The 46,605-nt window shown below is 33.1% G+C and carries 46 protein-coding genes, 7 tRNA genes and 2 pseudogenes; 6 read left to right on the plus strand and 49 right to left on the minus strand.

Translation table 11 applies throughout. The features are described 5' to 3' along the window. Positions 1-125: 125 nt before the first annotated feature. The 8 genes and pseudogenes from hypA to LQU93_RS07715 form a co-directional block, all read right to left on the minus strand. Positions 126-467, minus strand: a complete 342-nt coding sequence (hypA, locus tag LQU93_RS07680; RefSeq protein ID WP_229933303.1) for a hydrogenase maturation nickel metallochaperone HypA — start codon at positions 465-467, stop codon at positions 126-128. 9 nt (positions 468-476) lie between these two features. Further along, positions 477-1,469: a hydrogenase expression/formation protein HypE gene (gene hypE, locus LQU93_RS07685; protein WP_229933304.1), complete on the minus strand. Its 993-nt coding sequence runs from the start codon at positions 1,467-1,469 to the stop codon at positions 477-479. Beyond that, the gene (gene hypD / locus LQU93_RS07690) at positions 1,469-2,563 is read right to left on the minus strand and encodes a hydrogenase formation protein HypD (RefSeq protein WP_229933305.1); all 1,095 of its coding nucleotides are present in this window, start codon (positions 2,561-2,563) and stop codon (positions 1,469-1,471) included. Before hypD ends, hypE begins: the two co-directional genes overlap by 1 nt. Before the next feature lie 36 nt (positions 2,564-2,599). Next, a complete protein-coding gene (locus LQU93_RS07695; RefSeq protein ID WP_229933306.1) occupies positions 2,600-2,887 on the minus strand; it encodes a HypC/HybG/HupF family hydrogenase formation chaperone in 288 nt (95 codons plus the stop codon). Then, positions 2,887-3,699, minus strand: a complete 813-nt coding sequence (gene hypB, locus LQU93_RS07700; RefSeq protein ID WP_229933307.1) for a hydrogenase nickel incorporation protein HypB — start codon at positions 3,697-3,699, stop codon at positions 2,887-2,889. The genes LQU93_RS07695 and hypB overlap by 1 nt, the downstream gene beginning before the upstream one ends. A gap of 103 nt (positions 3,700-3,802) precedes the next feature. Then, positions 3,803-4,276 carry a GDYXXLXY domain-containing protein gene (locus tag LQU93_RS07705; RefSeq protein ID WP_229933308.1) on the minus strand — a complete coding sequence of 158 codons (474 nt, stop codon included), beginning with the start codon at positions 4,274-4,276 and terminating at the stop codon, positions 3,803-3,805. Further along, positions 4,276-5,253, minus strand: a pseudogene (locus tag LQU93_RS07710) (DUF2157 domain-containing protein); the annotation flags it as partial. The gene LQU93_RS07705 and the pseudogene LQU93_RS07710, both read right to left, overlap by 1 nt. Before the next feature lie 12 nt (positions 5,254-5,265). Next, positions 5,266-5,445, minus strand: coding sequence for a DUF2157 domain-containing protein (locus LQU93_RS07715; protein WP_229933310.1), 180 nt, complete (start codon positions 5,443-5,445; stop codon positions 5,266-5,268). A 132-nt stretch (positions 5,446-5,577) separates the two neighbouring features. Between LQU93_RS07715 and htpG the strand changes: the two genes are divergently transcribed. Together htpG and LQU93_RS07725 are read left to right on the plus strand one after the other, a co-directional pair. Then, positions 5,578-7,440 (plus strand): molecular chaperone HtpG, encoded by a 1,863-nt coding sequence (gene htpG, locus LQU93_RS07720; protein WP_229933311.1) that lies wholly within the window; start codon positions 5,578-5,580, stop codon positions 7,438-7,440. A gap of 89 nt (positions 7,441-7,529) precedes the next feature. Further along, the gene (locus LQU93_RS07725) at positions 7,530-8,354 is read left to right on the plus strand and encodes an adenylosuccinate lyase (RefSeq protein ID WP_229933312.1); all 825 of its coding nucleotides are present in this window, start codon (positions 7,530-7,532) and stop codon (positions 8,352-8,354) included. Positions 8,355-8,356: 2 nt separating this feature from the next. Here the strand turns inward: LQU93_RS07725 and LQU93_RS07730 are convergent, their stop codons facing one another. Genes LQU93_RS07730 through LQU93_RS07745 form a run of 4 tightly spaced genes read right to left on the minus strand, consistent with a single transcriptional unit; the run spans position 8,357 to position 10,965 of the window. Then, positions 8,357-9,592 carry an RNA polymerase factor sigma-54 gene (locus LQU93_RS07730; protein WP_229933313.1) on the minus strand — a complete coding sequence of 412 codons (1,236 nt, stop codon included), beginning with the start codon at positions 9,590-9,592 and terminating at the stop codon, positions 8,357-8,359. A 2-nt stretch (positions 9,593-9,594) separates the two neighbouring features. Continuing rightward, on the minus strand, positions 9,595-10,323 hold the full coding sequence (lptB, locus tag LQU93_RS07735) for an LPS export ABC transporter ATP-binding protein (protein WP_229933314.1): 729 nt from the start codon (positions 10,321-10,323) through the stop codon (positions 9,595-9,597). Continuing rightward, positions 10,316-10,723 carry a tRNA (adenosine(37)-N6)-threonylcarbamoyltransferase complex ATPase subunit type 1 TsaE gene (gene tsaE / locus LQU93_RS07740; protein WP_229933315.1) on the minus strand — a complete coding sequence of 136 codons (408 nt, stop codon included), beginning with the start codon at positions 10,721-10,723 and terminating at the stop codon, positions 10,316-10,318. The genes lptB and tsaE overlap by 8 nt, the downstream gene beginning before the upstream one ends. Beyond that, positions 10,720-10,965: an RNA-binding S4 domain-containing protein gene (locus LQU93_RS07745; protein ID WP_229933316.1), complete on the minus strand. Its 246-nt coding sequence runs from the start codon at positions 10,963-10,965 to the stop codon at positions 10,720-10,722. The genes tsaE and LQU93_RS07745 overlap by 4 nt, the downstream gene beginning before the upstream one ends. A 116-nt stretch (positions 10,966-11,081) precedes the next feature. On the opposite strand from LQU93_RS07745, the gene LQU93_RS07750 reads away from it, so the two are divergent. After that, positions 11,082-12,023 (plus strand): sugar transferase, encoded by a 942-nt coding sequence (locus LQU93_RS07750; protein WP_229933317.1) that lies wholly within the window; start codon positions 11,082-11,084, stop codon positions 12,021-12,023. Between the two features lie 454 nt (positions 12,024-12,477). Here LQU93_RS07750 and LQU93_RS09985 read toward each other — a convergent pair whose 3' ends face one another. The 13 genes from LQU93_RS09985 to neuC form a co-directional block, all read right to left on the minus strand. Then, a complete protein-coding gene (locus tag LQU93_RS09985; RefSeq protein ID WP_268250061.1) occupies positions 12,478-12,606 on the minus strand; it encodes a hypothetical protein in 129 nt (42 codons plus the stop codon). Continuing rightward, entirely contained in the window at positions 12,581-13,150 is a 570-nt protein-coding gene (locus tag LQU93_RS07755) for a glycosyltransferase (protein WP_229933318.1), read from the minus strand. The genes LQU93_RS09985 and LQU93_RS07755 overlap by 26 nt, the downstream gene beginning before the upstream one ends. 74 nt (positions 13,151-13,224) lie before the next feature. After that, entirely contained in the window at positions 13,225-13,605 is a 381-nt protein-coding gene (locus LQU93_RS07760; RefSeq protein WP_229933319.1) for a glycosyltransferase, read from the minus strand. A gap of 13 nt (positions 13,606-13,618) precedes the next feature. Then, positions 13,619-14,431, minus strand: a complete 813-nt coding sequence (locus LQU93_RS07765; protein ID WP_229933320.1) for a glycosyltransferase — start codon at positions 14,429-14,431, stop codon at positions 13,619-13,621. Beyond that, a complete protein-coding gene (locus LQU93_RS07770) occupies positions 14,428-15,417 on the minus strand; it encodes a glycosyltransferase family 2 protein (protein ID WP_229933321.1) in 990 nt (329 codons plus the stop codon). The genes LQU93_RS07765 and LQU93_RS07770 overlap by 4 nt, the downstream gene beginning before the upstream one ends. An 8-nt stretch (positions 15,418-15,425) precedes the next feature. After that, entirely contained in the window at positions 15,426-15,953 is a 528-nt protein-coding gene (locus tag LQU93_RS07775) for a hypothetical protein (RefSeq protein ID WP_229933322.1), read from the minus strand. Positions 15,954-16,002: 49 nt separating this feature from the next. Continuing rightward, positions 16,003-16,425 (minus strand): glycosyltransferase family 2 protein, encoded by a 423-nt coding sequence (locus tag LQU93_RS07780; protein WP_229933323.1) that lies wholly within the window; start codon positions 16,423-16,425, stop codon positions 16,003-16,005. Beyond that, a complete protein-coding gene (locus LQU93_RS07785; protein WP_229933324.1) occupies positions 16,425-17,396 on the minus strand; it encodes a glycosyltransferase family 2 protein in 972 nt (323 codons plus the stop codon). The genes LQU93_RS07780 and LQU93_RS07785 overlap by 1 nt, the downstream gene beginning before the upstream one ends. 10 nt (positions 17,397-17,406) lie before the next feature. Further along, on the minus strand, positions 17,407-18,297 hold the full coding sequence (locus LQU93_RS07790) for a glycosyltransferase family 2 protein (protein ID WP_229933325.1): 891 nt from the start codon (positions 18,295-18,297) through the stop codon (positions 17,407-17,409). A gap of 12 nt (positions 18,298-18,309) precedes the next feature. Then, complete coding sequence (locus tag LQU93_RS07795) at positions 18,310-19,359, minus strand: N-acetylneuraminate synthase family protein (protein WP_229933326.1); 1,050 nt, start codon at positions 19,357-19,359, stop codon at positions 18,310-18,312. Continuing rightward, the gene (locus LQU93_RS07800; RefSeq protein ID WP_229933327.1) at positions 19,346-20,380 is read right to left on the minus strand and encodes a hypothetical protein; all 1,035 of its coding nucleotides are present in this window, start codon (positions 20,378-20,380) and stop codon (positions 19,346-19,348) included. The genes LQU93_RS07795 and LQU93_RS07800 overlap by 14 nt, the downstream gene beginning before the upstream one ends. Continuing rightward, positions 20,373-21,053 carry an acylneuraminate cytidylyltransferase family protein gene (locus LQU93_RS07805; protein WP_229933328.1) on the minus strand — a complete coding sequence of 227 codons (681 nt, stop codon included), beginning with the start codon at positions 21,051-21,053 and terminating at the stop codon, positions 20,373-20,375. The genes LQU93_RS07800 and LQU93_RS07805 overlap by 8 nt, the downstream gene beginning before the upstream one ends. Then, a complete protein-coding gene (gene neuC / locus LQU93_RS07810) occupies positions 21,050-22,177 on the minus strand; it encodes a UDP-N-acetylglucosamine 2-epimerase (protein WP_229933329.1) in 1,128 nt (375 codons plus the stop codon). Before neuC ends, LQU93_RS07805 begins: the two co-directional genes overlap by 4 nt. A gap of 145 nt (positions 22,178-22,322) precedes the next feature. Between neuC and LQU93_RS07815 the strand changes: the two genes are divergently transcribed. Next, a complete protein-coding gene (locus tag LQU93_RS07815; protein ID WP_229933330.1) occupies positions 22,323-23,228 on the plus strand; it encodes an alpha-2,3-sialyltransferase in 906 nt (301 codons plus the stop codon). A gap of 13 nt (positions 23,229-23,241) precedes the next feature. Here the strand turns inward: LQU93_RS07815 and LQU93_RS07820 are convergent, their stop codons facing one another. From LQU93_RS07820 to groES, 4 genes are all read right to left on the minus strand, one after another. Continuing rightward, positions 23,242-24,960: an ABC transporter ATP-binding protein gene (locus LQU93_RS07820; RefSeq protein ID WP_229933331.1), complete on the minus strand. Its 1,719-nt coding sequence runs from the start codon at positions 24,958-24,960 to the stop codon at positions 23,242-23,244. A 152-nt stretch (positions 24,961-25,112) separates the two neighbouring features. After that, positions 25,113-26,489: a phosphomannomutase/phosphoglucomutase gene (locus tag LQU93_RS07825; RefSeq protein WP_229933332.1), complete on the minus strand. Its 1,377-nt coding sequence runs from the start codon at positions 26,487-26,489 to the stop codon at positions 25,113-25,115. A 184-nt stretch (positions 26,490-26,673) separates the two neighbouring features. After that, on the minus strand, positions 26,674-28,308 hold the full coding sequence (gene groL / locus LQU93_RS07830; RefSeq protein ID WP_229933333.1) for a chaperonin GroEL: 1,635 nt from the start codon (positions 28,306-28,308) through the stop codon (positions 26,674-26,676). Positions 28,309-28,323: 15 nt separating this feature from the next. Continuing rightward, on the minus strand, positions 28,324-28,584 hold the full coding sequence (gene groES, locus LQU93_RS07835) for a co-chaperone GroES (protein ID WP_229933334.1): 261 nt from the start codon (positions 28,582-28,584) through the stop codon (positions 28,324-28,326). A gap of 160 nt (positions 28,585-28,744) precedes the next feature. Here groES and LQU93_RS07840 point away from each other — a divergent pair, with 160 nt between their 5' ends. Then, positions 28,745-31,279 carry an AsmA-like C-terminal region-containing protein gene (locus LQU93_RS07840; protein WP_229933335.1) on the plus strand — a complete coding sequence of 845 codons (2,535 nt, stop codon included), beginning with the start codon at positions 28,745-28,747 and terminating at the stop codon, positions 31,277-31,279. Positions 31,280-31,799: 520 nt separating this feature from the next. On the opposite strand, the gene LQU93_RS07845 is transcribed toward LQU93_RS07840, so the two are convergent. The 8 genes from LQU93_RS07845 to LQU93_RS07880 all read right to left on the minus strand — a co-directional run bounded on the left by LQU93_RS07845 (position 31,800) and on the right by LQU93_RS07880 (position 39,665). Continuing rightward, entirely contained in the window at positions 31,800-32,318 is a 519-nt protein-coding gene (locus tag LQU93_RS07845) for a DUF937 domain-containing protein (RefSeq protein WP_229933336.1), read from the minus strand. A 92-nt stretch (positions 32,319-32,410) separates the two neighbouring features. Further along, positions 32,411-33,175, minus strand: a complete 765-nt coding sequence (locus tag LQU93_RS07850) for a flagellin (protein WP_229933337.1) — start codon at positions 33,173-33,175, stop codon at positions 32,411-32,413. Positions 33,176-33,223: 48 nt separating this feature from the next. Further along, positions 33,224-34,516 carry a histidinol dehydrogenase gene (hisD, locus tag LQU93_RS07855; RefSeq protein WP_229933338.1) on the minus strand — a complete coding sequence of 431 codons (1,293 nt, stop codon included), beginning with the start codon at positions 34,514-34,516 and terminating at the stop codon, positions 33,224-33,226. Then, positions 34,513-35,349 carry a 1-aminocyclopropane-1-carboxylate deaminase gene (locus LQU93_RS07860; RefSeq protein WP_229933339.1) on the minus strand — a complete coding sequence of 279 codons (837 nt, stop codon included), beginning with the start codon at positions 35,347-35,349 and terminating at the stop codon, positions 34,513-34,515. The genes hisD and LQU93_RS07860 overlap by 4 nt, the downstream gene beginning before the upstream one ends. Beyond that, positions 35,346-36,443: an OmpA family protein gene (locus tag LQU93_RS07865; protein WP_229933340.1), complete on the minus strand. Its 1,098-nt coding sequence runs from the start codon at positions 36,441-36,443 to the stop codon at positions 35,346-35,348. The genes LQU93_RS07860 and LQU93_RS07865 overlap by 4 nt, the downstream gene beginning before the upstream one ends. After that, the gene (locus LQU93_RS07870) at positions 36,430-37,761 is read right to left on the minus strand and encodes a MotA/TolQ/ExbB proton channel family protein (protein WP_229933341.1); all 1,332 of its coding nucleotides are present in this window, start codon (positions 37,759-37,761) and stop codon (positions 36,430-36,432) included. The genes LQU93_RS07865 and LQU93_RS07870 overlap by 14 nt, the downstream gene beginning before the upstream one ends. 3 nt (positions 37,762-37,764) lie before the next feature. Further along, positions 37,765-38,829 carry a class II fructose-bisphosphate aldolase gene (fbaA, locus tag LQU93_RS07875; RefSeq protein ID WP_229933342.1) on the minus strand — a complete coding sequence of 355 codons (1,065 nt, stop codon included), beginning with the start codon at positions 38,827-38,829 and terminating at the stop codon, positions 37,765-37,767. An 11-nt stretch (positions 38,830-38,840) separates the two neighbouring features. Further along, entirely contained in the window at positions 38,841-39,665 is an 825-nt protein-coding gene (locus LQU93_RS07880) for a peptidylprolyl isomerase (protein WP_229933343.1), read from the minus strand. Between the two features lie 74 nt (positions 39,666-39,739). Here LQU93_RS07880 and nth point away from each other — a divergent pair, with 74 nt between their 5' ends. After that, positions 39,740-40,375 carry an endonuclease III gene (gene nth, locus LQU93_RS07885; protein ID WP_229933344.1) on the plus strand — a complete coding sequence of 212 codons (636 nt, stop codon included), beginning with the start codon at positions 39,740-39,742 and terminating at the stop codon, positions 40,373-40,375. Positions 40,376-41,399: 1,024 nt separating this feature from the next. Here nth and rho read toward each other — a convergent pair. The 12 genes and pseudogenes from rho to LQU93_RS07945 form a co-directional block, all read right to left on the minus strand. Then, positions 41,400-42,731: a transcription termination factor Rho gene (gene rho / locus LQU93_RS07890; protein ID WP_418884081.1), complete on the minus strand. Its 1,332-nt coding sequence runs from the start codon at positions 42,729-42,731 to the stop codon at positions 41,400-41,402. A 99-nt stretch (positions 42,732-42,830) separates the two neighbouring features. After that, positions 42,831-42,907 (minus strand) — tRNA-Asp (locus tag LQU93_RS07895). 39 nt (positions 42,908-42,946) lie between these two features. Continuing rightward, a tRNA-Val gene (locus LQU93_RS07900) sits at positions 42,947-43,022 on the minus strand. An 11-nt stretch (positions 43,023-43,033) separates the two neighbouring features. After that, positions 43,034-43,109, minus strand: a tRNA-Glu gene (locus LQU93_RS07905). Positions 43,110-43,124: 15 nt separating this feature from the next. Further along, a tRNA-Lys gene (locus LQU93_RS07910) sits at positions 43,125-43,200 on the minus strand. A 9-nt stretch (positions 43,201-43,209) separates the two neighbouring features. Next, positions 43,210-43,286 (minus strand) — tRNA-Asp (locus LQU93_RS07915). A 91-nt stretch (positions 43,287-43,377) separates the two neighbouring features. Then, positions 43,378-43,453: transfer RNA gene (locus tag LQU93_RS07920), tRNA-Val, on the minus strand. A gap of 21 nt (positions 43,454-43,474) precedes the next feature. Further along, a tRNA-Lys gene (locus tag LQU93_RS07925) sits at positions 43,475-43,550 on the minus strand. Between the two features lie 152 nt (positions 43,551-43,702). Beyond that, positions 43,703-44,317, minus strand: a pseudogene (locus LQU93_RS10050) (IS1595 family transposase); the annotation flags it as partial. Positions 44,318-44,737: 420 nt separating this feature from the next. Further along, positions 44,738-45,607 carry a hypothetical protein gene (locus tag LQU93_RS07935; RefSeq protein WP_229933346.1) on the minus strand — a complete coding sequence of 290 codons (870 nt, stop codon included), beginning with the start codon at positions 45,605-45,607 and terminating at the stop codon, positions 44,738-44,740. A 10-nt stretch (positions 45,608-45,617) separates the two neighbouring features. Continuing rightward, complete coding sequence (locus LQU93_RS07940) at positions 45,618-46,340, minus strand: disulfide bond formation protein B (RefSeq protein WP_229933347.1); 723 nt, start codon at positions 46,338-46,340, stop codon at positions 45,618-45,620. 9 nt (positions 46,341-46,349) lie between these two features. Beyond that, the gene (locus LQU93_RS07945) at positions 46,350-46,517 is read right to left on the minus strand and encodes a hypothetical protein (protein WP_229933348.1); all 168 of its coding nucleotides are present in this window, start codon (positions 46,515-46,517) and stop codon (positions 46,350-46,352) included. Positions 46,518-46,605 lie beyond the last annotated feature (88 nt).

Below are 46,605 nucleotides of genomic sequence, written 5' to 3' on the forward strand. Positions count from 1 at the left end.
TCATAACAGAAGTGAAAAATAGTTTTTTAATTTTATAAGTGTTTAAAGTATTATTGTTTGGTGTTTTAATAAGTATTGTTATGTTATAGTGATGGGTTGGTGCCTAGTAAAATATATAAATTATTTTATCGCATTTCAAGTCGCATTAAATACATATCTTCGCCGTCTGTTACTTTAAGGTTTGTTGATTTACACTGCGGACAGATAAACTCATTTTTAACAAGCTCACCATTAAATCCACACTTATCGCATTCAACAATAACCTCTTGCGTATGACATACTAGCTCTGCGTCTTCACACACACTCTCTGGCTGAAGTACAGAAAAAGCAGACTGTAAATAATGAGCCTCAACACCGCTTAATCGTCCAATTTTTATATGAATTTTAGTGATTTTAGTAGCATTGTTTTCTTGTGCGTTTTTTTCACATAAAGCGAGTAAATTTTGAGCTATACTTAGTTCGTGCATCAGTATCCTTTAACATATTCGTGGCAACAACTCACCCTTTGGAGGCTCTAAAAATCTTCGTGATTTGTAAGCATTTTGTATAATTACACGTGAATTTTTACTATCTAAAATTTCACCAATCTCACTAGCATTTTCATCAAAGCTCTTTAAAATTTCAAGAGTTTTTTGAGCATCACACTCATCTACGGCTACTACAAAAGTGCCTTCATTTGCTAACTCATACGGCTCAAATCCAAGCAACTCACAAATACCTTGCACCTCATCGCAAACATTTATCTTGTTTTCATGAACCAAAATTTCAAGCCCACTAGCCACAGCCCACTCATTTAACACAGCACTTAAACCACCACGTGTCGCATCACGCATACAAAGTGGCTTAATACCAGCACTTATAAGTGCATTTACTACACCTTTTAGGCTCTTACAATCACTTTGTAGCTCACTTTGTAGCTCAAACTCATTTCTACTTGCTAGTATCACACCACCATGACGTCCAATATCAGAACTAAGCAAAACTCTAGCTCCTGATTTTAGGCTATTTACACCGATATTTGGCACTAAAATTTCTCCCACTCCAGAAGTGTTTATAAAAATTTTATCACACTTTCCGCGTGGCACGACTTTAGTATCTCCGCACACGACTTTGACATCACTATCACGGCAGATATTTGCAAGTGAGTTTAAAACATCTTTTAAGGTCTGTATATCAAGCCCCTCTTCTATTATGACTGCACAGCTTAGATATTTTGCCGATGCACCAACCATAGCCAGATCATTTATTGTCCCACAAGCAGCTATCTTGCCGATATCTCCACCGTTGAATTTAATAGGATCGACCACAAAACTATCAGTGCTAAAAGCTAAGTTTTTAAACTCCCCAAGCACGGCACTATCATCGGCTCTTTTTAAAATATCATTATCAAAAATTTCAAATATTATATCATTTATTAGCGAGTTCATCTCGACACCACCGCCACCATGAGCTAACATTATATTTTTCACTATATAACCTCTTTCTTGCCGTATTTATAATACGCCGCACAAGCCCCTTCTCCAGAGACCATGCACGAGCCGATCGGGTTTTGCGGAGTGCATGCTTTTGCAAAAACCTTACAATCATAAGGCTTGGCTTTCGCACGCAAAATTTCACCACATATACATGCCTTGCTCTCGCCCTTGCTTACCACATCGCAGTCAAACACCTTTTTAGCATTTATGCCATCATACTCATCTTTTAGCTCATAGCCACTCTTAGCTATCTTACCAAGTCCTCTCCACACAAAATCACTTTGTACAAAAAACTCATCAATCAAGCCTTGTGCCTTTAAATTTCCATCTCTTGTAACAATCCTATCATACTCATTAAAAACTTCGTGAGTATTTGCATTTTGCTGACGCACTAAATTTAACACACCAGCCATCACATCAAGCGGTTCAAATCCGCTAACGGCAATTGGTTTTTTGTATTTTTGTGCGATTTGTTCGTAAATTTTATACCCTGTTATTACGCTTACGTGACTTGGTCCTAAAAACGCATCTATTCTCACATCTTTATCATCCATTATCGCCATTACAGGCTCAGGCACACGCACATGATTTATATGAAAAAAAAGATTTTTTATGCCTAAATTTAGAGTTTGATTGATGATATTTGCACTCATTGGCGTTGTAGTTTCAAACCCAATCGCAAAAAATATAACATTTTTATCTGCATTTTGCTGAGATATCTTAATACAATCAAGCGGCGAATACAAAGCCCTTATATCACATCCACTAGCCCTTAATTTTTGCAAACTTGTATTTGAGCCAGGAACCCTTAGCATATCAGCAAGTGTGCAAAATATCGTATTTGGCATACTTGCTAACTTACACGCTTCATCAATTTTTTGTTTTGGTATCACGCACACAGGACAGCCCGGTCCATGGATAAAGTTTATATTATCTCCAACCAAATCAGAAAGTCCAAATTTCATAATACTATGCGTATGTCCGCCACATATCTCCATGATATTTAGCGGTTTTACACTCTCTTTTTTAATCAAGCTAGACAGTGCTAGGATCAATCTCTCGTCGCGATAATCATTTATCAAATCCATAATAATCCCTAGCGTTTAAATTTAATATTGCATAAATTACTTAGTTGAGCTTAACTCACTAAGCCCCATGTCGCCCTCGCTTTGATCTATCACACCATCTTGCATATCTTGTGCAATTTGTCTGTAAATTTCTAAGCTCTCAAGTGCGATTTTGGTGTCTATTTTCTCCATAGCAAAGCCAACGTGAATCAGCACAAAGTCCCCAACAGCCACATCTTCGCTAATCAGATCCAAGCTAACTCGTCTTTTTACGCCAAGAGTCTCTACCAAAGCTACATTTTGCTCGTCAATCTCAATGACGCGAGATGGAATTGATAGGCACATTATCTATACTCTTTTTTATACTTTATAAAATCAAGCCACTTTCTAACACCCTCGCCGTTTTTACTATCTATCTCGATAATATCGACTTTTGGATTAAGTTTTCTTGCTTCATCTTTTACCTTTTGCACGTCAAAATCAAAATGAGGCAATAAATCGATTTTTGAGATGATTACGACATCTGCTGAGCGAAACATCACAGGATATTTTGCGACCTTATCATCGCCCTCAGGCACTGAAATAAGAACAACATTTATATGAGTTCCTACATCATAACTTGCAGGGCACACTAAATTTCCAACATTTTCTACAAAAACCACATCAAGCTCACTTAATGGCAGATGATGAAGTCCATCATGCACCATAAATGCGTCTAGATGACAGGCTTGTCCTGTGCTTATTTGATGTGCTTTGCCACCAGCTTTTATTATGCGGTTTGCATCTTGATTGGTCTCTAAATCACCCTCAACAACACCGATTTTATACTCTCCACTTTTGATAGTCGCTTCAAGCAATGTCGTTTTACCACTTCCTGGACTACTCATTAAATTTAGTGATAAAATTTTGTGTCCATCAAGCCATGCTCTATTTTTTTGAGCTTGTTCATCGTTTGCACTTAAAATTTTACTAATAACATCAATTGTTTTTTTATCGTTTAACGTAGGGTTTGCATGCTCATGATGAGAGTGATCATGAGAGTGTCCGTGTGAGTGAGCATGATCATGATCGTGAGAATGACTATGTGTAGTGCCATCAGCATGAGTGTGTGAATGATCGTGATCTTTTGGGATAGAGCATCCGCAATCTTTGCACATTTTATGTCCTTTATTTTAAAATTTTTATCATTATAACGCTTTGCAATTGAAATTTATATAAAATCAACACTATTTTAAACAAATTTTTAATAAATAGCTGTGATTACTTGGTTTTTAAGCCAATAATTCTAGCTTCTCCATTTAGTATCCTTAAATTTGCATAAATTGTAGTATTTACGTCCATTAAATCACTCTCTAAATTTTTAGCCTGTTTTGGTGGTAAAAAATAATTTTCTACGCCAAATTTACTACGATAATCATATAAAAAACCACGTATATAAAGCCCATCTTTTGGCTTTATTTTGCTAATACTTTTAGTATAATAAATCCCATCTTTTTCATCTAGCAAGGCATAAATTACGCTAAAATTTCCATCTTCACTTACACTGCTTGACATATCATTAAAATCATATCTTAAATCAACATAATCACCACGAAAATAATCTCTTGGGTCATACCCATTTGTTGGCATTATCACATCTTTTCCAAAATAAATTGGAGCAATGGCATAACAAAAAAACAGCACAATTACAATAGGCTGAAACAGCACTGCAAAAATTTTAATATTTTTTCTCATCACTTACCCTTTTTTGCTATAAAACGCATAATTACAGCACAAACCAAAAATAACACACTAGCACCGATATAATCACCCACAAGCTCGATATATCTAATAATCGCTGTAATTAAAATCAAACTAAATCCAGCAAAAAGCTCACCTTGTTTAACCAAATATGCACCAACAATCACACTAATTATCGAAAAAATCGCACCCATAAAGCCTATATGCACAATAGCAAAAGGCAATATCAAAAGCACAAGACCAAATAAAACTAAAATTAAATTTTTAAAATACGCAGATATTGCTATGCTTAAAATACAAAAAACTACAAAAACTGACATAAAATATAAACTAAAACTATACTCTAAAAACACATAGTCTGAGCTAAATTGCAAAAATATAAGCATCAAGCAAGAAAACAAAAACGCAATTTGATAAAAATATCTCCCTCTCTCACAAAAAATAAAACGTGAAAGCACAATGGTTAAAAAAGCATACGAAAGTGTAACAAAAATCAATGCATAGCTAGTATAATCAAAAAACAAAACATCTCTAAAAATAATAAAACAATAAATACTAATAAAAATCGCATATGACAAAAATCGCCCACCTCTTTTTATAAACACATAAATACCAGCGGTTATAAAAAGCAAATAAAGCATACTTAAGCTGCCCTTATAATACATATCAGCCAACGCCCAAAATGTTGAAAACATAAGCATAAAGCCGGTTAAAACGCTATTTTTATACACCAAAGCAGGTATAAATGCACCAATTACACACAGCAATAATCCATCTGGATAATATCTATTTATATGATACATTTGCGAGACAAGGGCAATACTAGAACAAAAAATTAGCGTAGCTAGAAAAAACAGTCCTGCAGAGTAGTTTTCATTGCCCTTTTTGTGCCAAAAATGCCCCGCAAAACCAACGACGATATTAAGCAAAATTAGCAAACATATACGCACAAACTCAGGTATCTCTTGCCAATTTGCACCAACTCAAACAAGCAAAGAAAGTCCAAAAAATAAATAAGCTAGTAGCGTTAAAATACTGCTATTTTCATCGGACTTGATATTGTAAATGGCTAAAATTTTCTCAGCCTGATCATCTGTGATTATGCCGTCTTTTTCCCACTGCTTAACTTCATTTTTTAAAAAAGATTTATGTATAAATTTCATTGCCTTTTCCTTAAAGTGTAATTATAACAAAATTTATTAAAATGAAACATTGATATAAATACTATCAAGTTTAAAAATATTTTTAGCACTTTGTAGTATAATGTGCTAAAAATTTCAAAACAAGGATATAAAATGGCAGATAAATTTGAGTTTCAAACAGAGGTAAATGACCTGTTAAATTTAATGATACACTCGCTGTATTCAAATAAAGAAATTTTCTTACGAGAGCTGATTTCAAACGCAAGTGACGCACTAGATAAGCTAAATTATCTATGCTTGACTGATGAAAATTTCAAATCTCTAAGCTACACTCCAAAAATAGATATCTCATTTAACAAAGATGCAAAAACTCTAACAATAAGCGATAGCGGTATAGGCATGAGCAAAGATGAGCTAATCACAAACCTTGGCACAATCGCAAAAAGTGGAACAAAAAGCTTCATAAAAGAGCTTTCAGGCGATGCGAAAAAAGATAGCTCTCTAATCGGACAGTTTGGTGTTGGCTTTTACTCGGCCTTTATGGTTGCATCAAAAATAGATGTTGTAAGCAAAAAGACCAATACAGATGAAGCGTTTAAATGGAGTTCAGACGCAACATCATACGAGATAGAAAAGACGCAAAAAGACACGCATGGCACAAGCATAACGCTATATTTAAACGATGATGAATTTACAGATGAGTGGCGTATAGAAAATATCATCAAAAAATACTCAAACCATATACCTTATCCTATATTCATGGATAAAACAGAGTATGTTGCACCAAAAGATGATGAAAAAGAGCCAAGTTATGAGACAAAAAATACACAAATTAATAAAGCTTCAGCACTTTGGAGGTTAAACAAAGCTAGTATAAAAACGCAAGAATATAATGATTTTTACAAGCAAATTTCACACGACAGCACCGATCCGCTTTTACACATGCACACAAAAGCTGAGGGCAAAATCGAATACTCAACACTATTTTACGTCCCAGCAACACAGCCGTTTGATCTATTTAGAGTTGATTATGAAAGCGGTGTAAAACTATATGTAAAGCGTGTGTTTATAACAGATGATGCAAAAGAGCTGTTGCCACCATATTTGCGTTTTATAAAAGGTGTAATTGACGTAGAGGATCTACCGCTAAATGTCAGTCGTGAAATTTTACAAGAAAATGCGATAATGAGAAGCGTAAAAGAGCAAAGCGTTAAAAAAATACTAAGCGAATTGGCTAAATTTAAACAAAATGATAAAGAAAAATATCTGAAATTTTATGAAATTTTTGGCAAAGTTTTAAAAGAGGGACTTTATGGCTTTGGCAACGATAAAGATGCGATTTTAGAACTAACTTTATTTAAATCTAGCAAAAGAGATGGTCTAATAAGCTTAAAAGAATATAAAGAAGCAATGAAAGAGGATCAAAAAAGCATATACTACATCAGTGGAAACAACGAAAATATGCTTAAAAACTCGCCTTTACTTGAGAGCTTTAAGGCAAAAGATATAGAAGTGCTTATCATGGATGAAGAGATAGACACAATCGTAATGCCAATGGTAAATGAGTATGATAAAACACCAATAAAATCAGTCTCTCATGCTGACATCAATGACGAAATAAAAGTAGATGAAGAGCAAACAAAAGTCGATGAGAGCAAAGTGGCAAATACGCTAGTAAAAATGCGTGAAATTTTAAAAGACGAGGTTAAGGATGTGCGTATCAGCTCACGCTTAAGCGACTCGGCTGCGGTATTAATATATGATAAAAATGATCCAGATTTTGCAATGCAACAGATGCTAAAACAGATGGGACAAAGCGATTTGCCAAAAGTTAAGCCAATACTAGAAATAAATGCAAAACACGAAATTTATGCCAAACTTGAAGAAAATCCACTCATGACTAGTGATATATCACGTGCATTGTTGGATATTGCAAGACTTGAGAGTGGCGAACCGATACAAAATCCAAGTGAATTTGCGAAAATTTTAACCAAATTAATGATAAAAGCAATATAAATTTAAATTATAGCCTTAAAATTTTAAGGCTATAATCCACTAATGGAACATATTTTGCTTGATAGTATAAAATTTCATGGAGATTCTATATGAATATAACACACAATCTTGAGTCATTTACAATAAAAACTGCCGATAATAGGCTTTTTGGCGAGTTAAGTGAGCTAATAAACAAAAACTTCTCAAAACGCATAGCAAGCATGGGCAAGGTGATATCATTTTATGATGAAAATGAGATAACTCAGCGAAGATACTTTTTGAAATTTATAAAAAAACTATATGAAAAAGATACTGGCAAAATACTAAATATAAATTTTGCCGAATACAAAACTATAAAACTAAACTACGTGCAACAAAACACTCTATCAAAAATTTTAAAAGTAAATGTATTATTTAGTAAGAATGAGATTATTTTTAGACTTGATAAAAGCGATAAGGCATTTTTAAGCTACATAATTAAAAGCCTTAAAAATCCGAGTTTTAAACTAAATGAAATAGGCACAAGATTAAATATAAAAATACAAAATAAAACAGAAATAGACACTATAAAAACAATGATGTCTAACAAAAACCACTTAAAATTTATAGTAGAATTTAAAGTAAATGAAATTGAGTTTGATAAATTTATAAGAAATTTCAAAACACAAAACTCATCAAAATTTATAAACCGTTTTCAGGCATTAGCAGGTTTGCTTGAAGAAAATTTTAAAACTCTTCAATGTGAAATAAACTCAAGCTATGATGAAGTGAGACAAAAATACTTATCGCTGGTTAAAATATATCATCCAGACCGCCACACCGCAAAATCCGAGCATGTAAAAAACGCCTATAGAAAACAGTTTGAAGCGATACAGCAAGCATATGAAAATTTAAAGCCATTTTACAAAAGCCAAGAAGCATTTATAAGTGCATAAATTTACGCAATAGCATATATACGTTTTCTTTCGCTAGAACTAGCTATATTTAGGCTTTTGCGATATTTTGTGATAGTTCGACGAACCATATTTACACCAAATTTTAGCCTAATTAGCTCTAAAATTTGATTATCGCTTAATGGCTTTGCTCTATTTTCATTTTTGACAAGTTCACTGACATACGATTTAATCGCAGCATTTGAGATCTCATCATCAAGTGCCGTGCTAAAAAAGCTCTTTATTGCTATGGTTCCACGTGGCGTATCAATGTATTTATTTGCGATTGCACGAGAGATAGTCGAAGCACTTCGCCCAAGCTCATCAGCGATATCTTTTAATCTCATCGGCTTTATGTCACCACCCATAAAATAATCATACTGATACTCAACTATCATAAGCCCTATTTTATAAAGCGTTGCTTTGCGTAACTCCAGTGCATCAACTAGCTCTTTTGCCGATTTTACATGCGAAGCAACAAACTCCATTCTCTCATCAATCCCTTCAGTATCAATCACCACCAGCGGATAAACTTCATCATTTATGCTTACTTTTATGCCATCATCTGTATTTATACATATATCTGGCGTAACATTTGTGCTTGAGTGCAAGTATTCAATTGCTGGGGGATTTTTTAACTTTTTTATAATGGCTACTGCGCTGCTGTATAGTTTTAGATGTTTATAATTTGAAATCGTGTCAAGATTATCGATTAAAATTTCACATGTTTTTTGTAAATCATCATCTAAATCAAGCTCAACAAGCTGAAATTTCATGCACTCATTTACGCTACATGCCCCTACTCCACTTGGCTCAAGATAAGCAAATCTAGCTCTTACTCGCTCTATGTCTGCGACATCAAATCCACTTAAAACATCATCATCATACTCAAAATACCCCTCATCATCTATACACTCAATAATTTTAAAAGCAATATTTTGTGATTTTAAAGTAGGAAAAAGTGGCGGCGATATCTGAGAAAGCAACACATCATAAAGACTAGGAGTGTCTATAGTATATAATTCAGAATTATCGTTTATGGTATTTTTACTTATTTGCCTAAAATAGCTCTTTTTGCTTTGTTTAAAATTAGTTTGAATATCAACAAACGGATTTTTATCGCTTAGTCCTTGAATCGTCTCTTTTAGCTCATCAGCACCGCACATTAGCACATCAAGCCAAGACCTAAGTGTTTGATTTAGCTTTGTTTTTGGTGCTTGAGCTAACTTCTGACGTAGCATTTTTACTCTAAAAGCTTAAAGTCTTTACCAAGATAGTGCGTTCTGACATTTTTATCATTTGCTACATCATCGGCACTACCACTAGCTAGTAACGAACCATCCTTGATAACATATGCACGATCACATATAGCCAGGGTTTCTCTTACATTATGATCTGTTATTAAAACCCCTATTCCAAGTTTTTTTAGATCCTTTACTATACTTTGTATGTCACTTACTGCTATTGGATCAACTCCAGCAAATGGTTCATCAAGAAGTAAAAATTTAGGCGTTATCATAAGACTTCTAGCTATCTCACATCTACGTCTTTCGCCACCGCTAAGGCTTACACCCTTTCGTTCTCTAATAGGCTCTATGTTTAAGAGCTCAAGCATTTCATCTACTTTTTTTGCACATGTGTTTTTATCTTTATAGATTAACTCAGCTCCTAAAAGTAGATTTTCTTCAACGCTTAAGTCTTTAAAAATGCTTGATTCTTGCGGTAAGTAACCTATGCCCATAGTCGCTCTTTTATGAAGTGCTATAGATGTGACGTCCTTTTCATCTAGATATACGCCACCAGAGCTAGGACTTATAAGCCCACATATCATATAAAAAGTAGTTGTTTTACCAGCACCGTTTGGACCAAGCAATCCAACAACTTCACCACTGCTTATTTCTAAAGATATACCTTTTATGATTTGCGTTTTTTTAATCGTTTTTGTTAATTCTTTTACTTGTAATTTATGCACTTTCAACCTCGTAAGTTCTTGCATCATCTGTCTGAGTTATTATGATTTTAGTATATGGCAACTCGTATTTTTTAAGCAATCTTTCAAGTCTCTCATCGCCCCATTCAACGATATGCAAACCATCCTGAAATAAATTTTCAATTAAACCATTTTTTATCATGCCATCTAATCCATTTTGATATATATCATAGTGATATATTGTAAAATTTTCACCGATATAAGTTTGCATGATGCTAAATGTTGGAGATGTCACATTTTGATCTATTTTGTGATGCGAAACGATGTGCTTTGTAAGTGTTGTCTTGCCACTAGCCAAATCACCAACCAATAAAATAATGCCATCTTTTGGCAAATGTTTTACCAGCACATCTAACTCATCTAAGCCAAGAGTAAATTTCATAGCTCTTTTACATACTCACTTTGTGCTATTTTTGGGATAGATTTAGTAGTAGGTATGGCTAACACCTCATAGCTTACTTCACGAGTAATAAATTTTATAGTGATTTTATCCCCTATTTTAACATCCTTGCTTGGTTTTGCAACTACGCCGTTTATACTCACAACGCCACTTTTACACATATCTTCACTCACAGCTCTACGCTTTGTTATATTAACCACATTTAAATACTTATCCACTCTCATCTTTTAATTTTAACCAAAATTAGCTGAAAATTAAGCCAAGTTTTTAAAATCTATTGCATTATTGAGCATGATTATAGTAAAATGTCACACAATAAATAAATTAAAGCAGGTGATAATTGTCATTATTAATTATTGGTAGCAAATACGACTTTGATAAGCTAGATATAAAAAGACTTAAAACAAAATTTAAAACAATAAGCTTCATAAACCATCAAGAAAATTTATCAAGACAAACCAGAAAAGAGATAGAAAATCTCATAACAACAAAGCCGTATAAATACCTAGTTATCAACACAAAAGCACCAGTAGATAGCAAAATGATAAAATATCTCACGCTTTTGCAATTTCGTAAGCAACATAGAAAAATACACATCATTACGATAGAAAAACTACTAGAAAGATACTTAAAAAAATGCTACATCCCAGATGAAGATAGGGATCTAAATTTTCTAAACGATATAAAGCCTTATAATTTTGTGCAGCTGATTGTAAAGCGAATTGTTGATTATTTAGGTGCTAGTGTTTTATTTGTGGTGCATTTTTTTGTGAAATTTTATGTGAAAAAAAAGATAGATAAGCAGTCGCCGGGGGATATTTATTTTTCTCAAAAACGAGTTGGACTAAATAACAAAGAATTTAATTGCATAAAATTTCGTTCCATGAGCCTTGATGCCGAAAAAAATGGTGCAAAATTTGCCAGTCAAAATGATGATAGGGTTTTTGAGTTTGGGAAATTTATGCGAAAAACACGCATCGATGAGATACCGCAATGCATAAATGTGCTAAAAGGCGAAATGCACCTAATAGGTCCTCGCCCTGAGCGAAAATACTGGATAGATCTGTTTGAAAAAGAGATCCCATACTACAACGAACGACATCTCGTTCGCCCTGGCATCACGGGCTGGGCACAGGTGAATTACCCATATGGCACAAATGCGTATGATGCCAAACAAAAGCTAATGTATGATCTTTACTACATCAAACACTGGTCACTTTGGCTAGAAATTTTAACGATAGCTAAAACACTAGCCGTTGTGTTTGGGAAAAAAGGCAGATAGACAAGTATAGTAAATTTACTGTGTCCTTGAATGTTTTTGTAGTTTAATAATGTTTGTAAAAATGAAATACATTTTTATTTTTACACAACTATGCTACGCTTCATAGCCTAACTTTACTTAGTCTGCATTACACCCTTTTTGACTTAAGAAGCTACTCCCACATCACTTTGGCTTTACTTTTTTGCTTTGCTTTTTTACAGAAACATCACTTCGTGAGCGGTATTCTCTTAGCTTCGGTCGCTACCGTCGCCCTTTGGGCTTGAGAAATTTTATAAAAACATTTTTTCTTCACAAAAACGCTACGCTTGTTTTAAAATTTTTTAAAAACCAATACAAAGCAAATTTTAACCTTATTTAAAAATACACATTCAAATTAAAAACATATGTTATCGTAAAAAAAATTAATAAAAAACACAAGATATTAAAGTTAAAATTAAACCAAAATCCAATAAATTTACTCATTAAAAATTATCTTTATAAGCTTTTGATTTTGTTTATAAACATCAAATTTCTCTTCTGCTATCTTTCTGCTTTCTGTGCCCATTTGGACTATTTTATCAGGATTTTGTATAAAATATATCATTTTTTTCAGCCAAAATTTCACTATCACAAGGTGGCACCAAAAAGCCATTTACGCCATCTTCTACCGTTTCTTTGCATCCAACGCTATTAGTTGTGATAACAGCTCTTCCTATCGCCATAGCCTCTTGTGTGCTTCTTGGAACGCCTTCTTTATAATACGACGGCAAAACAAAAACTGAACTATTTGCAATATACTCTTTTACGTTTTTAACAAAGCCGATAAACTCAATTGCTCCTGCTGCAACATGCTTTGCTATTTCATCTTTTTTAATTGAAAAAGGGTTATTCTCATCAAATGATCCAAGTACATAAAATTTCACATATTTGTATTTTTCTTTAATGGCTTTTGCTGCTTGAATATATTCAAAAATTCCTTTTTCGGCAAGAAGTCTAGCTACAAATATAAAACTAACTGGATTAATTGGTGCAATTTGATAAGAAAATTTAGTCAAATCCACACCAATACCACCTAAAATATATATTTGCTTGGTTTTTATGCCATACGCATTTATTAAATCATTTTTGTCATCTTTATTTAAAAACACCAATGCATCAAGCAAAGGTAAAGAAATTTTATATAAAATAACCTGGACATATTTTATAAGTTTAGTTTTAAAATTTACTCCATTTTATGCACAACAAAGGCATTGCCAAGTCCTTCAATCATGCCTACTGCTCGTTTTATTTTGCTAAATTTTGAAGCTATGGCACTATAAATCACTGGTTTTACAAAAAAGCAAAATACAACATCTGGTTTATAATATTTTAAAATTTTACACAGCCCAATAAAGGCAAATAGATCTTTTATCGGATTTAACCCTTTTGAGTTTAAAGAATAATCAATCGCTGTAGCACCAAGTTTGGCAATAACCGCTCTACTTTCATCGTCATAATCGCTACACAAACAAAATACTTCATGCTCTTTTACAAGCTCTAAAATCAACTCCTTTCTAAAATTTATCATCATGGAAGCAATACTTCCAATTATAAACACTTTCACTACTCTCCTTATATTACTCTCTTAAAATCAAATAAATTCGTTTTATTATCGTTCGTGGCATAATTCTTATTGCAAATTTTATTGCCGCATTTAGCACAAATTCATGAAATTTTAAAAATCTTACATCATATAATCTTTTAAGAAATTTAAACTCACATAGTGCATACTGCCCCCCCGCGCGACGATTTAACTGACCTTGTCCTGCTCGCATTTTAACCAAAACTTCTTTCATATTATAAAATTTCATTTCTTGCATCATCATCTTAACCCACAAATAATAATCCTCAAAATAAAGCATTCTTTCATAACTATCAACAGCAAAAACAGAACTTTTTTTAAACATTACACTAGGATGATTTATAGGGTTTCTAAACTTTGCAAATTTTACTATCTCATCGTGATTTTGCGGCACTTTTTTATAAGCATAAATACAATTTTCATCAGTGTCAAATTCTGCAACACAACCACCACATACATCAACATCATGTGTTTTAAAAAACTCGATTTGTTTTTCAAATCTATCTGGCACACTAACATCATCACTATCCATTCTGGCTACTAGCTCATATCTGCACTCATTAAGCCCTATACGCAAGGCATCTGCTAATCCAACATTACGCTCTAGTTTAACAACATTAAACATATCTTTTAAAGTATCTTGCCATTTTGATATGCACTCATACAATTCATCTGTAAGTATTCCATCGCATACTAATACAATCTGTGATGGCTTTACACTCTGGTCATGCCAAATGCTACTTAACGCCCTATCTAAAAAGCTAGATTGCTCTTTGTAATATACCGAGATCAAAACTGAAAATTTCATATGTTTTTTAACAATCTATAAATTTTTCTAGCATATATCACAACAAAATCAAGACCAAAAAAGACGCTAGCAAAACAAATCTTTCTAAAAAACGACAAAGATTTGTTGTTAAAAATGTATTTTATATGATAAGCTTTTGGATTTATTTCGTTTATCATATTTTTAAAATTTCCACTCGTTGCTGGGATGGCAACACTTAAAAGTCCCATATAAAAATACTCTTTTTTGCCTTCATCTATGCCATTTTTTTCAAAAAATTCATCAACTCGTCTTGATAAAATTTTATAGTCTCTAACCACATTTTTGCTAGTACTATTAAAAGTAAGTGATGTGTTGTTTGTCTTTCGGTAGTGATAAAATGCTTGATTTAAATGAGAAATTTTACTTGCATAAAAAAATAGCTGCAGATTTATAAACATATCTTCAGCATATTGAAAATCAGGAAAAACCACACTATCAAAAAGCTCTCTTTTACTTAGCTTATCCCAAACGCCAACACTAACATACATCGCCATTATATATAAAAAATACTTTTTAGCATCGGTTATATCACTTAGTGTGCTTACTCGTATATGTTTTTGATGCACTTGTGTTTTATTGTAATTTATAAAATTATCAGCACAAACTATATCAGCATCATCATCTTTTGCTTTTTGATACATACTGCTTATCATATCAGGCTGGGTCCAATCATCACTATCGACAAACATGATATATTTTGCACTTGATGCATCAAATCCAGCCTTTCTAGTCTGCCCTAGTCCGATATTTTTTGGGTTATTAATAATCCTTACATCATCTTTTCTGTTTGGATACATATCTATGACATCTTGTAAAATTTGCATACTATTATCAGGAGTGCAGTCATTTACAAAGATATATTCTATACTGTCATGATCTTGCTCAAACAAACTTACCGCACATTTTTGGATAAATTTCTCTACATTATAAACTGGAACTATTACACTAACATCGTATTTTTTCATATCAAACCTTATTTTATCAATCTATAACAACGCCTTAAAAACTTATATGTTTTAATCCCAAAAGCAACCATAACAAACGCAATAACTCTATGCCTGATCTCTACCTTAGTATCAATTAAAACAGACAAAGCCTTGCTCTTAAGCACTCTTTTAAGCGTAGCAAATATATCATCATCTATCGTATCAAAACGCACAACAAAACCTATAACCACTAAAATAGCGTGGTAATTCAAAGCCTTAATTATATCTTTGCGATCTTTAAAATGCGTTTGCAAATCATCAATTATGCCAAATATCTGCATCGAAGAAGCATTTAATTTAGAGTTTGTTATAGAATTATTTCTAATAGTATAAAAATAATCCACCCTATCACAAAATGCAACCTTATCAACCCTATCTATAAGTAGCGGAATGGTCGCTAAATCTTCGTAAATTTTACCCTTTGGAAAACAAATATTATCAAAAAGGCATGTTTTGTAAATTTTACGCCAAGCATTTGGATTTAGATTGTCCGTGCAACGCAAAACCTTTTGCATGCATTCATCCTTACTATAGACAATAATACTATCATTTTCATCTATCGCTCTACCCCCCCCCCATCCTTGATAATCTTAAATTTTTATCGTCATTTATTTTCTCAAAATTTGTAATAGCTATATCACAGCCTGTTTTTTGAGACAAATTTAATAAATTTTCGACATAATACCTGCTTACGCAATCATCACTATCAATAAATGTTATATACTCTCCTTTAGCCCTTTGGATGCCAAAATTTCTAGCATCACTTAGTCCGCCATTTTCCTTATATATAAGCTCAACCCTATCATCTTCTTTGGCATACTGTTTGCATATGCAAGTGCTTCCATCGCTACTTCCATCATCAACTAAAATGATTTGGATGTTTTTATAGGTTTGCGATATGATGCTATCTAAACAATTGACTAAATACTCTTTGACATTATAAACAGGAACTACAACAGAAACTAACGTATTATTTTGATTACTCATCACCAAACCCTTAAAATTTTCCTTCTAAAATCCCTAATAAAAACAAATAATCTATCAAAACCAAAAAAAGGCAATAAAAATACTACTTTTTTAAAAAAAGATAGATTTTGATTTTGCAAAATGACCAAATGAGTAATTTCATTATCTATACTTTTTATAATTTTTTTAAAATCCTTGTTAAAATAATACAAAACAACATTTACCGTTCTTACTCTATGATATTTAATATATGCTTCATAGATATTTTTTTGCTTTAAAAACTCACATACCACTAAATACATCTGCTTTAAGTCCTTAAGTGTATCGTGTGATTTTTTAGTGGTTAAACTAGATGTGTTTGTTCTATTGTAATAATAAAATGCTTGTGGTGTGTATGAAATTTTATTAGCATAGTAAAAAAGCTGCACCATTATATACACATCCTCCGCAAAGCAAAAATTAGGAAATTCTACAGTCTCAAAAAGCTTGTGTTTTATTAGTTTATTTGGCATTGTAGCCCAAATCGCTCCACTTAAAACACCAACAAATTCATCCGCATCACTTAAATATACAAATGGCTCTTTTTTATGCACTTGTGCATCATTAGAGCACAAAAACATATCACAACAAACTATATCAGCATCATCATCTTTTGCTTTTTGATACATACTGCTTATCATATCAGGCTGGGTCCAATCATCACTATCCATAAATAGCAAATACCCCCCCCCACAAGCTTTTAAGCCAACTTGCCTAGTCTTGCTTGAGCCGATATTTTCTGGATTATTAATAATCCTTACATCATCTTTTCTATTTGGATACTTATCTATGACATCTTGTAAAATCTGCATACTATTATCAGGAGTGCAGTCATTTACAAAGATATATTCTATACTGTCATGATCTTGCTCAAACAAACTTACCGCACATTTTTGGATAAATTTCTCTACATTATAAACTGGAACTATTACACTAACATCGTATTTTTTCATAATTTACCTTTTAAAGTCTAAACTTTATATATGACAAAATTCCCTTAGTAAAACATATGAAATTTAATCTTAAAAATGCCATTATTATATATTTTATGCCAAGCCTTAATGTCAAAATAGCTTTAATGAGTTCAAACTGGCGTTGATTGTAAAGTTTTTGATTTAGAGCTTTATCTATAGACTTTATTATTTGATTTTTGTTTTGTAAAGCAAAACTATTAAAAGTTTCAATTGCGTCTTGTTTGAGTATTTTTAGTTTATCTTTAGAATGAGAAAGCGATGTGCTAACTACTCTATATCTAAGCACAATCTCATTAACATTGCCAAATTTAGCACCAAAGTTATACATCCTAGCCCACAAGTCTATATCTTCGGCTTTTTTATCTTGATACAAAAGATTGTTTTTTAAAAGAAATTCTGTTTTAATCACTACGCTTGGATGTGCAAATGCGATAGTGTTTGTCATGGCTATTGCAATTTCGTCTTTGGTTTTTGCAACGATACTTATAGATATATCGCCGCCATTTTCATCCATATAAACAAAATCACCACCGCAAATATCTAAATTATTTTCTAGCATAAACTTAAGCTGAAGCTCCAAACGATTATTTAAAGATATATCATCAGCATCCATTCTAGCTATAAATTTACCCTTAGATATCTTTATGCCCTCATTTAATGAATAAACGAGTCCTTTATTTTGCCTATTTATTAAAACTATTCTTTCATCTTGTTTTTTATACTTTTGTATTATATTTAAACTTTCATCACTTGAGCCGTCATTGATGATAATAAATTCAAAATTTTTATATGTTTGATTTAAAATGCTCTGTATTGCTTCATCTAAATATTTTTGCGCATTATAAACAGGCATAACAACAGATATCAAAACATCACCCATAAAATCTCCCAACTAACAAATATCTTGTTTTTTTATTTGTGAGTTTTTTGCAATATTATTTTTAGCAACTTTGCCAAACAAGCTCTCATAATCATCAGCACTAAAATCCCCTCCACCTGGTCTTTTAACCCACAAATTCTCAGCACTTAAAATTTCGCCTTTTTTTATATCTTTATCGGCTACAACACAAGCAAATGCAAATGCCTTTGTTGGTTTTTCACCATCAACCAAAGTATCTTTTTGTCCAAATCTAATTTTAGCTAGTGCAGACGAGGCTGTTTTTAGCTCTTTAAACGCAGCAGGATCCATAGAGCAAACTATATCAGGACCTATCCTATCCATGCTATCTGTAAAATGCCTTTCTAATATACTAGCACCCAAAGCAACAGCACCCATACATGCATAATTATCAGTTGTATGATCGGATAGTCCTACAACTGCATTTGGAAATTCTCTCATAAGCTCACTCATTGCACCAAGCCTAACATCGCTATATTTTGTCGGATAGACATTAGTACAATGCAAAAGTGCATAATCAACTCCAGCTTCTTCAATGATAGCAACCGCTTTTTTGATACTTTGTATGCTATTCATCCCAGTTGATAAAATTATAGGCTTACCAAATGACGCTATTAGCTTTATAAGTGGATAGTTATTGCATTCACCTGAGCCTATTTTATAAGCTGGTATATTCATCTTTTGAAGTCTGTATGCCGCCGCTCTAGAAAATGGCGTAGAGATAAATATCATGCCCTTGCTTTGGACATATTCTTGAAGCTTTATCTCATCTTCTTCGCTTAAAGCACACCTATTCATAATTTCATAAATGCTAACATCAGCATTACCTGGCACTACGCTTTTTGCCTCATCGCTCATCTCATCATCAACAACATGAGTTTGATGCTTGATGATTTCTGCACCTGCCCTGTGCGCTGCATCTACCATTTCAAAAGCTGTTTTTAAGCTTCCTTCGTGATTTATACCTATCTCGCATATTATCAACGGCTCATGATTGATGCCAACTGACCTATTTTGGATTTTAAACTCTTTAGGATTTTGCATAGCGTCTCCCCCCCCCATAACTACAAATTTTATTTTTTACAAACAAACTGGCCTCATCTAGCCACACACTTATATCACAACCTTTTTCATTGCTTTGTTTTAACATCTTAATAAAAGATTTTTTATAATCAACATAGTCATTTTCAAACACAATAAATTCTTTAGGATCTCTCATGCTTATGTTGTATTTAGATAAAATTTTATCTAGCGATAAAAGATGACTTGAGAGAATAAAAATCCATGTTTTTGGATAGTAATTTGAATTATTGTTGTTTTTAAAATCATACACATCAAAACCAAAATATTTTTTTTGAAATTTCATATGATAGTATGCAACTAATGTATTATTGATATCTAAACTCTCGCTTTTAAACTCAACATAATGACTTGGGTAGTTCATAATCTCGCAAGTTTTATCTTTTTTATAAAATGTATCTTTATCTACTTTAAAAAGACACAAATCAGAATACAAACCACAAAAAATAGACTCACTTAAACAATAAATTTCGCCACACTGCATTATAATGTTGATACCGCTTAGTTTTAGGTATTCATTTGGCTTCATTTGCAACAAATAATTTTTAATCTCGTTTGCCTTGCTTGGCTCTAAAATAATATCGCCATCTATTTTCACAGCCCACTTATAATTGGTCTTACTTAATGCAAAGTTATAATAATTGACTAAACTTTGATAGTCATTTGATGGCAAATCCTTATACTCTTTTGTGCCTTGTGCAAAAACTTTTGGTATATAATGATAAATTTTAAGCTTATTTGGATAAATCTTTAAAAGATTTTTTAAAATTTCTTCTGTTTTATCAGAACAATCATTATAAACAACCACAAGTTCGCTTAAAAAACCTACATTAAAATCGTCTGAATTTTCAAGCCATGAGTGAATAACCTGCTCTATAAATTCCTCTTCATTTTTGCATCTTATAAAGCCACTTACGCCATCTTTTCTACTATTAATGTCACCAAAAACCACATCTGGATTATTGACTATTATTATATCATTCATCTTTTAATCTTTTACAAAGTAAATTTGCTCTTTTTAAATCTTGCAAACTGTCTATATCCACAGAACTTATCTCATCCATCTCATATAAATTTAATGGCTCTATAAAAAATCTTTTAAACTTAATCAGCTCAGCTATATTATTTATATATATCGCACCATTTGGCAAATATGCCTTAGGCAAAGTTTGTCTAGGTGCTTCTAGATTTTGTAGATTATTTACTGGTATAAATTTATCGCCGTTTTCAATAAGCATTTTAAATGGATGAGATTTGCACTCCAAAACAGACACCAAACTACCAGCACCTGTTTTGCTAAATTTTTCAAATGCTTGTTTTATGTGATTTGCTGTTCTTAATGGGCTTGTAGGCTGCAATAAAACAGAAATTCCTTGTGTAATTTTTAACTCATTTAAAGCATGTAGCATTGCAGAGATTGAACTTGCCGTATCATTTGCCAATTCATCTGGTCTTTTTATAACTCTTGCTTTATATTTAAGCCCTTCTTTGGCTATCTCATCGCCATCTGTTGATAAAATAACTTCATCAAACACACCACTGTTTATTGCTTGAGTTATTGCTCTAGCGACCAAAGATACTCCACCGACTTTTCTTAAATTTTTGTTTTTTAAGCCTTTTGAATTAGCTCTAGCTAGTATTACTGCAACATTACTCATTCTACAAATACCTTTTGTAAATTAGTCTGCCAGATCTTATTATTATTAATAAAATCAATAAATTTATCAAGGCTATCGCCACTTCCAAAATTTATCTCTTTTTCTAGCATACTATTTAGTTTTAAATTTAAGATTGCTTTTAAAATCTCATTACTATCATAGCAACAATTATAAACAAATTTTGAAGAACTTCTGTTGTTTTGCCTAGTGCCAACATTAATAGCATTTATACCATAAAATGGAGCTTCTCTTACTCCTGCACTTGAATTACCAACAATAAATTCAGCATTTTTAAGCAAGGTTAAAAAATACTCAAATCGAATGGATGGAAAGATCTTTATATTTTTATATCCTTGCAAAGTCTGTAGCTGTGCAAGGATAAATTTTGAACCAAGATCATTATTAGGATAAATCATAATAAAATTTTTGCCACTATCTTTTAAAGCCTTAAAATACTCACTTGCATACTCTTGCATATGTTCAAACTCTGTGGTAACTGGATGAAATAAAGATATGGCATAATCACTAAAATTTATATCATAATACTCTTTTGCATCTTTTAAACTTGGCAAAGTATCACTATTCATCACATCAATGTCGGGCGAACCGATGATAAATATATTATTTTTATCCTCGCCCATTTTAATCAGTCGGTTTTTAGCCTCATCATTTGCGACCAAATGAATATGTGCAAACTTGCTTATAGCATGCCTTATGCTATCATCTATAGTGCCAGAAAGCTCGCCACCCTCTATGTGACATACAAGCTTTCTTTCAAAACAGGCAGCCAAAGCACCAGCTAGTGCCTCAACTCTATCCCCATGAACAAATACCATATCTGGCTCTATCTCTTTAAAAAAACGCGTTAGAATGTTTATCGTATTGCCAAGAATTGAGCCCATTGGTTCATTTTCAAATTGATTATTAACTAAATATATGTTTTTATAGTTTTGTTTTATAACCTCTCTATATGTAGAGCCATACAAAGAAAGCATATGCATACCAGTAACTATAACAAAAAGCTCAAATTTATCACTATTTTCCACATATGATAAAAGAGGCTTTAGTTTGCCAAAATCGGCTCTAGTTCCAGTTATAAAAAGTAGTTTTTTTTTGAACGACATAAATAAACCCTAAAATATATTATTAAGCTTTTGATTATACATCTTTTTTATAAATTTAAAGATAAAATTATATCAAAATAGATATAATTTTGATATAAAATAAATTTTAAACAAGACCTTTCCATGAAAATGGGGGGGGGGGAATTTGAACTATAACACAAACGCTTTAATAGCTGGAAACGGACCGAGCTTAAAAAATATAGACTACTCTTTGCTACCAGATAGTTATGATGTCTTTAGGTGTAATCAATTTTATTTTGAAGATAGATATTTTATAGGCAAAACCTGTAAATATGCATTTTTAAATCTTGGAGTGCTTTTAGAGCAATACCTTACATTTAAAACACTGATAGAAAAAGGCGAATACACAATCAAAAACATTATATTGTCAAATTTATGTTTGAGTGAATTCGAAGCAAAAGATTTTAAAACTATACAAAAGCTATTTTTTCCTGATGTAGAAGACGGATATGATGCATATAGTATCCTAAAAGATTTTAATGCATTTGTAAAATTTAACGAAATGTACAAAAACAATCGTATAACTTCAAGCATATACATGTGTGCATATGCTGTCGCAAAAGGATATAAAAACATATATCTAACAGGAATTGACTTTTATTCAAAAGAGTTAGATTACTATGCATTTGATACAAAGAAGAAAAATTTAACTACTATAGTTAATGCCTTTAAAGAAGATCATTATAGGCATTCATATCACAAAGAATATTTTGATATAGAGGCCTTGAAGTTTTTAAAAAACAATTATAATGTCAATTTTATATGCATAAGTCCAGATAGCATACTAGATAGACATTTAAAAGATAACAATATACATACTAAGCCAGAAAAAAATAACGAATGCAAATTTGTCTTAGAAGATAAGCCAAACAACTACATTAATGATATAATCATGCCAAGCCAAGAGGTTTATATTAAATACATAAAGGCTACAGATCCTTTGTTTAAATTAGATGATAATTTCAGAAAATTCATAAAACAAAAGTTTAAAAGAGTATTAGTTAAGCTTGGTTTAAAAAGTAAAAACTAGACACATTAAGTGTCTAGTTTTGAGTATTGTTTTTTTGAATTAATGCTCCATTTTTAACTTCATAGATATAATCGCAATCCTTAATACTACTTAAGCGATGAGTGACTATAATTATAGTTTGATCTATATTTGATGATAAAATTTCATGCATAATAGCCTTTTCTGTCTTTTCATCAAGTGCGGATGTAGCCTCATCTAGTATCAATACATCATAGTCACTATATAAAGTTCTAGCTATGGCTATACGCTGTCTTTGTCCCCCACTTAGTTTTACGCCATTACTGCCGACATTTGTCTCTATTCCATCTTTTAAACTCATCACAAAATCATACATGCATACTTTTTTAAGGACATCTATTATCTTATTATCGTCACGAGTATTTCCAAAATATATATTTTCAGCTATACTTGTATCAAATAGATAAATTCCTTGTGGGACATAGGCTATCTTATTTCTCCATGATATTAAATTATTCTCATTCACACACGCATCATCAACAAACAATGCATTTTTACTAGGAACAATAAGCCCCATAATAATATCAATCATTGTTGATTTGCCACTACCACTAGAACCAATAATCGCAATTTTACTGCCCTTTTTTATGTTTAAATTTATATCACTCAATATCTTTGTGTTTTTTTCATACGAAAACTCTAGATTTTTTAATCTAATGTCATTGTCAAATTCAATTTCGTTATCTTTAAAATTCTCTTGTTTAATTTTATAAATATCATAAACTATATCAATTGATTTATGCCTAAACAAAATTTGATTATACGCATTTAATATTCTATTTATACATGGCAACATCCTATAAACTGCCAACATAATAAAACTCAAAATATGAATTTTATCACTCATTGTGTTTTCAAAATCAAACAAGATAAAAAAGGCCACACTAACCAACATCAAAAACATAATAGTCTCTAAAAAAAGTCTTGGAAATTGAGATGCTACATCATATACGGTAATAGATGCAGAAAATTTTGCACTAGCATCACGGAACATATCCTGCACTATTTGTTGTTTTTTAGCAGACATTTTAAAAATTTTATAATTTCCTATAACCTGAGACAAAATAGCAAAAAATGACCTTTGATTTTTTTCTTTTTCAGTAGAACATTTTTTTATTTTAGGCGAGATCAGTTTCAAGACTATCACTATAGATAAAAGCAAAACAAGTGATATAAATAAAGTTAATTTAAAATCAGCGTATAGCATTAATACATATAAAAAAATCAATATAAAAAATTCTGTTATAATACTTAAAACATGCATAAGCGAAGAAGAAACATTAAAAGCATCACTAGTAATACTTTTAGTAAGGTCTGATTCTTTTGTATTTGTAAAAGCAACATAATCTAAATGTAAAATTTTGAAAAACAATGTCTGAGATATTTGAATATACTTTAATTTTGAAAATTTAGAAACTGCATAAGTGTGAGCTATTAAAGCAACAGCTCTAAACAAATAATAAAACACCAAAAAAACACCGATCAAACATGCAAAATCGAAGGCACTTTGCATGTTTAAAATCTCATATACAAAATTCATATACTTGTTTTCAAAAACATAGTTATGATTATTTATAACAGCAACAAACGGTATTATAAGAGATATACCAGCTAATTCAACAAAGGATATAAAAATAGAAAAAACAAACAAAAAAAACAACTTCTTCTTGCTATTTTGTAATAAAATAAAATTTATCTTTTTAACAAAATTCAACAATAAATCCTTGCTATAGTAGTTTAGCACAAAACTTCGTTATTTTGAGCCAATAGCAAGATAAATCATAAGCCATTTGGTTTGCTTAACGACATTTAAACCAAGCAACAATATCAAGCAAGCTCAGAAGCATAGTGGCATAAAAGCTTATTTTATAATATCGTTGCTTTATTTTGTATTATATGTAAAATTTTATTTTTTATCTCTTCTAGTAAATTTTCACTTTTTGCTTCAAACCTAGTCACAATAACTGGCGTTGTGTTTGATGCACGAACTAATGCCCAGCCATCTTCAAACTGGATACGAATGCCGTCTATTTCAATAATATTTAAAATTTCAGGCAAATCGCACTCTTTATTTTTTATAGCTTGTTTAAATTTCTCAACTATCTTAAATTTACTCTCTTCATCAACATGTATCTTTATCTCATCAGTGCTATAAACCTTTGGCATCTTGTCAAGCTCAGCATCAAGATCAAAGCCCTTTTGCACAAGCTCAAGCACTCTCATCATCGCATAAAGTGCATCATCAAAGCCGAAATATCGCTCTTTAAAAAAGATATGTCCGCTAACCTCTGCTGCAAGATCCACGCCTAGCTCCTTCATCATCTTTTTGATGTTGCTATGCCCTGTTTTGCCCATAAAAACTTCGCCGACCTTAGCGATCTCATCATACATAACTTGCGAGCATTTGACCTCACCAAGCACCTTTGGATGCTCCATATTTAGCGAATATAAATAAGCCAATTCATCGCCTTTTATATTTCTTTTTGGTGTGATGACAGCTATCCTATCGCCATCTCCATCAAATCCAAAACCAAGCTTGGCTTTACCACTGTTTATATAAGAGATTACGTCTTGCAAATTCTCTTTTTCACTTGGATCTGGATGGTGATTTGGAAAATTTCCATCTGGGATATGATATAAAACATGAGCGTCTATCTCTAGTTCCTGTAAAATAGGCATTAAAGCCGTTCCCATAGCACCATTTGCACAATCTATCACAAATGGTATCTTTAAATACCTAAGATGCCAAAATTCTTTGACATAGTAGTTTTTATAATACGTAATAATGTCAAAATTTTTACATGCGGCGTTGTCATCAATCTTTTCACCACTTAAAATTATTTCATTTACTTTATCTTTTAAATTTTGTAAATCATCTCCAAAAAAACTATCTTTTTTAATTGTAATCTTAAAACCATTATACTCTTTTGGGTTATGTGAGCCAGTTATCATGATATTTGCATCAAAATAATCAGCATAAACACTAAAATAACCAACAGGAGTAGGAACTAAGCCAATATCATATAGACTAAGTCCACTCACTTTATTTAGTCCGCTTAGTAGCCACTTTCGAAGCTCTTTTGCACTAAGTCTAGCATCATACCCAATAGTTACGCTCGTGACACCTAGTTCTTTCATCTTTTGCCCTAAGGCATAACCTATGACCTTTACGCTTGTTTCATTTAGGTCTTTTTCGTAAATTCCGCGTATGTCATACTCTCTAAAAATATTATCAAAACTCATATAAAATCAATAATCCAATCATAAAATTTTTGGCAATTATAACAAGAAAATATTAAATTGAAATTATTTAAAATTTCACTTATAAACAATTAGAAATGATTAAATTTTAAGGTTTTTGTAGTTCTTGAAAATGTGAGAATTTTAAAAATCAGATGACTTAATGCCATCTGATTTTATAGGCGTATTACATCATACCGCCCATGCCACCCATACCGCCCATATCAGGCATTGCTGGAAGTGGCTTGTCTTCTTTTATCTCGCTGATTGTCGCTTCAGTAGTTAGCAATAAACTAGCAACACTCACAGCATTTTGAAGTGCAACACGCTCAACTTTAACAGGGTCAATAATACCAGCTTCAAACATATCAACATACTCGCCAGTTGTAGCGTTAAAGCCGTAGTTTTCATTTGAGCTAGTTTGTATCGCATTTGCAACCACACCAGCGTCAAATCCTGCATTTTCAGCTATTTGGCGAAGTGGAGCATGAAGTGCACGACGAACTATCTCAGCACCTATTGCCTCGTCACCGCTTAAATTTAAAGAAACTTTTTTAGAAGCAAGTATTAGTGCAGAGCCACCACCTACTACTATGCCCTCTTCTACAGCAGCACGAGTAGCACTTAATGCATCATCTACGCGGTCTTTTTTCTCTTTCATCTCAGTTTCAGTCGCTGCACCTACTTTTATAACAGCCACACCACCACTTAGTTTAGCTAGGCGCTCTTGAAGCTTTTCTTTATCATAGTCGCTCGTAGTTTCAGCAATTTGAGCTTTTATTTGAATTATTCTAGCGTCAATTGAGCTTTTTTCTCCAGCACCATTTACGATAGTCGTATTATCTTTATCTATGATAACACTCGCAGCTTGTCCTAGATCATCTATACTAGCACTTTCAAGCGTTCTACCAAGCTCTTCACTTATAACCTCACCACCTGTTAAGATAGCAATATCTTCTAGCATTGCTTTACGGCGATCGCCAAAACCAGGAGCTTTTACGGCTGAGATATTTAGCACACCACGAAGTTTATTTACCACAAGTGTCGCAAGTGCCTCGCCCTCGATATCTTCTGCAATTATTAAAAGTGGCTTACCAGTCTTTTGAATTTGCTCTAATATCGGCAATAAATCTTTTAAATTTGTAATCTTTTTATCAAATAAAAGTATAAATGGATTGCTTAACTCAACCAACATTTTTTCTGTATTTGTGATAAAATATGGGCTTAAATAACCACGATCAAACTGCATACCTTCAACTACATTTAGCTCATCTTCTATTGACTTTGCTTCTTCAACTGTGATAACGCCGTCTTTGCCAACCTTATCCATTGCATCAGCTATAAGCTTACCAATGCTCTCGTCTGAATTTGCCGAAATAGTCGCGATTTGTGCGATCTCTTTTGAGCCAGATACTTTTTTAGAAATTCTCTTTAGCTCTTCAACAAGTGCTGCAACTTGCTTATCCATACCACGCTTTACTTCTATAGGATTTGCACCAGCTGTCACGTTTCTAAGACCCTCTTTAAAAATAGCATGTGCTAAAACTGTAGCTGTTGTAGTGCCATCACCTGCTTGATCGTTTGTTTTACTTGCAACTTCACGAACCAAACTTGCTCCCATATTTTCAAGTGTGTCTTTTAGCTCTACCTCTTTTGCCACACTTACACCGTCTTTTGTTATAGTTGGTGCTCCATAACTTTTTTGAATAAGCACGTTTCTGCCGCGTGGTCCCATTGTCACTTTTACAGCGTCATTTAGCTTACGAACGCCTTCATATAAACGATTTCTTGCATCATCTGAAAAAAATATTTCTTTTGCCATTATCTATCCTTATAATTATTTTATTACGCCTAAGACATCATCAAGATTTAGCACCAAATAGCTTTTGCCATCAAGTGTAATCTCTGTGCCACCATACTTGGCAAATACCACGCTATCGCCGATCTTTACGCCCTCTACTTCACTGCTTACAGCCAATACTTTTCCGCTTAAAGGCTTTTCTTTTGCATTATCAGGTATAATAATGCCAGAAGCTGTGGTTTTTGTCTCTTCCACACGCTCAACTAAAATGCGTTTGCCTAATGGTTGAAAGTTCATATTCATCCTTTTGGTTTTATTTTTAGCACTCTTTATTTTTGAGTGATGAAATACTAGCATTTTTTTAAAATTTTGTCAATAATTTTAAGCTTAAAATTAATAAACTTTAGTGTATTAGACTAAAGTTTAATGATATTTGTCTTATCAGAAAGGAATGAAAATGAAAATTTTAACTTACATTATAATATGTATAGTTTTGCTCATCGGTGGTGCTTTTGGGCTAGTATTTAGTGATTTTGGAAATAATCTAATTGCAAAAAAGATAGAAACAGCGGTATTGCAAAAAACTGGATACGAGCTAAAATTTAGAGCATTTAATCTAAGTATAAACAAACTAAACTTAGCTGCAAATATAGATGATAGCATAAGTGTAAATGTAGATGGAAATTTTTCGATTTTAAAGCAAAGTTTTAATTTAGACTATGACATAAACGCCTTAGGTTTAGCCGAGATAAAGCTAAATACACCCATATCATTGCGTGGCAAAACAAAGGGCAAAATAAGCGATTTTGACATAAACGGTGCTGGCAAGGCATTTGGCTCAAATATAAATTTTCTTGCCAACATCAAAGATTACGCACCGCTTACTCTCGTGCTAAACGCCAAAGAGCTAAATATAGCTGAGCTTTTAGCCGTGACAAAACAGCCAAACTTCGCCACTGGCACACTAGACATTAGCACAAATTTAAAAGAAAATGACAAAAAACCGCAAGGCATGGCAACCATCACGCTAAATGCCTTGGCAAACAACAAAATCATTCAAAACGATTTTAACATCACCCTGCCTTCAAATTTCACCATAAAAGCCGTAAGCAGTGCCGACATAAACGCTGGTAAAATCAGTGCAAAAACCCAGCTTTTAACTCCCGTCGCAAACGCAAACGCAAACGAAACCACCTACGATCTAAGCACCGACGAGCTAACAAGTGATTTTAACGTGCAAGTGCCTAACCTTGCAAAGCTTGAGCCTATCATCAAACAAAAACTTTCAGGCTCACTAGATGCCAATGGGTTTGTAAATTTAATAGGTAGTGAAGTAAAAGATGCGACGCTAAACTTAAACGGACTTGGTGGTGCAGTAAATGCACAGTATAAAAACAACTCACTCATTGCAAATATCGCAAAAATCAAGCTTGATGAAGTGCTAAAACTGCTCTTGCAACCTGTCGTTGCGAGTGCTGAGATAAACGGCAAAGCAAACATTAAAAACCTAAACGATAGTAAAAATATGCTTGGTGAAATTTCGCTTAAAACAAGCGGCGGCAAACTAAATCAAAACGGCTTTAAAGAGCTTGGGATAAATATGCCAAATGGCGTAAATTTAGAGCTTGACGCAAATGCTAATGTAAAAAATTCGGTGGCAAATTTTGACGCAAATCTACTAAGCTCACTGCTAAATTTAAAAAATCTAAATGGCGAGTATAACCTTGATAAAAAGGACGCAAAGGCAAATTTTAATATAGACGTAAGCGATCTAGCAAAGTTTGAAAGCCTAGTCGGTGCAAAGCTAAGCGGTGCAATGGGACTTAAGGGAGATCTTAGCTTAAAAAACAACACTCTTGATACGCTAAATATCGATGGCAAAGCACTTGGTGGCGATATAAAGGCGAGTTTAAAAGGGCAAAATTTAGCTCTTACGCTAAATAACTCAACCATAAAAGATCTGTTTTTACTCGCTGGTCAAAAGCCGCTGGCAAATGGCGTGATAAATCTAAATGCAAACCTAAACTCGCTTGATATGAAAAACCTAAACGGCAAGGCTGATTTAAATGTGCAAAACGGCGAGTTTTACGCTGATGAGATGAGTAAAATGCTAGAAGCTAGCTTTCCAAAAAATGTTAAATTTAACTCAAAAACAGATGTAAATATCGCAAAAAGCGTGGCTAGTTTTAGCTCATTTTTTACAAGCTCACTTTTAGAGCTAAAAAACATCAAAGGTGAGTATGATATAAACACGGCAAATACAAAGGCTAGTTTGGATGCTGACATAGCCGATCTTAACAAACTTGCGTTTATCACCAAAACTCCACTTTATGGCAAGCTTTTGCTAAATGCAAACATTAGTAAAAATGGCGATGCGTTAAGTGCAAAACTTAGCTCAAAAGATTTGGCTGGTGGAGTGCTAGATGCTACGCTAAAAAATGATGTGCTAAACGCAAACATTAATAAATTTAGCTTTGCTAGATTAAGTGAGTTATTGGGCAAAGAGGCGTTTTATCAAGGTATTGGCGATCTAAAACTCACGCAAAATTTAGCAACACAAAAAGGCGAGTTTAACATCGATATAAACAAAGGCAAACTAATAGCAAACAATTTTACAAGGCTATTTCAAACGCTAACAACACGAGATATTACAAGCGAAGTGTATAAAAATGGCTATGTAAAGGGCGATATAAACAAAAATATCATTAAATTTGACATGTCGATGAAGGCAACAAGAAGCGATATTAATGCAAAAAATGGCACTTTAAACACACTAAGTGATGCTATAAATATACCACTTAGGCTAAAATATGAAAAAACAGACGTTAGTATAGATATCACAGGCACTACAAAAGAGCCAAAATACAATGTAAGCTCTGATTATTTAAAAGATAAAATTTCAAACCAAATAGACAAATTTTTAGATAAAAAATTAAAAAATGATGACTCGACAAAAGATAGCATTAAAGGGCTTATAAAAGGACTGTTTTAACAAAAAATTGATTAAACAAATACAAGATATTAAGCTTTTAAAAATTGCAATTTGATTGTAAGACTGCTATACTTATAGGCATAAATTTTGACATATTTAAAAAGATACTAAAATTTATGCCAACTTATTTGATAAACAAATTACTAACTAGTTACTTAAAACAACTAAAGGCAATAAAATATTGATAGATAACTTGTATTATCTAGTTCATAAATACAACATTGCAAATTGCCCCTGTAAATACACTTATATATGTTAGCTAAACGACAAAATTACATCACATAAATATTAAATACTATTAGGTTAGCTAAATTTAATTTACAAGACAAATTTAAATTTCATCTTTCTTACAAAGCAGAGAGCAAATAAAGCTAAAAAGTGTAAATTTAATACCCTACAACACTCATTCGATCTGCTTAAAAGAATTATTAAATGGTGTTTAAACAACTACTAGAAAAAATAAATTTAAAATAAACTCAAACAAATAACAACTCTATTTTACAAAGTTGTTATTAAAACACTAAGATCTCTTTGTGAAAAAATTTCCAGCTATTTTTAAAACATCATCTATTATAGAGCCGTCTTTGTTTTTATCTAAAAAACTTATCATGACAGACATTAAATCGTTGCTGTTTGAAGCGGAAGATGAGCTAACTTGTCTGTTTAATAATCCAGCAACAAGCGGTGCTATCATGGGAAGTAGTGATTTTATAGCATTTGCATCAAGCCCTAAAGATGAGCCAACCTCATTTGCTAAAGCTCTACTATTATCCTTTGAACCGGTTAAAAACCCAAGCAACTCATTGCCCCTCTTAACATCAAGCTCATTATTTTGTAAATTTGTATGAGTTATGATATCAATTAAACCGCTAGAATCAGCATCAGATTTAAAATTTTCATTGGCTTTTTGCATAAAAATAGGAGCAATTTTTGAAATCACACTGCTTACATCATCGCTACTTAAGCCACTTTTTTGAGCCATCTGATTTATCGTATTATCTCCTAAACCAGATTTTAAGAGCAAATTTAATATATCCATTGTTTCACCTTATCGTTAAATTTAACAACACTAAATAAAAAATTTATTCAAAAAGTATAAATCAAAGCACAAAAATGTGCCTTGATTGAAAATTATGCTAGCAGTCTATCTAGTTGTAATTTTAGATTATTTACATTGTGAGATTGTGCTAAAATAGCTGCGTTTAAATTCATATCGGCTTGATTTTTATCAGCCATATTTACAGCTACATCATCATTTCTCATGCCACTTTCAGCTTGACGCAAAGCAACACTTTGAGTTAAAGAATTTGTGATATTTTCAACTAAAGCATTTTGCGAAGCACCTATATCAGCTCTCATAGAATTTATACTACTCATAAAATCTTGAATGCTTTGCTGAGAGTTAATATCAAGTGAGCTTATCGCACCAGTTATGCTATTTTGATCTAAATTTATATTTTGGCTTGAGCTACCAGTGTAAAACTCCATATTGCCACCAAAAACATTTTTACCATTAAAACTAGCATTTGCAACACTTTGATTCATGCTATCAGTTAAAGCCTGTGCTTCATTTCGTAACATAACCTGCTCTCGATCACTTAATGCGGGGTTATTCGCACGAACAGATAACTCATTTAATCTATCAGCACTTTGTGTTAAATTTGATAATGTGCTATCAGCTATATTTAGCATACCTATCGCATCATTTGCATTTGCTATGCCCTGATTTAAGACATTTGATTGGCTTAGCAAACTATCAGCGATAATCATATCAGCACCATCTACTCCACTTAATGCACGTGTAGCAGCGATATTTGATAGGGCTTTTTCACCAGCTGTTTTTGCTTGATTTGCATTGTTTAGATACTGATTAGAGTTTGTGGCATTTACTTTCATTTTAAACCCCTTTAAATTTTGCCTTATATTACCTTTTTTTATATAAATTTAAGCTTTAATTCTAACCTCTACACTTCTAGCATGAGCAGTTAAACCCTCTGCCTTTGCAAGTGCTATACACTCTTTTGCTACACCTAAAAATCCACTCTCATTCATTGAGATAATAGAGCTTTTTTTCATAAAATTTTCAACCCCCAAAGGAGAATAAAATCTAGCACTACCGCCAGTTGGCAACGTGTGATTTGGACCAGCCAAATAATCACCCATAGCTTCAGGCGTAAAATGCCCTAAAAAAACGGCTCCAGCATGACGTATATCGTCTAAATATTTATGTGCATCATCGACAGCTATTTCTAAATGTTCAACCGCTAATTCATTCATTAAATTTACACACTCATTCATATTTTTGCAAACAACTATCGCCGCCTTATCATCTATACTTTTTCTTGCAATCGTCTCACGCTCAAGCGTTTTAAGCTCACTTTGTATATGCTTTTGCACCTCGTTTGCAAAATTTTCACTTGGGGTTATCAAATAACTTGACGCCAACTCATCATGCTCTGCTTGTGAGAGCAAATCAACAGCTATGTGACGTGCATTTGCACTATCATCAGCTATCACGCCTATCTCACTAGGACCAGCTATCATATCGATATTTACATCACCAAAAACTAACTTTTTGGCAGTTGCCACATAGATATTGCCAGGACCAGTGATAACATCTACTTTTTGTATGCTTTGTGTGCCATACGCCATCGCTGCAACAGCCGATGCACCGCCTAGTTTATAAGCTGTTTTTATATCGCAAAGATGCATTGCTGCTAACAACAGCTCATTTACCACCCCACCAATAGCTGGAGTGCATACAACTATCTCGCCAACTCCAGCCACTAACGCCGGTATAGCGTTCATCAAAAGCGAACTAGGATATGCAGCCTTGCCGCCTGGTATATATAATCCAGCACGATCAACAGGCGTGTATTTTGCACCAAGTACATTTCCAAGCTCATCTTTTTGTGTCCAAGTTTGTGGCACTTTTAAGGCATGATACGCTTTTATGCGGTCATAGGCTAAATTTAGTGCATTTTTAAGCTCATCATTAAGGCTTTCATACGCTTTTTTCATATCATTTATGCTTATTTTAAGATCATCTATGTGCCTTGGAGTCCATTTATCAAATCTAGCAACTTGAGCCAAAAGCATATCGTCTTTGCCAGATTTTACCTCATTTATGATATTTAAAACCACCGGCGTTACAGCACTCATGTCCATATCACTTCTATGAACCAACTTATCAAACTCAGTCTTAAAATTTTCATCTTTTGTATTTAAAATTTTCATATCATTCCTTTATATTTGTATCGCTGCAACTGACTAATATTGCCTAAAACTCCACCCTGATGTATATATAAAATATCATTTTTAAAATTTTTAAAATTTGCCAAAAGCGTAATAAAACCAACTGGATCATATATAAGCTCAAACTCAATGCCGGTTTCATCCCTTAGCTCTTGCCAAATTTTAACCAACTCTGGTTTTAAATCCCCAAAATGATATTTTTTTGGCGGTTGTAAAACTTTAACATCTGAATTTGGCTCGAGTGCATGAATTTGCATCCTTAAATACTCACTATCACCAACGCAAGGACAAGTATATACATCAAACTCACTATATTTAGATAAATAAGCAGCACTTGTTCCAGTGCCACTAGGTAAAAATATATCAAAAATTTTTGAGTGTAATTTTGCATATTCGCTTATAACTTTAGCCTGAGCTTTAAAGCCATGCTGTGCTTGCACCATCGCAACACCTTCGTTGATAAAAAGCATATTATTTGTTTTTGCGTATGCTTTTGCTGCACTTTCACGCTCACTATCTATGTGTAAAATCATACCATTTTGTAAAGCAAAACCGAAATTTCCTATTGGATTTTGACGTAAATTTTCATTTAAGTGCGAGACAAAATAGTGAAATTTTACACCCTTTATCTTAGCAAAAACACTAAGCGAATACATCGCATTTGATTGAGATGAGCCGTGAGAAACGATATCGGTTTTTAAATCTAGATCCAAAAAATACTCTAATTTTCTAGCCTTATTTCCATTAAACTCGCCAAGCAAATCATCTCTTAGTATGTAAAATTTTATATCCCTAAACTCTACTAACCGTATCATTTTGCTTCTAAAATTTTAGCAACTTGCTCTAAGGCTTTTTTGTTTGTAATAAAAAACTTTATCTCAATTCTTCTTGAAGCATCTTTATCCTCAGCACCATCTTTTAGCACCAAATTATTATAACTTCGCCCACTTGAAACAAGTAATCTATCAAGACGACCATCATCACTATACGAGTTTATAAAACGCATTATTTCATACGCTCTACGCTGAGATAGCTCTAAATTGTAACCATAGCTTCCATCACTATCAGTAAAGCCTTCAATCATAATTTGTTCGATATTTTTACTTATCTCTTCATCAGATAAAAGCACTCCAAAATACTTTGTTAATATCTCTTTTAGTTTATCTTTAGACTCACTCTTAAGCTCAGTTTTATTTTTATCAAAAAAATCAGCCGAACGAAGCGTTAAAACACCAGTTTTTAAATCAATCTCATCACCAAAGACTTGTCTTAAAGAATTTATAATCTTTTCATGCAGACCACTTATCTGTTTTACATAAATCTTGGTGGAGTTAATATCACTTAAAAGAGTATCAAACTTTGTTTGTTTTGCATTTATCTCATCTAGCAAAAATGTAATTTTTTCTAAATTTTTTGAATTTTCGTCCTTAAATTTCTCACTATCTAAACTTAATGCATTATTTTTTGCGTTTAAAGCAGAAATTTTGGCACTTAATTCATCTATTTTATTTTGCAATAACTCATTTTTATCATTTATATCACTAATGGTTGAGCTTTGTTTATTACGTGCTTTTGCAAGCTCACTTGTCTTATTCTCTAAGTCATTTAACATAGTTATATAAGTGCTATTTTTATTTTGTAGCTCAGAGTTTTTAAAGCTTAGTTTTACAATCTCATCTTTTAAGACCTTAATCAGCCTTTCATCGCTCAACTCATTACCTTTTTCATCTCTTAAGCTATCTAGCGCTCTAATTACACTTTGTTGTTTATTTACAATAACATCCTGCGTTAATACATACTTTGCAATCACGCCACCCAAAATAAGTATAAAAACAAACAGCAATCCAGCCATCAAATTAGCATACGATATCCAAAAAACTTGCAAGTTTTGTTTGTTATTTATCTTCATTGCTCGGTTTTGTATTTTGAATATTACCAATGACACGCTCTATCTCACCATCTAATTCATTGGAATTTTTGCGTAAATCATTTAACATTATTTCTCTTTCGACATCAATTCTGCTTGGTGCTTCGTCAGTATAAGCATTTTTAAACGCACTCACGCCCTCAATCAAACTATCTTTAAAAGCCTGCATCGATCTGTCTTGTTCTTGCATCATCTTTGTTGCGAAATTTTTAAGACTTAAATCAAGAGATTTTAAATTTAAATCAAATCTATTCACGCTCTTTTCAAAATCACTAACCCTATCGCTCATTAGCTCGTTTAAGCGGTTATATTCAGTTGAAAATAGTCGCTGTGTTTCTTTAAGTGAAGCATTTAGGTCTATTGTTGCACGTAAAATTTCAGTATGAACCTTTACAAACTCATCTTGTTTCACACCAGCCTTATTTAACAACCTAACATTTTGATCTATCTTAATTTGTGCTTCACCAATTAATCTTTGCTCTAATGCTTGTAAATCCTCGTATGATTTAAACTTAGTGCCAATAACATTATCAAGATTTTTAAAAAACTCTTCATTGCTAATTCTGGCAAATACACTTCTAATGTCATCAAAGTGCTGTGATGTCACACTCATGAAACGCTGCTCTAGCTCATCTTTTTGCCAAAAAAATTCACGACTTAACGCTCTTTGCTCTCTTGCAAATTTTTGAAATTTACCTATACCAATTTTTTCAAAAAACATCCACCAAAGTGCCAAAAATATACCATAAATTGACACATAAAATGCCGTTGCTACTGCGTTTAATAAAGCACCAATCTCTCTTTCAACACCAACAGTATCACTTGAGTTAAAGCTAGGCATTGTTAGAGCAATGCTTAAAAATGTCCCTAAAATTCCAAGCATAGCAAATACACCAGCACCAATACTTGCTAAATTTTCATTTCTTAAATCTTTTGTATAATTATCCAAAAACTCATCAAAGTTAGAATTTGATTTTTTAATACCTGAAATTTCAAGCAAACTTGATACTATATAATCTTTTAATCCTGTCTTAAAATCATCAATTTTATTTAGTAATTTATGATATCCAAGCTCGGCACTATGCAGTGCAAAAAACATAGATACAAATATCAAAAAAGCTAGTATTACTACACTATAAAGTTCAATTTTAAATTTTACAACATCAAAATAGCCAAGCAAAACAAAAATAAACACCAAAGCTGGTAAAAAAATGATTTTAAGATAAGTCAAAAAACAAAATGAGCGATCGCCCTGCTCTTTTGTCAGGGCTAAATCGCTATAGTCGCTCTTAATCGCCATTTATTAATTCCTATTTAAGCAATTTAAATCAGAAAAGGCTATTTGTAAGCGCTTAACCATACTCTCTTCGCCAGCTCTTAGCCATTTGCGTGGATCGTAGTATTTTTTATTTGGCTTATCATCGCCTTGTGGATTTCCAATTTGTGCTTGTAAATATGCCCTATTTTTAGCCTCATACTCACGCACACCATCCCAAAATGCCCACTGAGTATCGGTATCAATGTTCATCTTAATTACGCCATAGCTAACAGCATCCTTAATATCGCTAAGCTCACTTCCACTTCCACCGTGAAATACAAAATTTACAGGTTTATTGCTTTTTGTGTTAAATTTCTTAGCAACAAATTCTTGCGAATTTTTCAAAATTTCAGGTCTTAGCACGACATTGCCTGGCTTATAAACACCATGAACGTTGCCAAATGAGGCTGCTATGCTAAATTTATCACTAATCTTACTAAGTCTTTCATAAGCAAGAGCTACATCTTCTGGCTGAGTGTAAAGCAAGGCATTATCAACATTTGTATTATCCACGCCATCTTCCTCCCCACCAGTCACTCCAAGCTCAATCTCAAGGCTTATACCAAGCTCACTCATCCTAGCCAAATACATCTCACAAGTAGAGATATTTTGCTCTAAGCTCTCCTCGCTTAAATCAAGCATATGAGAGCTAAACAAAGCAACACCGTGAGTCTTTTTATACTCAGCTGAAGCAGCTATTAACTCATCAATCCACGGTAATAATTTTCTAGCAGCATGATCTGTGTGAAGTATAACCGGCACACCGTAAGCTTTAGCTAGTAAATGAACGTGTTTTGCACCAGCAATAGCGCCCAGCACATCGCCTTTTTCACACGATTTACCAGCATAAAATGCCGCTCCACCATTGCTAAATTGCACTATTACGGGTGATTTGGCAATCTTTGCTGCTTCTAGCACCGCGTTTATTGAATCACTCCCTACAACATTTACAGCAGGTATCGCAAACCCATTCTCTTTTGCATAAGTGTATAGTTTGCTAACATCATCACCGCTTAATACTCCAGCTTTTACTACGTCCAAAACACCCATAATCTCTCCTTTTACTTATACTCTACTTTCGCTTTTGTGCGTAAGCTTTGAGTTTTTTTCTGGATTACTTCTTGGAATTTTTGCATTTTTATTGTGTTTTCAACCTGAGGTTTTACTTCATTTAGTGGCACTAAACCTGCAGCTTTTAAATCCTCTTTTAGTATTATGTGATAACCAAAATTTGACTTAACAGGAGTTTTTGAAACTTCGCCTTTTTTCATTGCAAATGCAGCATCAGCAAATGGCTTAACCATTTGGCTTTGTCCAAACCAACCTAGCTCTCCACCTTGCTGTGCAGAACCTTGATCTATTGATTTAGCAGCGGCGATTTCAGCAAATTTTTTAGTTAAAGCATCACCTTTTAAATTTTTTAATTCGTTTATAATGCTTTTAGCATCAGCCTCGTTTTCAACTAATATATGTCTAGCACGAACACTTGCTGGCTGATTAAACCTATCTTTATTTTCATCATAAAAGCCTTTAATCTCAGCTTCACTCACTTTGATAGTATCAAAAATCTTTTTAAAGTAAAGCTCACCAGCAATGTTATCTTTAGCTAAATTTAATGCTTTTGAAAACTCTGGATCTTTTTCTATACCAGTAGAACGAGCCTCTTTTAAAAGTAGCTTTCTACCTACAACATCATCAATTAGACGCTTTTTTAGCTCATCACTCATCTGAGCAATATCAACATGCTGTCCTGGCATAGCCTGAGCCAAGAATATCTGCAAATCTTCATCTGTGATGTTTTGTCCATCAACAGTCGCTACAACAGCAGCATTTAGACTAATAGCAGCCACAGCACTAACAAGTGTAGAAAATAGAATTTTATTCATAATAATCCTTAAAATTTTAATGTAAAAATGCAAATTATACATTAACTTTATAAAATTTTTGCTAAAATCGCAAAATGACAAAAAAAGATAAAATTGCAACGATAAAATCAAGATTTTTACAAAACTACAAAAATGCCAAAAGTGAGCTGGTATGGCGTGATAATTTTGAACTAATAGTGTGCGTAATGCTCTCAGCTCAATGCACTGATAAGCGTGTAAATTTAATAACTCCTGAGCTATTTAAAGCATATCCAAACGCACATAAACTAGCAACAGCAAACCTAAGCACTATAAAAACACTAATAAACTCGTGCTCTTTTTTTAACAACAAAGCACAAAATTTAATCAAAATGGCAAAAGCTGTAGTAAGCGAACATGGCGGAGAAATTCCACTACAAAAAGATAAACTTGTAGCCTTGGCTGGCGTTGGAGTAAAAACAGCTAACGTAGTGCTGCTTGAAGCAACTGGTGCAAACGTAATGGCGGTAGATACGCATGTATTTAGGGTTTCTCACAGACTTGGATTAAGTAGTGCTAGCACTCCAGAAGCAACCGAAAAAGATCTAGTAAAGACGTTTAAAACGGATCTTGGCAAGCTTCACCAAGCAATGGTTCTTTTTGGAAGATATACATGCAAAGCATTAAAACCACAGTGCAAAGAGTGCTTTTTGTTTGATTTGTGCAAAAGCAAAGATAAAGTAGCAATTTAACAAACAATATAAATTACTGCAAAATTTAAAGCAATTTGATAGCAAACAAAAATACCTTAGCAAAGCCTCTATAAAAATTCTTTAATGCTATCGCTAAACAATAAAGATTTTATGATTTGTCAATTTTTACAAAGCATTAATAAAAAATAAATTATTTATAAATAACTTAAACTACTTTTGGATAAATTTAATATTTTAAAAACTACTTGACAATACCAAAAGTGCCATACTCTACACTATTTTACTTTACAATATGTCTTAATCGCTCTTTGGACTTTAGAAATTTTAAAACATCGTCTTGCAAGAGTTGCGTTTGTTTAAAATTCCCAAACCCAAAGAGCGAAGGTAGTAGCCAAAGCCAAGCAAAAGTATGTTTATTTAACGCTTTAAATTTTGTTTTTTAATTTCTTAAACAACAAATTTGTTCGTATTTTAATTATTTAAAATGTATAAATTTAGAAATGAAATTTTATTTATTTTGTTTGACTGTAACATCATGGTTAATAAAGTATTTTTTAAAAGCTATAAGTGAAGCAAAATTTAAAATCAACAATAAAATTTACAAGCAACAAGATAATATATCAGGCAAAATCATGCTTAATTTTGCTGAAAATAAAAATATTTAAGCAAAAAATAATATAAATTTAATATTTTAAATTTGCTATTTAAAAACCCTTATCAATTTTAACAAATTCTACTTTCTTAGTATCTTTATAGACAATATTGATTTGCCAAAACTTACATTTTACAAAAAGATTAAAATTTTTACTAAAATATATCCATAATCACATCTGCAAATATCTTAAAAATTTCATCACAAAATAATCAAAACATTTATAAACAAATCATAAATTTTTCAAGTTAAAAATAAAAAGCATCTTTGATAATAGGTAATCAAGTAAATAGATTTATTTTATTTATTATTAAGAATAAATTTAAAGTTTTAGTTGTGACAAAATAGCTTAAAATATGCCATTATTTAAAACTGCGTATTTTAAGCTAATATTAATATAAATTTTAGTTTTTATTCATTTAAGATAGATAAGAGCTCTGCATTATCTTTTGTTTTTAGCATTTTAGCGTATAAAAACTTAAGTGCTTCGACATCTTCCATTGACGCAATCGCTGTGCGAATCGCCCAAATTTTTTGTAACTCATCAGGCTTTTGAAGCAGCTCTTCTTTTCTTGTGCCTGATTTTAAAACGCTAATAGCTGGATAAATTCTACGATCTGAGATATTTCTATCAAGCACGACTTCACTATTTCCAGTGCCCTTAAACTCTTCAAATATTACCTCGTCCATCCTAGAGCCAGTGTCGATTAACGCGGTTGCGATTATCGTTAGGCTTCCGCCATGCTCGATGTTTCTAGCTGCTCCAAAGAAGCGTTTTGGCTTGTGAAGTGCGTTTGCATCAACGCCGCCAGTTAGCACCTTGCCACTTGGCGGAGTTACGGTGTTATACGCCCTTGCAAGACGCGTGATACTATCAAGCAAGATGATGACATCCTTGCCCATTTCAACAAGGCGTTTTGCCTTCTCGATGACTAGCTCGGCAACCCTTACGTGATTAAGTGCTGGAAGATCAAAAGTCGAACTAAAGACCTCGCCCTTGACGCTTCTTTGCATATCAGTTACCTCTTCTGGTCTTTCATCGACTAAAAGCACCATCAAATGTGCCTCTGGGTGATTTTTAGCGATACCGTGAGCTAGCTCTTTCATAAGCTCGGTCTTTCCGCTTCTTGGAGGAGCGACGATAAGCCCACGCTGCCCCTTACCAATAGGCGTAAATAAATCAAGCACACGCCCAGTTAGCTTCATCGCGTCATACTCTAAATGTATCTTTTGAGTTGGAAAAAGTGGCGTTAGGTTATCAAAAAGTGGCCTCTCTTTTGCCTCTGCAAGCGGCATGTAATTGACTGCTTCTATTTTTAAAAGTGCATAGTATTTTTCTTGATCTTTTGGTTCTCGTACTTGACCTGTGACTATATCACCAACACGAAGAGCAAATTTACGGATTTGCGAATTTGAGACGTAAGAATCGTTTGAGCTATCGCTTAAGTTTGCATCAACTGAGCGTAAAAAGCCATAGCCTTCATTTGTAATCTCTAAAATTCCCGTAAATAGTATAAATCCACCCTGTTTCGTCTGCGTCTTTAAAATTTCAAATATCAAATCCTGACGGCGAAACTCACGTGGATTTTCCACGCCTACTGTGGTTGCGATTTGAACTAAATTTTCTAAATCTAGCGTTCTAAGCTCTTCTATTTTATGCCCATCTACTGGGATATGAGTGCGAGTTTGATTTGTTTGGCGTTTTTTGGAATTTTGAGTTTCGGTTTGATTATTTTCTTTGATTTCACTGTTATTGTCTTGCATGAAGCCTCTTTTTGATATTAAAGTAAAAAAGATAATCAAAAAATTAAAACTGATTAAAATTTTGAAAAAATCTGAAAGTGGCGCAGCGGACGGGGCTCGAACCCGCGACCTCCGCCGTGACAGGGCGGCATTCTAACCAACTGAACTACCGCTGCACCTAAAATAAGTAAGCACTTAAACAAACTGCCTAAGTATGGTGGTCGCTACAAGACTCGAACTTGTGACATCCACCTTGTAAGGGTGGCGCTCTACCAACTGAGCTAAGCGACCAAAATAAGATATGGCGACCCTTAGAGGATTTGAACCTCTGTTTCTACACTGAGAAAGTAGAGTCCTGAGCCACTAGACGAAAGGGTCATAAACCCAAAAAAGTGGTGTCCTGTGTTGGATTCGAACCAACGGCCCCCTCATTAAAAGTGAGATGCTCTACCGGCTGAGCTAACAAGACAAAACTAAGTGGCGCAGCGGACGGGGCTCGAACCCGCGACCTCCGCCGTGACAGGGCGGCATTCTAACCAACTGAACTACCGCTGCACCTAAAATTTAAGCTCTTTTGGTGCCTTAACACACAAAAAATAAGCACTTAATGGCAGCTAATCGCCAAAATTTTACAAATTAGCACAAATGGTGGTCGCTACAAGACTCGAACTTGTGACATCCACCTTGTAAGGGTGGCGCTCTACCAACTGAGCTAAGCGACCACTTGCTAATTCTAAGTAAAATGGTGTCCTGTGTTGGATTCGAACCAACGGCCCCCTCATTAAAAGTGAGATGCTCTACCGGCTGAGCTAACAAGACATTACTTAAAAACGAAGTTGCGATTATACAAAAAACAAATGTATTTGTCAAGACTTTATTTAAAAAATATAAATTTTATAAATAAATATCAAAATATGCTTGAATTTTTAAACAAAAATAAATTGGAACATATTAATGTTTATATTTAATTTTTAACCCCAAAACAATCTAAAAGAATTTCCTCTTATCAATTTTAGTAAAACTTGATAGAGATTTTCTTTGTTGTTAAATCTAAATCCACACTCCTTTAAATGTAAAAGAAAACTCTCTCTTTTTATACTTTTAAACTTACTTAATCTATATTTATAATAACCCCAGAAATTCTCAATGCCATTGATATGGTTTTTGTCTTTTGCAAATTAATTTTACCCTATAATGAGCCTTAGCTCTGTTTGCTTGCAGTTGCAAGTGAAACAAATAATCTACCAAACCATCATAGGCTTTCCAAGTATCACTAAAATTGTAGATTTTCCTAGCTTACTAAAATCACTTAAAATAAGCAATAGCTCATCAGCAGAGCATTTCTTAACTATTTGTGTATAGACCTTTTTGTCATATCAAAACTGGTTGTTTTCCACCAGCTCCTTTATCTCTTTTGCCACACACTCTTTTAGCTTTAAAGTGGCTTTTATCTATTTAAATTTCTCAACCCAGTTTGCATTGTTTTTTACATTCTGTAAGCATTAAATTTCTTATTTTGAGAAATTTTTGTTTATACAATTGCGATAAATATTACAAATTTCAGCTATTTTTACAGCTTTTAAATCAAGGTTTTATAGCTACGAGCGAAGCGAAGTAGTTCTTGGAAAGCTACGAGCGAAGCGAAGTAGTTCTTGGAAAGCTACGAGCGAAGCGAAGTAGTTCTTGGAAAGCTACGAGCGAAGCGAAGTAGAAAACACTTTAAAATTTCACGAATTGTTTCTCTGAAATTCTGAAGCAATACATACCTATTTTCATCGATATAATCATGGTTAAAACCACTTTAAAGGTTTTTGATTTGTATTGGAGCTAAAATTTTTAAATTTAAAATAGAAATTTAAAGCAATTTCTTAATCATTTTTGCAAAGTCTCATGCTTGTCTTACATTGTATTAAAAATACTAAATTTCGTATTCTAATCAAACATAAAAACAAAAAGCTTTTATCCAAATCCAAAATAAGGATAAAAGCTGATTTTAATTTATGGTTTTATCTAGCAAAAATGTGTATGAAATTTTTGCCGTTTTCGCGTGATGTGATATAGAAATTTCCGTCCTTTATAGCTATACCAGTCGCATCTGAAACCCCTGAAAAAACAAAGACTTCAACTATTTTTCTACTTTTAACGTCTAGTTTTAATATGCTTGAGTATTGACGAGAAAGCAGATAAACAAACTCATCACTCGCATCAATGCCGGTAATATAATAATCGTTAATATCTCGCCCAGCTTTAATATCCAAAGCTTCATCAAAGCTTGGCACAAACTCGCTTGAAAGCATATTGTCACTATCACTAAAACTAGCTATACTCCAGCTTTGTTTGATATTATCAGGCACGGTAGCTATAAAAAACTCATTATGAAATTTCGAATAATCCCAGCCCAAAATATACTGCTGTTTTGCCCTAACCGTATAATATCTATCTTTAAAATCAAGCGTAAAATTCTCATATCCAGCATACAAATACCGCCATGCTAAATTTGCGTCATTATCGCTTTGCCCTGGCACATGTTTAAAAAAAGCATATGTTTTATTATAGCTCATTATGCCAACCAAGCCATTGTAAAAGCACGAACTTACGCCATCTTCCATCTGTATAATCCAATCTTTTGTGCTTTTTAAATAAGCTTTTTGCTTAAACTCGCTATCAGTTTTAAACAACTCAAGCGATCTGGTTGAAAACAAAAACTCACCATCTTCATAATCAACCCCAGTAACCGCCCAAGTCGTATCAAGCATAAGCTCAGATTTTGAAATTTCAGACAAAACGCTTACATTATTTGTAGCACCTTTGTTAAAATCCAGCTCAAAGCAAAATGCAAAAGCAATCCCAAAAATCAATGATAAAATTTTTCTCATTTTACATCCTTTACTCTGGCAAATATGGCAAATTTGGATTCCAGCTCTCTCTAAAATCCACTTCAAATCCGTCCCAGTGGTCTAACTCCCAAAACCATTTATTAGGATCAGCACTCATGCGTGAAGGCGTCGCTGAAGCTAGATATGGTGGCGGTCCAGCTGTGATAAATGCTTGAATTAGATTAAGTGCCATAATTAAAACAAATACAAATATGGCGATTTTGCCTACCAAAAAGCTTGGTAAAACAGCTCCGTATTCGCCGTTTTCACTTTTGTGCATTATCGAGCCAATATTTTTACCTAAAAACAGTATAACTCCCAAAAATAAAAATACACAAAAATGCACTACAACAACCCAAAACTGAGTGTGAGCCCCTAAAATTTCTAACCCAAAACCCTGCCCTATATCAAGGTATCCACCATAAGTCCCATCAAGACTGTAGTGAGTAAAACCATCGTAAAGTCCAAGACAAGAAAGTAGTATAATCGCCACTAAATATCGTGCCTTAAAGCCATATCTTACAATCAAAAGTGCAAAAAATGATATAGCAACCATGCAAAATCGCTCATGCCAACACATAATGCACGGACTATCTCCCATGCCAAAACCAAGCACAACTACAGCTATACCAACCGGAAGCGCAACCAAAGCAAGTGCCGCTAAGGCAAAAAGGTTGAAAAAATAACGCTCATCATCGCCCCAAGTGGCTGGTATTTTTCTATCATCACTCATCTTTGCCTCCTAAAAATTTCCCATAGGCACAACTGTAAATTTATTTACATATGCCATCATGATGACAAGTATAGCAACCCCAGCCATGCCAAAGCCCACAACTAAGCCATTTTTTTCTGGCTTTAGCCATAAAAATAAACCAGCGATAAAAAACATCGCCACCATTAGAAATTCCATTTTTGTTATCCTTTCATAATGAGATTGTTTATCAATGAAAGAATACTACTATATTTTTTAAATTTATATTAAATATTAAAAAATATAT

The organism is Campylobacter majalis (genome assembly GCF_905120465.1).
GTDB lineage: Bacteria > Campylobacterota > Campylobacteria > Campylobacterales > Campylobacteraceae > Campylobacter_A > Campylobacter_A majalis.

Bases quoted from the DNA above. Each gene is read 5' to 3' on its own strand.
- LQU93_RS07725 (WP_229933312.1), top strand. From the start codon at position 7,530: ATGAATATAACACACAATCTTGAGTCATTTACAATAAAAACTGCCGAT.
- LQU93_RS07825 (WP_229933332.1), bottom strand. From the start codon at position 26,489: ATGAGTTTTGATAATATTTTTAGAGAGTATGACATACGCGGAATTTAC.
- groES (WP_229933334.1), bottom strand. From the start codon at position 28,584: ATGAACTTTCAACCATTAGGCAAACGCATTTTAGTTGAGCGTGTGGAA.
- hypB (WP_229933307.1), bottom strand. From the start codon at position 3,699: ATGTGCAAAGATTGCGGATGCTCTATCCCAAAAGATCACGATCATTCA.
- LQU93_RS09985 (WP_268250061.1), bottom strand. From the start codon at position 12,606: ATGATATATTTTATACAAAATCCTGATAAAATAGTCCAAATGGGCACA.
- LQU93_RS07775 (WP_229933322.1), bottom strand. From the start codon at position 15,953: ATGCAAAAGGTTTTGCGTTGCACGGACAATCTAAATCCAAATGCTTGG.
- hisD (WP_229933338.1), bottom strand. From the start codon at position 34,516: ATGAAAATTTTAAATACAAAAGATGAAAATTTTAAGACTGAGTTTGAT.
- LQU93_RS07940 (WP_229933347.1), bottom strand. From the start codon at position 46,340: ATGAGTGATGATAGAAAAATACCAGCCACTTGGGGCGATGATGAGCGT.
- LQU93_RS07695 (WP_229933306.1), bottom strand. From the start codon at position 2,887: ATGTGCCTATCAATTCCATCTCGCGTCATTGAGATTGACGAGCAAAAT.
- LQU93_RS07840 (WP_229933335.1), top strand. From the start codon at position 28,745: ATGAAAATTTTAACTTACATTATAATATGTATAGTTTTGCTCATCGGT.
- LQU93_RS07800 (WP_229933327.1), bottom strand. From the start codon at position 20,380: ATGAATGATATAATAATAGTCAATAATCCAGATGTGGTTTTTGGTGAC.
- LQU93_RS07795 (WP_229933326.1), bottom strand. From the start codon at position 19,359: ATGCAAAATCCTAAAGAGTTTAAAATCCAAAATAGGTCAGTTGGCATC.
- LQU93_RS07780 (WP_229933323.1), bottom strand. From the start codon at position 16,425: ATGAGTAATCAAAATAATACGTTAGTTTCTGTTGTAGTTCCTGTTTAT.
- neuC (WP_229933329.1), bottom strand. From the start codon at position 22,177: ATGTCGTTCAAAAAAAAACTACTTTTTATAACTGGAACTAGAGCCGAT.
- groL (WP_229933333.1), bottom strand. From the start codon at position 28,308: ATGGCAAAAGAAATATTTTTTTCAGATGATGCAAGAAATCGTTTATAT.
- LQU93_RS07715 (WP_229933310.1), bottom strand. From the start codon at position 5,445: ATGAAATTTATACATAAATCTTTTTTAAAAAATGAAGTTAAGCAGTGG.
- htpG (WP_229933311.1), top strand. From the start codon at position 5,578: ATGGCAGATAAATTTGAGTTTCAAACAGAGGTAAATGACCTGTTAAAT.
- LQU93_RS07850 (WP_229933337.1), bottom strand. From the start codon at position 33,175: ATGAAAGTAAATGCCACAAACTCTAATCAGTATCTAAACAATGCAAAT.
- nth (WP_229933344.1), top strand. From the start codon at position 39,740: ATGACAAAAAAAGATAAAATTGCAACGATAAAATCAAGATTTTTACAA.
- LQU93_RS07870 (WP_229933341.1), bottom strand. From the start codon at position 37,761: ATGGCGATTAAGAGCGACTATAGCGATTTAGCCCTGACAAAAGAGCAG.
- LQU93_RS07770 (WP_229933321.1), bottom strand. From the start codon at position 15,417: ATGAAAAAATACGATGTTAGTGTAATAGTTCCAGTTTATAATGTAGAG.
- LQU93_RS07880 (WP_229933343.1), bottom strand. From the start codon at position 39,665: ATGAATAAAATTCTATTTTCTACACTTGTTAGTGCTGTGGCTGCTATT.
- LQU93_RS07865 (WP_229933340.1), bottom strand. From the start codon at position 36,443: ATGAAGATAAATAACAAACAAAACTTGCAAGTTTTTTGGATATCGTAT.
- LQU93_RS07730 (WP_229933313.1), bottom strand. From the start codon at position 9,592: ATGCTACGTCAGAAGTTAGCTCAAGCACCAAAAACAAAGCTAAATCAA.
- LQU93_RS07945 (WP_229933348.1), bottom strand. From the start codon at position 46,517: ATGGAATTTCTAATGGTGGCGATGTTTTTTATCGCTGGTTTATTTTTA.
- LQU93_RS07785 (WP_229933324.1), bottom strand. From the start codon at position 17,396: ATGAAAAAATACGATGTTAGTGTAATAGTTCCAGTTTATAATGTAGAG.
- LQU93_RS07765 (WP_229933320.1), bottom strand. From the start codon at position 14,431: ATGAAATTTTCAGTTTTGATCTCGGTATATTACAAAGAGCAATCTAGC.
- LQU93_RS07805 (WP_229933328.1), bottom strand. From the start codon at position 21,053: ATGAGTAATGTTGCAGTAATACTAGCTAGAGCTAATTCAAAAGGCTTA.
- LQU93_RS07845 (WP_229933336.1), bottom strand. From the start codon at position 32,318: ATGGATATATTAAATTTGCTCTTAAAATCTGGTTTAGGAGATAATACG.
- LQU93_RS07935 (WP_229933346.1), bottom strand. From the start codon at position 45,607: ATGAGAAAAATTTTATCATTGATTTTTGGGATTGCTTTTGCATTTTGC.
- hypD (WP_229933305.1), bottom strand. From the start codon at position 2,563: ATGGATTTGATAAATGATTATCGCGACGAGAGATTGATCCTAGCACTG.
- LQU93_RS07705 (WP_229933308.1), bottom strand. From the start codon at position 4,276: ATGAGAAAAAATATTAAAATTTTTGCAGTGCTGTTTCAGCCTATTGTA.
- tsaE (WP_229933315.1), bottom strand. From the start codon at position 10,723: ATGAAATTTACTCTTGGCTTAGATGAGTTAGATGTGCTGGTAAAACAT.
- LQU93_RS07860 (WP_229933339.1), bottom strand. From the start codon at position 35,349: ATGATACGGTTAGTAGAGTTTAGGGATATAAAATTTTACATACTAAGA.
- LQU93_RS07790 (WP_229933325.1), bottom strand. From the start codon at position 18,297: ATGGGTGATGTTTTGATATCTGTTGTTATGCCTGTTTATAATGCGCAA.
- fbaA (WP_229933342.1), bottom strand. From the start codon at position 38,829: ATGGGTGTTTTGGACGTAGTAAAAGCTGGAGTATTAAGCGGTGATGAT.
- hypA (WP_229933303.1), bottom strand. From the start codon at position 467: ATGCACGAACTAAGTATAGCTCAAAATTTACTCGCTTTATGTGAAAAA.
- LQU93_RS07745 (WP_229933316.1), bottom strand. From the start codon at position 10,965: ATGAGAGTGGATAAGTATTTAAATGTGGTTAATATAACAAAGCGTAGA.